Here is a 44,374-nt window from a genome sequence, read left to right as displayed (position 1 = left end):
CTGCCCGCAGGCAGCGACGAGCACCAGTGCGCATGACGAGGTGACGGCGGGGACGGGAGCACTCGCCCGGGGGCACCGGCGCCGCGCCGTCGGCTCCCTCATCTGCGGCTGGTTTCCGTGGCAGGGTGAAGCGGGCAAGCCTCAGGGGGCCAACAGAAGAGGGGGAACCGTGATCGTCTGGATCAACGGTGCGTTCGGTGCGGGGAAGACCACCACCGCACGGGAACTGATCGACCTGATCCCGAACAGCACGCTCTTCGACCCCGAGGTGATCGGCGGCGAGCTCGCGCACCTGCTGCCCGCCAAACACCTCGCCGAGGTCGGCGACTTCCAGGACCTGCCGATCTGGCGGCGCCTGGTGGTCGACACCGCGGCCGCCCTGCTCGCGGAGCTCGGCGGCGTTCTCGTGGTTCCCATGACCCTGCTGCGACAGGAGTACCGTGACGAGATCTTCGGCGGCCTCGCCTCGCGCCGGATCGAAGTACGCCACGTGCTCCTCGCCCCGGCGGAAACGATCCTGCGGGCGCGCATAGCAGGCCGGGAGATACCCGAGGATCTCCCCGACGGTGAGATACGGGTGCGCCAGTGGTCCTACGACCACATCGAGCCCTATCGCGCGGCGCTCGCCTCCTGGCTCACCGCCGACGCCCACCCCGTCGACACCAGCGCTCTCACCCCGCACGACACCGCACTGCGCGTCGCCGAAGCGGTACGCACCGGTGACGCGTCCGCGTGCGACATCGTCCAGACCCCCGAACCCACCTCCGAGACCGTCGCCGCCGGCGTCCTCCTCTTCGACGAGGAGGACCGGGTGCTGCTCGTCGACCCCACCTACAAGGCGGGCTGGGAGTTTCCCGGCGGTGTCGTCGAACCGGGGGAGGCTCCCGCGCGCGCGGGCATGCGCGAGGTCGCCGAGGAGACCGGCATACGGCTGGAGGACGTACCCGGTCTGCTGGTGGTGGACTGGGAGCCGCCCGCACCGCCCGGCTACGGCGGTCTGCGCCTCCTCTTCGACGGCGGCCGCCTCGACTCCGGCGAGGCACACCGGCTGCTGCTCCCCGGCCCCGAACTGCGCGCCTGGCGTTTCGTCACCGAGCGGGAGGCGGCGGACCTGCTGCCATCGGTGCGCTACGAGCGGCTGCGCTGGGCCCTGCGGGCGCGGGAGCGCGGGGCCGCACTCTATCTGGAGGCCGGTATACCACTCGGCTGACGTCGATGCCGGGCCACCCCTTGGCAGACGTCGATGATGTACAGCCAGGGGGTGATCCGGTGCCGATGGTCAACGGCTCCCGGAGCGGCGGCCGTTGAGCGTCCCGGCGGAAATGCCGACCGCTCGGCGACCGCAGGCCTCGCGACTTCGCCCTGCGCGTCGACGTCCAACACACCATGGCGTGGCCGCTGCTGTCGGCGGACGTCGTCATCGTGTTCCACCTGATCTCCGACCTGCAGTACGCCGTTTCCGACCCGAGGATCCGGTATGACTGGCCGTGCGCGAACGTGAACGCGTACGTCTCGGCGCGTAACGCGCGGTCGCTTCAGGGCCGTTCACCGGACCGGGCTACCGCCCCGGCGCGTGGAGAGGGCCCATGCCGTGTGGCGAGGACCCTCTCCGCTCGTGCGCTCGTGCTCCCGGCCTGGTGGTCAGCTCGCCGCGTACTTCTGGAGGAACAGGGCCTCCGTGACCGAGAGACGCTCCAGCTCGTCGGGGGAGACGCTCTCGTTCACGGCGTGGATCTGCGCCTGCGGCTCGCTCAGGCCGATGAGGAGGATCTCCGCGTGCGGGTAGAGCGAGGCGAGGGTGTTGCACAGCGGGATGGAGCCGCCCTGGCCCGCCGACTGCATCTCCTCGCCCGGGTAGGCGACCGCCATCGCCTCGGCCATCGCCGTGTACGCCGGGCTGGAGGTGTCGGCGCGGAACGGCTGGCCCTGGCCGATCTGCTCGCTGCTCACCCGCGCACCCCACGGCGTGTGCGCCTCCAGATGGGCCTGCAGGAGCTTGGTCGCCTCGGCCGCGTCGACGCCCGGCGGCACCCGCAGGCTCACCAGCGCACGCGCGCCCGCCTGCACGGACGGGGTGGCGCCGACGACCGGCGGGCAGTCGATGCCGAGCACGGTGACGGCCGGACGCGCCCAGATGCGGTCGGCGACCGTGCCCGAGCCGGTCAGCTCGACCCCGTCCAGCACCTTGGCGTCCTTGCGGAACGCCTCCTCCTCGTACTGCAGCCCCTCCCAGCGCGCGTCCCCGGTCAGCCCGTCGATCGTCGTCGAACCGTCCTCGGCGCGCAGCGAGTCCAGTACGCGGATCAGCGCGCCCAGCGCGTCGGGCGCCGCCCCGCCGAACTGGCCCGAGTGCAGATTGCCTTCCAGCGTGTCGATCTGCACGCGGACGAGCGTCATCCCGCGCAGGGTCGAGGTGACCGTCGGCAGACCCAGCCGGAAGTTGCCGACGTCACCGATGACGATGGTGTCGGCGGTCAGCAACTCCGGGTGCTCCTCGGCATACCGCTCCAGACCGCCCGTACCCTGCTCCTCCGAACCCTCGACGATCACCTTGACGCCCACCGGGACGCCACCGTTCGCCTTCAGCGCGCGCAGCGCGAGCAGGTGCATGATGAACCCGCCCTTGCAGTCGGCGGCGCCGCGCCCGTACCAGCGGCCGTCGCGCTCCGTCAGCTCGAACGGCGGGGTCGTCCAGGCCGCCTCGTCCAGCGGCGGCTGCACGTCGTAGTGCGCGTACAGCAGCACGGTCTTGGCGCCCTCGGGCCCGGGCAGGAAGCCGTAGACCGACTGCGTGCCGTCCGGGGTGTCCAGCAGCGCCACGTCCTGGAAGCCCTCGGTGCGCAGCGCGTCGGCGACCCAGTTCGCGGCGCCCTCGCTCTCACTCCTGGGGAACTGGTCGAAGTCCGCCACCGACTTGAAGGCCACCAGCTCGGTGAGCTCCGCCTGTGCCCTGGGCATGAGCGAGGCGACTGTCTCGGCGACCGGATTCGACGACATGGGCACGCTCCTTGTAGGTGCGACGTTGTACTTCTGTGTACAAGTGATCGGGTGGTGCGTACGCGCGTCCTGGTGTGCAGGGCGCATACGCCCCCGATCCTCCCACAGTGGCCTGCGGCGATGCCCGCCGTAGGATGCTCGGGACAGGTGCGGCAGACGGCTGGACTGGGAGCAGTAGACCATCGTGAGCAGCGAGAACTCTTCGGCGGACGACGAACAGCGGGTGTGGGACGTCGTCGTGGTCGGCGCGGGGCCGGCGGGCGCCTCGGCCGCCTATGCGGCAGCGGTCGCGGGACGCAGCGTCCTGCTGCTGGAGAAGGCGGAGCTGCCCCGCTACAAGACGTGTGGCGGCGGCATCATCGGTCCCTCGCGCGACGCCCTGCCACCCGGCTTCGAGCTACCGTTCCAGGACCGGGTGCACGCGGTCACGTTCTCGCTCGACGGCAAGTTCACCCGCACCCGGCGCTCCAAGCAGATGCTGTTCGGGCTCATCAACCGGCCCGAGTTCGACCAGCAGCTCGTCGAGCACGCCCAGAAGGCGGGCGCCGAGCTGCGTACGGGCGTCACGGTCTCGCGGGTCGAACAGCACGGGTCCGCCGTGCCCGACCGGCGCACCGTAGCCGTCGTCCTCCAGGGCGGCGAGACCGTGCTTGCGCGGGCGGTGGTCGGCGCGGACGGCAGCGCCAGCCGCATAGGGGCGCACGTCGGGGTCAAGCTCGACCAGGTCGACCTCGGCCTGGAGGCGGAGATCCCGGTGCCGGAGACCGTCGCCGAGGACTGGCAGGGACGGGTCCTGATCGACTGGGGTCCCATGCCGGGCAGTTACGGCTGGGTGTTCCCCAAGGGGGACACGCTCACCGTCGGCGTGATCTCCGCGCGCGGCGAAGGCGCCGCCACCAAGCGGTACTTGGAGGACTTCATCGCCCGGCTCGGGCTCGCCGGCTTCGAGCCGAGCATTTCCTCCGGGCACCTGACGCGCTGCCGCGCCGACGACTCCCCGCTGTCGCGCGGGCGCGTGCTGGTCTGCGGCGACGCGGCGGGGCTGCTCGAACCCTGGACTCGCGAGGGCATCTCCTTCGCGCTGCGCTCCGGGCGGCTCGCGGGGGAGTGGGCGGTACGGGTCGCCGAGGCGCACGACGCGGTGGACACCCGGCGCCAAGCGCTCAACTACGCCTTCGCCATCAAGGCGGGGCTCGGCGTGGAGATGGCCGTCGGCAAGAGCATGCTCGCGGCCTTCGAGCGCCGGCCGGGCATGCTCCACGCGGCGATCACCAGCTTCCGGCCCGCCTGGAAGGCGTTCGCCGGGATCACCCGCGGTTCGACCACGCTGGGCGAGATGGTGCGCTCCCACCCGATGGCCGGGCGTGCCCTGTCCACGCTCGACCGGCGATCGGCCGCCGCCGTACCGACGGCCGCCGACAGTACTCCGACCACGGAGTGACCGTCGGCCGCGGAGCCTTGGCCGTGGCCGTTTCGGCGCCGGCGCCGGTGCCGGCGCTGGTGCAGGTGTCCGTGGAGTGGTCGGTGGCCGCGGAGCCGTGACCGTGGAGTGGCCCGTGGCTGACGGGGGTGCCCGTCGGCTCATGGCCGGTCAGCTCGTGACCGTGATCCGGAACACCGGGTGGTCGGGGGCGATACGCCGCAGCTCCTCAGGGGAAGAGTCGGGGCCGACGCCACCGAAGAAGACACCGACCTCCGCCTTCCATCGCTTGAGGTAGGCACGCAGCAACGGAACCTTGTCGTCGTCGCCGACCTCGGTCGCGGTGAACGTGTCCACCTTCTTGCCGAGGCGCAGCTCGCCGCCGCCCGCGGCCCGCATGTTGTGCGTCCACTGGACGTGGCCACGAGGGGCGACCAAGTACTGCTGCCCGTCCACGGTGAGCAGATTGACCGGGGTGGTGCGCCACTCGCCGCTCTTGCGGCCACGCACGGCCAGGACCCGTGAGCCCCAGATGCTGAGACCGCGGCGGGTGATGAACGCCACACAGCGGTTGAAGACGTTGACGGTGAACCAGCCGGGCTTCTGGACGTGCGTGGACATGATGACCCCCATCGGTTGCGAGAGCGCCGCTCTCTGATCGGGAGCTCCGCTCTCTTTTGTGAGCAGTGCTCTCGCTCGAGAGCAGTCTGCATGAGATCGGTGATCCAAAGCAAGAGCGGTGCTCTTGTTCGTGTGCACCGCTCTCGTTTGTGTGCACTGCTCTGAAAACGTGGCACACTTTCCCGCATGAGTACCGCACGCGGAGCACGCGCCCGAGCCAGGATCGAGGTCACCGCGGCCATCAAGGACGAGGCGCGCAGACAGCTTGCCGCGGAGGGCGCGGCCAAGCTTTCGCTCAGAGCCGTCGCCCGCGAGCTCGGCATGGTCTCCTCCGCGCTCTACCGCTACTTCCCCAGCCGTGACGACCTGCTGACCGCGCTCATCATCGACGCCTATGACTCCCTCGGCGAGAGCGCGGAGGCGGCGCACGCGCAGGTTTCGGGCGCCGGGCCGCGCGAGCGCTGGATCGCGGTGTGCTTGGCGGCGCGCCGCTGGGCCCTGGCGCAGCCGCACGAGTACGCGCTCATCTACGGTTCTCCCGTGCCCGGTTACGCCGCGCCGGACACGACCATCCCGGCGGCCTCCCGCGTGGGGCTGCTGCTGGTCGGCATCGTGCGTGACGCGTATCGGGGCAAAGGGGTGGCCGGCACCCCGCTGTCGCCCGAGCTGAAGGCCGAGGCGCAGCGGATGGCCGCCGACCTCGCCCCCGACCTGCCGCCCGAGGCGGTGGCGGCGCTCGTCGCCGCCTGGGCCCAGCTCTTCGGGCTGATCGGGTTCGAACTCTTCGGGCAGTTCAACCGGCTCGTGGAGGACCGTGAGCCGTTCTTCCGGCACGCGGTGGACCAACTCGCCCACGGCGTTGGCCTGGTGTACCCGGAGTCGACCGGGACCCCGGGCAAGAGGAACGGCGCGGCCGGTCCCTGACGACGACCGGGTGGTACTCAGTGGAGAGAGCGGGTGGTACTCCTTGGGGAGTACGCGTGATCACCTCGTCCGGCTGACGCCCCCGGCGGTCAGTGCCGTCTAGCGTGACCGTCATGGAAGAGCAGCGAATCCCCAGGTCCCCGGTGTGGGACGGGGTACCGCCATGGTGGCGGCACGGGCCGCCGGGGTGGCACCGATGGAGCGGCGAGCCCCATGGCGGGCAGGGTGGGCATGGTGGCCACGGCGGGCGCGGCGACCGGTGGCCGTGGCGTTCCGCTCTGCTGCTGACCGTCTTCGTGCTGGGCGGCTCCCAGTTCGCGGCGCACGCCCAGGACGGCGACCGCACCCCTCTGGACCTCTTCGCGAGGGCGCTGCTGATCCTCGGCACGGGCCTGCTGCTGTGGCGGCAGCGGTACCCGGTGTTCGTCGCCTTCGGCACCGCCGCGGCGGCGCTGGTCTATCTGGGCGCCGGATATCCGTACGGGCCCGTGTTCGTCACCGTGGCCGTCGGCTGCTTCGGCGCGGTCGTCGCGGGGCACCGCTGGGCCGCCTGGACGGCCGTCGGCATGCTGTGGGCCGGCCATCTGCTGGTGGGGCACTGGCTCTACCGCCGGCTGCCGCCCGCTGGGGACCGGGCCGCCTCCTGGAACCAGGAACTCGGCATCATCACCTGGGTCGTGGTGATCGTGGTCGTGTCGGAGCTGGCCCGGATACGCCGTGAGCAGTGGGCCCGCGACCGTGCCGAACGCGCGCGGGCCGCCGCCCGGCGCGCCGACGAGGAGCGGTTGCGGATCGCCCGTGAACTGCATGACGTCCTCGCCCACAGCATCTCCGTGATCAACGTCCAGGCGGGCGTCGGCCTCGCGCTTCTCGACTCCGACCCGGAACAGGCGCGTACGGCGCTCACGACCATCAAGGAGGCCAGCAAGGAGGCGCTCGGCGAGGTCCGCCAGGTGCTTGACACGCTCCGTACGCCGGGGGAGGCGCCGCGCGCGCCGGCGCCGGGGCTCGACCGGCTCCCCGAGCTCGTCGAACAGGCGGCGAGCGCGGGTCTGACGGTCGAGATCGAGAAGCCCGGCGGCGTTCCGAAGCTTCCGCCGGGTACCGACCTCGCCGCGTTCCGTATCGTCCAGGAGGCGCTCACCAATGTCGTACGGCACTCGGGGTCGCGGCACGCGCGCGTGCGGCTCGAATCCGCGCAGGGCACGCTGCGGCTGCGGATCGACGACGACGGGCCCGCGACCGGCACCGACGCGGGCGGCAGCGGCAACGGGCTGGCCGGTATGCGGGAGCGGGCCGTCGCCCTCGGTGGCACGATCGAGGCGGGCCCGCGCGACGACGGAGGCTTCCGGGTGTTGGCCGTGCTCCCGCTGAGGGTCAAGGAGGACCGGTGAACGGTGAAGGCGAGCCGGTGGATGGCGCAGGAGAACCGGTGGACGGCGGAGGGGGACCGGTGGTCGGTGAAGGGGGACCGGCGATCCGCGTCCTGCTCGCCGACGACCAGTCACTGGTCAGGGCGGGCTTCAAGGCACTGCTCGACGCACAGCCGGACCTGGTGGTGGCCGGTGAGGCGGCCGACGGCGAGGAGGCGGTGCGCAAGGTGCGCGAACTGCGCCCCGACGTCGTCCTGATGGACATCCGCATGCCGCTGCTCGACGGCCTCGCCGCGACCCGCCGCCTCACCGACGACCCGGACCTGAAGGACGTGAAGGTGGTCATGCTCACCACCTTCGAGCTCGACGAGTACGTCTTCGAGGCGATCCGCTCCGGTGCCTCCGGCTTCCTCGTCAAGGACACCGAGCCGGACGAACTCCTGCGCGCGGTACGGGCGGTGGTCGGCGGCGACGCGCTGCTGTCACCGGGCGTGACGCGCCGTCTGATCGCGGAGTTCGCGGCCCGCTCCAAGGAGCCCGCGGCCGCGGAGTCGCTCGTCCGGCTCACCGAACGGGAGCGGGAGGTGATGGCCCTGGTCGGTATCGGACTGTCCAACGACGAGATCGCGCGGCGTCTGGTCGTCAGCCCGCTCACGGCCAAGACCCATGTCAGCCGGACCATGGTGAAGCTCGGCGCCCGCGACCGGGCTCAACTGGTGGTGCTGGCCTACGAGTCGGGGTTGGTACGGCCGGGGTGGCTCGGGTGAGTGCCGGCCGCGCGGCCGAAGCGGACGAGCACCGTGACCACGCGTACCGCGAAGAGCGCGGTGGCCAGCAGTACCCCCGCGGTGATCAGGACCTTCTCGACGGGGAGCGGGAGATGGAAGAGCAGCGCGGGGCCGGATACGGCGCCGAGCGCCAGGCCCGCCGCGAAGGTCGCGCTGAGGAGCGCGTACCCGATCTCGACCGTCATCGCGTCCCGCTGCTCCTGCGTGCGTCTCCCCATGGTGCGAGTCTGTCACGACGGCGTGCCCGGCGGGCAAGGGGCTGCCTGCCGGGCGCGTCGGGTCGAGGTGCCGGGTCGAAGTACCGTCTCGACGCGGTGAGTTGGGGTCACCGGCGAACCGGATCAGTCGCCGATCGCCACCCGCTCCTCGGCGTCGTCCCGTACGGAGTCCTCCCGTACGGAGTCCTCCCGTACGGAGCCCTCCCGTACGGAGTCCGGCCCCGCGGACCGTGCGACCACGACGGTCTGCCGCGGGCGCCGGGTCCGCAGCCCCGGCAGCGTGATCAGCAGCCCCGCCACGGCGATCCCCGTCACCACGATCAGACCGGGCCGGTAGCTGTCGAGGACGGCCTGCGGCGAGGAACCCGCCGAGGAGTTCGCGGTCACGACGGCTGTCACCACGGCCAGGAAGAGGGCGCCGCCCACCTGGACGGAGGTGTTGAGCAGACCCGAGACCATGCCCTGCTCGTGGTCGTCGACACCGTTGGTGGCCTGGATGTTGAGCGACGGGAAGATCAGCGCGCAGGCCGCGCCGATCAGCAGCATGGTCGGCAGGATCACGGCCGCGTACACCGGGTGGAGGCTGATGCGTAGGAACAACGCGTAGCCGACGACCATCAGTACGAAGCCGACCGCGATGAGCCGTGGGGTTCCGAAGCGGTCGACGACGGCGCCGACCTTCGTGGAAGAGAGCGCGACCAGCGCCCCCGCGGGCAGGAAGGCGAGCGCGGTGTGGAGGGCCGACCAGCCGAGCAGCGACTGCATGTACAGCGTCACCAGGAACTGGAATCCGACGTACGAGCCGAAGAACGCCATCGCGCCGAGCTGGGCGCGGATCTGACTGCCGGAGCGGAGCACGCCGAGCCGGATCAGCGGCCCCGCCGAGCGCCGCTCGACACGGACGAAGACGGTGAGCAGGACGGCCACGGCGAGGAAGGACAGGAGGGTACGGGTCGAGGCCCAGCCGACCTCGGGGGCCTGGACGACGGTGAACACCAGCAGCAGCATCGACGCCGTGCCGAGGACGGCGCCGGGGATGTCGTAGCCGTTGTGGTCCTTCTCGCGTTCGCTGCGCGGCAGGAGCTTCAGGCCGACGAGCAGGGCGAGCAGCGCGATGGGCGCGGGCAGCAGCATGGTCAGGCGCCAACTGGCCTCGGTGAGCAGGCCGGACAGCACGAGGCCCATTGAGAAGCCGGTGGCCGCGCAGGTGGTGTAGATCGACAGGGCCCGGTTGCGCAGGGGGCCCTCGGCGAAGGTCGTGGTGATGATCGACAGGCCCGCCGGGGCGGTGAACGCCGCGCTCAGGCCCTTGATGAAGCGGCTGGCGATCAGCAGCGGGCCCGAGTCGACGAGCCCGCCGAGCAGCGAGGCGAGCGCGAAGACGCCCAGGGCCACCAGGAAGACCTGACGGCGGCCCAGCAGGTCGGCGGTGCGGCCGCCGAGGAGGAGCAGTCCGCCGTAGCCCAGGATGTAGCCGCTGACGATCCATTGCAGCGTCGAGGTGGAGAGGTCCAGTTCGGAGCCGATGGACGGCAGGGCGACGCCGACCATCGACACGTCGAGCGCGTCCAGGAACATCGCGGCGCAGAGCACCAGCAGGGTGCCCCACAGCCGCGGGGTCCAGCGTCCCTCGGTGGTGGGGGTGGTGAGCGGAGAGGTCATGCGGGAGACAGTACATGCACATGCATCGGATGCAAATGCATTTAATTCCGATGCAATAAAATCGATTCTTTGCTACGGTGCGAGCATGGCGGCGAAGAAGGCCGAGCAGGTGCTCGTGGACCAGTGGCGTGACATCCTCGCGGTGCATGCGCGCACCCTGTGCGAGCTCGACCGCGAGCTGCACCGACACGGCCTGGGCGCAAGCGACTTCGAGGTGCTGGACGTGCTGGCCGGGGGCACCGCGTCCGACGGTGACTGCTCCTACCGCGTCCAGGAGATCTCCGACCGCGTCCATCTGAGCCAGAGCGCCCTGTCCCGGCTGATCGCCCGCCTGGAGAAGGACGGTCTCGTGACGCGCGGCATGTGCCTGGAGGACCGGCGGGGGGTGCGTGTGTGCCTCACTCCGAAGGGGCGAACGCTCCATGCCGAGGTGCTGCCGGTGCAGCGGGCGGTTCTGACGCGGATGCTGGCGGGCGGGACAGCCACCGGCGACTGACATCGCGGACCGCGGCCCGCGGCTCGCGTACCGGGGCCGCGGACCGCAGCCCGCGTACCGCGGAGCCCGTAGACCGCGCAGCCTGCGGAGCCCGCAGAACGCAGACCGCGGAATGCCGCCGAACGCGGCCCGACCCGGTCGGGCCCGGATGCCTCAGCTCCAGGTGATGCCGGACTTCTCCCGCCACAGCGCGGCGAGCGAGGCGTCACCGGTCATGTCCGGGAACGGCAGCCGGTTCCACAGCGCCAGATAGAGCCCTGCCGCGGGCCCCGCCATCTCGCAGTCGACGTCCCCGCCGGCCCCCGCGCCCCACTCGCTGACCGGCGGTTCGGGCGACAACCGTACGGTCCACACCGCGTCCACGTCGGTTGCGCGCACCCGCAGCACGCGGGGTGTCGGGGTGCGCACCTCGCTTCTAGGGCGTCCGTGGAAGCCGCGCAGCAACTCGTCGATCCCGTCCACCGCGAAGCCCCGCGTCACCGTGCCCGGCGTCTCGCCGAGCGCCGACTGCGCGTCGACCCGGTGCACGGTCGTCTCGTGCGCCTGCCGCCGCGCCCAGAAGGCGAGCGGCGAGGGCGCGGGCAGAAAGCTCCAGCAGGCCAGGTCGGGCGGAGCGGCCGCGAGCGTGTCGACCAGGCGGCGGTGGCCGTCCCTGAACCAGGCCAGCAGTTCGGCGGCGTCCAGCTCGGGCAGGCCGCCGTCCGGGTGATACGTGGCGTACCCCTCGGCGACGAACGCCGTCGCCCACCGGTGCACCATGCCCGTGTGCCGCACCAGGTCCCGCACCCGCCACCCCGGGCAGGTCGCCACCTTGGCGTCGGGCCCCGCCTGCTCGGCCGCCGCGGCGAGCGACCGGCCCTCCTGGTCCAGGGTCTCCACGAACTCCGGAATCTCCATGCGGCGAGTGTGCCGGACGCAGTGGGATCCGGGGGCCGCGGACGCGTATCGCGTCACATCGGGGCCCGTCATCCCGCCGGCGGCGGGAAATGAGAAGCCCCGGCTGGACGGGGGAGACCAGCCGGGGCGGCATGTGGTGGCCGACGGAGGGCGGTCGCCTCGCGGCGGAACGCTCCACGGGGCTTCAGCCGGACGATCGTCCCCATGGGCTTTAGGTGAGACCCGGGGACACTGTCCCCTCCGCAGCCACCTACTGATCAACGGCCGATCCCCCGGGGTTGTTCCCGCCCGGTCCCGTCGCCCGCTGTGAGGTGGGGCACGTCCGCCTGGTCCGCGGGGACATCCGCCAGGGCCCGGAGGTGACGAGTCGTCAGCTCACGGCCGCCCGGCGCGTCCCGAACCCGATGAGCGCGGCCAGCGCCGCCAGTACCGTCACGCTGGTGAGGGCGATGGGCAGCGAGAACCAGTCGGCCATGAACCCTATCGCGGGCGGTCCCAGGAGCATGCCGCCGTAGCCGAGCGTCGAGGCGATGGCGACACCGCCGGGGCCGGCGAGGGAGCCCGCGCGTTCGACGGCGACGGGGAAGATGTTGGCGAGTCCGAGCCCTGTGATCGCGAAGCCGAGCAGGGCCGCCCACACGGAGGGGGCGAGCGCGCCGAGCAGCATGCCGGTGGCGGCAGTGGTGCCGCCGCCCACCAGCGTCCGTGTGCGGCCCAGCCGTTCCAGCAGCGTCGTACCGCCGGCCCGGCCGATGGTCATGGCGAGCGCGAAGCAGGAGTAGCCGGCGGCCGCGACGCCCGGGCGGGCCCGCAGGTCCTGTTCCAGGTGGAGGGCTCCCCAGTCGGCCAGGGCACCCTCGCCGTACGCGGTGCACAGGGCGATCAGGCCGAAGACGAAGACCAGTCCGCGGGTGCGTGCGTCGAGGCGACGGGGGGCGCGCTCCTGGTGCGACTGTCCGCGCTCCGGGGGCGCCGGAGGCTCGTGGCTCAGCAGGGTGCGTCCGGCGAGGGCGGTCACCAGCAGGCCGATCACGGTGAGCGCGAGCAGGTGCCGGGTGGGGGACAGGGAACCCGCCACCAGTGCGCCGAGCCCCGCGCCGATCATGCCGCCCAGGCTGAACGCCGCGTGGAAACTCGGCATGACCGGCCGCCGCAGCGCGGCCACCAGGTCGACGGCGGCACTGTTCATGGCGACGTTGATACCGCCGTAGGCCGCTCCGAACACCAGCAGTACCAGCCCCAGCGCGACCACCGAGTGCGTCAGCGGGGGCAGGGCCACGCTCAGCGCCAGCAGGATGCCGCAGACAACGGTCACCGGATGGCTGCCGAAGCGGCGGCACAGCCGGCCGGTGAGCGTCATTGTGATCACCGCTCCGGCGGAGACGCCGAGCAGCGCGAGTCCCAGGGTGCTCGCCGAGGCGCCGGTCTGCTGCTTGACGGCCGGGATGCGGACGACCCAGCCCGCGAAGACGAAGCCGTCGAGGGCGAAGAAGGCGGTGATGGCGATACGCAGGCGGGTGAGGTCGTCGGGGCCTCGCACGGCACTGTGCGACCAGGCTTTGTTCATCAGCGGCACAAAGTCAGCGTAGGTGGCGGGCGGGGGTGGGGCAAGGTGCCTGTCGCGCCGAGCCTGTGATCGCGGCGGGATCACGGTGTTCCGCTGAGGCGACGAGGCCTGCGCCGGGGTGCAGCGCGTGGCGTCGCTCGGCCGGGCGGACGGGATGCCACCGGGCTTCTCCCGCGACGGCTTCCACCCCCTGCGGCGCCTCATGCGCCGGGTGAACGACGAGTGGATCGGCCTCCGATCCGCGGTGGGGACCCGGGCACCGGACGGCCTGGTGGGGACCGGGCGAGCCAATTCCCACTCTTCCGTTACGACAGACACCCTTGACAGCTTGCGTACTGATTCGCGACGTTTGAGCCTCGCGGAACAGTTCGAGACGCGTCATGGGGGAATGGGGGCGGTCGGCCGTGCGATCGATGAACAACGATCCTCACGCCTTAGGGGTCCGCGCTGCGAACGGCACGTCCCTCGCGGAGCCCGCGGAAGGGCGGTTGATCTGAGGTGGAGATCACGATCCACAGACCGGAGGAGCTGAGCAGTTCGCTCCTCCTGGCCTGGCACCGGGTGATGGACGAGTCGCCCGACTACGCCAACCCGTTCCTGGCCCCGGAGTTCGCGGCGGGGATCGACAGGTACCGAGGCGGGGCGCACGTGGCCGTCCTCCACGAGAGAGGGGAGCCCGTCGGCTTCTTCCCGTACGAGCGAAACTCCCTGGGCGTCGGCCGGGCCATCGGTCTCGGTCTCTCCGACTGCCAGGCCCTGGTGCACCGCCCCGGGGTCACCTGGGACACGCAGGAACTGCTGCGGGCCTGCGGGCTGTCCGTCTTCGAGTTCGACCACCTCGTCGAGGAGCAGAAACCCTTCGGCAGACATGTCACCGGGACGTTCGCCTCACCGGCGATAGACCTGAAGGTCGGCGAGGGCACTTACGCCGAGTGGCTGCGCGGCGCCTACCCAGGACTGGCCAAGACGACGCTGAAGAAGGAACGCCGCCTGGGACGCGACCTGGGCGAGATGCGGTTCGTCTACGACGAGCGCGACCCGCGGGTGCTGCGCACCCTCATGCGCTGGAAGTCCGCCCAGTACCGCAGGACGGGACGGATGGACCGGTTCGCGCGGCCCTGGATCGTGGACCTGGTGGACCATCTCTTCCGGGTCCGCGAGGAGCACTTCAACGGCGTGCTGTCCGTGGTGTACGCCGGCGACCGGCCGGTGGCCGCACACTTCGGACCGACCTCACGCACGCTGTTCGCGGCCTGGTTCACCGCGTACGACCCGGAACTCCGCTACTACTCGCCCGGGTTGATCATGCACCTCCGGATGGCCGAGGCCGCCGGGCGGGAGGGCGTGCGGCTGATGGACCTGGGCCGTGGCGACAAGGAGTGGAAGGACTGGCTCAAGACCCGGGAGCTGCGCGTGGGCGAGGGGTTCGCCACCCGCCCCCATCCGATGGCGACGGCGCACCGGCTCTGGCGCAGGCCGGTGCGGGGCCTGCGCAACACGGTCCTGGCCCATCCCAGGTTGCGCGATCCGGCCGACCGGCTGCTCAAGACGGTCGGCACGCTGCGCACCTCGGGCCGGCCGGACTCCGGTGCGGCGGCTCCCCGCGCCCGCTGAGGCGCCTTCTCCACCGACGGTCCGGGTGGCCGTGCGGCATCGGTGGGCGCGTCCACCCGGAGGGTTTCCGGGTGGTGTGGCGTGGCTCGGAGTGGCATGGACGGCGTGGTGGGTAGTCTCGCGCTCCGACCGGCGCCACCGCTCCGAGCGGACCCAGGAGAAGACCCATCACCGAGCCGAAGCCCGCACAGGCGGAGCCTGCCCCGGGAGACCGGCCCCGGGAGGCCGACCAGCTGAGGGACATGCTGCGGCAGCCCGCGTACCGGCGGACGTTGCTGTTCTGCGGCCTGATCGGGATCCCGGTGTCGCTGGTCGCGTTCTGGTTCCTCGTGCTGCTGCACGAGCTGGAACACCTGATCTGGGTGGACTGGCCGCACCGTCTCGGGTGGTCGAATCCGCCGTGGTGGTGGCCGTTGCCCCTGGCTCTGGTGTCGGGTGCGGTCGTCGCCCTGGTCGTTCTGCGGTTTCCCGGCCGTGGCGGACACATTCCGGCGGGCGGCCTGCACGCCGGAGGCGCATCGAAGACCGCCGTTCCCGGCGTGGTCCTCGCCGCGCTGGCCGGCCTGCCGCTGGGAGCCGTGCTCGGGCCCGAGGCGCCGCTGATCGCCCTGGGCGGCGGCCTGGCGCTGGCGTTCCGGGATCTCGTACGCGTTCCCGCGACCGAGGCGAACACGGCGTTGCTCGGTGCCGCGGGCGCCGCGTCGGCCATCTCCGCGATCTTCGGAAGTCCGCTGGTGGCGGCCGTGCTGCTGATGGAAGTGGCCGGAGTGGGCGGGCCGCGGCTGTTCGCGGTGATGCTTCCGGCCCTGCTGGCCAGTGGAGTCGGTGCCATCGTGTTCACCGGCTTCGGAGACTGGACCGGACTGAAGACCGGAAGCCTCGACATCGGACTGCCCGCGCCCTCCGCCCTCGATGCCGGGGACGTGGTGTGGTCGGTGCTCCTGGCGGTTGTCATCGGGGCGGCCATCCACTGGATCATCGTGGGCGGACGGATCGCGGCGCGCCTCGTGGTCGCGCATCCGTTGCGGAACACGGTGCTCTGCGCACTCGGCGCGGCCGCCTGCGCGGCGCTCTACGCGGTCCTGACCGGCCGTTCGCCGTCCGACGTCGCCCTGTCGGGCCAGGCCACCCTGGGGCAGCTCGCCACCGACCCGCACGTCTGGTCGGTCGGCAGACTGGTGGCGGTCCTGGTGTTCAAGGGCGTCGCGTACGCGCTCTGTCTGGGAAGCCTGCGCGGTGGTCCGGTCTTCCCCTCGCTGTTCCTGGGCGGCGCGATGGGCGCGCTGCTCGCGCCGCTGCCGGGGCTCGGCGTCGTGCCGGGCATGGCGGCGGGCATGGCGGCCTCGTCCGCCGCCGCGCTCCGGCTGCCGGTCAGCTGTGTGGTGCTGGTCGTGCTGATGGTGGGCAACTCGGGAACGGTGCCGGTGATCGTGCTCGCTGCCGTGGTGTCCTTCGTGACCACCGAACTGCTGCCGCAGGGGCCGGGAATCCCGGTGTTCAGCGATGGAGCGCGTCGAGCGCCTCGTCCAGCGTCGTCGCGGCCATGATCAGCGAGAGATGGGTGAAGGCCTGCGGGAAGTTGCCGAGTTGCTCCCCGCTGGGGCCGATCTCCTCGGCGAACAGGCCGACGTGGTTCGCGTACGTCTGCATCTTCTCGAAGGCATAGCGGGCCTGGGGGAGGCGCCCCGCGCGGGCGAGGGCGTCGACGTACAGGAAGGTGCACAGACTGAAGGTCCCTTCGGAGCCGCGCAGTCCGTCGGGCGAGGCACCGGGGTCGTAGCGGTAGACCAGGCTGTCGGAGACGAGGACGCGGTCCATGGCGTCGAGGGTGTTGAGCCAGCCGGGGCTGCGGGGGGCCAGGAATCCGACCCGGGGGACGAGCAGCAGGGAGGCGTCCAGGACGTCTCCGCCGTAGTACTGGACGAGGGCCTGCTCCTTCTCGTTCCAGCCGCGATCCATGACCTGTTCGAGGATCGCGTCCCGGGCCCGGGTCCAGCGCACGGTGTCGGCCGGCCTGCTGAACTCCTGCGCCAGCTTCAGCCCGCGGTCGAACGCGGCCCAGCACATGACCCGGCTGTAGGTGAAGTCCTTGCGTCCGCCCCGCGTCTCCCAGATGCCCTCGTCGGGCCGGTCCCAGGAGTCCGCGAGCCAGTCGAGGGTGGCGGCGAGCCCCTTCCAGCCGTGGTAGCCCGTCTGCGCGCCGACCTCGCGGCCCTCGGCCAGGGCGTAGAGGGCCTCGCCGTAGATGTCGAGCTGCAGTTGGTCGGAGGCGGCGTTGCCGGCCCGGACCGGGTAGGAGCCGCGGTAGCCCTCGAGGTGCTCCAGGATCTCCTCCGTCAGATGAGGGTCGCCGTCGACCCGGTACATGATCTGGAGGGGTTCGTCGTCGGGGCCCTCGCGGGCGCCCAGGCGGTCGCCCAGCCAGCGGGTGAAGCGGGTCGCCTCCTCCACGAAGCCGAGGTCGAGCAGGGCCCGCACCGAGAGGGAGCCGTCCCGCACCCAGGTGTACCGGTAGTCCCAGTTGCGCTCGCCGCCGACCTGCTCGGGCAGTCCCATGGTGGCGGCGGCGACCGGGGCGCCCGTGGGGGCGTACGTGAGGAGCTTGAGGGTGATCGCGGAGCGGTGCACCATGTCCGTCCAGCGGCCGTGGTAACGCGAGGTACGCACCCACTTCTGCCAGAAGTCGACGTTCTCCCAGAGACCTTCGGCGACCCCCTCGGTGGTGGGGGGCGGTGGCGCCTCCCCGTCCGGCGCGCAGACGGTGAACACCACGGCCGCCGTCTCCCCGGCGTTGAGGGTGATGGTGCCCCGGACGTCCTGACCGTCCCGCTCAAGCGGGATGGTGGCCTGGAGGTAGGCGGTCGTCCCGGGGGCCCGGAACGTCGCCGTCTCCTGCATCGGCTTGTCGTGCGTCAGGTCGAGTTCGTGGGCGGCCCGCGCGTAGTCGAACCGCGGCCGGCATTCGAGGGTGAAGCGTACGGTGCCGCGCACCGAGCGGATGACCCGCACCAGGCTGTGCCGGTCGGTCGCCGTCGGGCCCGGCAGGACCGGCATGTGGTCGACGATCTCGCCGACTCCGTCGGGTGACATGAAACGGGTCACCACGACGGCGGTGTCCGGGTAGTAGAGCTGCCTCCAGGTGCCTTCGGGGTGGTCGGGCGCGAGGAGGAAATAGCCGCCGCCGTCGTGGTCGAGCAGCGCGGCGAAGATGCTCGGTGAGTCGAAGCGCGGGGCGGCGAACCAGTCGATCACGCCTTGGGACGAGACCAGAGCAGCGGTCTGAAGGTCCCCGACGAGCCCGTGGTCGGCGATGGGCGGATAGCGATCCATGCTGCTCTCCTTGTCAGGCGTGTCAGGCGGTTTCAGCCTTGACCCGCCCGGAACGGACGGCGTCGACGAGTGCCCGGTGGTCCTGCTCGTTCTGGTCGGCACAGCGCTCGGTGAACGTCACCGGCGCCCGGTCGAAGACCTCTCCCCCGCCCAGGTAGGCGGCGATGGCGATCCGGTCCCCCGATCTCGCGTGCGCGCGGGCCAGCGTGGCACCGCACGGTTCACCGAAGGCCCGCTTCCCGTCCGGCACCATCGGCTCGGGCTCGGCGATGCCCTTGTCGCGGGTGCGTGCCTTCGACACCGACCGCGACCAGCGCGCGCTGGCCCGCGCGCGCACCTCCTGGAAGACGTGGGTCCGCACCCAGTCCTCGTCGAACCGGGCGTACCAGACGGGGAGATTGCCCAGCTCGGCGAAGCGCCGCCGCCATTCGCGGTACGACCGCACCGTCGACCGCACGACGCAGGCCCGCTCCTTGGCGCTGAAGGCGTTCGCCCGGCCGGCGACGACGAAACTCGTGCACAGCCGCTTGACGTCCCACTCCCACGGGCCGGGCCGTGTCTCGTCGAAGTCGTGGATGTCGAACATCATGCGCCGCTCGGGCGAGGCCGGCAGCCGGAAGTTCAGCAGGTGCGCGTCGCCGCACACCTGCGTTGTGATCCCGCTGCGGGGAGTGCCGGCGAGGTCCCCGGCCATGATGGCGGCGGCCCCCCGACAGAAGCGGAACGGTGACTCGGTCATCCTCCTGCAGCGGATCGGTACGAGCTCGGGCAACCGGGTCGCGGACTGCGCCTCGATGACGTCCACGGGGTCGGGTCGCTTCTGAGCGGGAGCGAACTCGGCATGGCTGGAGCGGGGTACGGCGGCCCGGGCGGCCTTGCCGGTCTCGGCCCGCTCGCGGGACGTGCAGTGCCGGACGACGCCGTCGGCCGGGTGCTGCGAGGTCATCGCAGTCGGTCCGCGATGCGATCACCGACACGCAGGGCGTTGGCGATGGCCGTCAGCGACGGATTGACCGCTCCGATGCTCGGGAAGAAGCTCGTGTCGACGACGTACAGGTTGTCGAGGTCGTGGGCCTTGCAGTCGACGTCGAGGGCGGAGTCGGCGGGGTCGCGGCCGAAGCGGACGGTGCCCGCCTGATGCGCCGTGGCGCCGATGGGCATGCCCTTGTGCAGGTAGATGCTCCGCGACAGGAGATGGTGTTCGTGCATGCCCAAGTGGCTGAGCATGCCCTGCAGTTTGTGCCGCAGGTGGTTCAGTCCGGCGATGTTGTTCTTCTCGTCCAGGGCCAGGTGGATGCCGCCGTCCCGGTCCAGCGTGACGCGGTTGTCGGGGGTGGGCAGGTCCTCTCCGCACAGCCAGAAGTCGACCGCGTGGTGGGCCAGCACCTCGAAGGGCATGTCGGGAGAGACGGCCCCGGCCCAGCGGGGCGCCTCGCCGTGGATCTGTTCGGAGTCGGACTTGCCGAGCATCTGGATGCCGCCGAGGGGATACTCCCAGTCGTCGGATCCCAGGTACCAGTCGTGCAGGGCCAGGGTCTTCTGGAACCTGGTGTCGTTCGGTTCCCTGGACACGGCCATCAGGGCGAGGTTGTTGTGCCGCATGTAGTGCCGGCCCACGACATCCGAGCTGTTGGCCAGCCCCTGCGGATGCCGGTCGTTCGCCGAACGCAGCAGCAGGACGGCGGAGTTGACGGCGCCGCAGGCGACGACCACGATGTCCGCGCTGAACTCCACGGTCGAACCTTCGCCACCCCCGTCCCCGACCGTCGCGACGACCGAGGTGACGCTGCGGCCGGTCGCGTCCGTCTCCAGGCGCCGTACGTCCGCGTGGGTGACCATCTCGACGTTGTCGTGTTCCAGGGCGGGGTCGACACAGATGACCTGTGCGTCGGACTTCGCGCCGACCAGGCAGGGGAAGCCGTCGACACGGTCGCAGCGGATGCAGGCGCTGGTGTGCGTGGCCCGGCCCCGGTCGTCCTGGGTGAGGTTCACCCCGATCGGGAGGTGGAAGGGGTGCAGCCCCTGCTTCTCCAGGTCGTGGCTGAGCTGCTGGATGCGCGGCTCGTGCTGGACCGGCGGATACGCGTACTGGGCGCTGGTGGGCCCCTCGGTCGGATCCTCGCCGTGCCGGCCGTGCACGAGGTAGAGATGCTCGGCCTGGGTGTAGTACGGCTCGAGTTCCTCGTAGCTCAGTGGCCAGGCGGGGGAGATGCCGTCGTGGTGGCGCAGCTCGCCGAAGTCCTCGGGGCGCAGCCGGAAGAGCGCGGCGCCGTAGAACTTGGTGTTGCCGCCCACGTAGTAATTGACCTCGGGCGGGAACTGGTTTCCGTGTTTGTCGAACCAGAATTCCGGCGCGCGGTATTTCCCTTTGACGAAGACGGCGGTGGAATCCCAGTTGTCGCGTTCACGAGGAAGATAGTCCCCGCGTTCGAGAAGGAGGATCCGTTTCCCCGTGGCGGCCAGGCGGTGGGCTATCGTGCCACCGCCCGCACCGGTGCCGACGATGATGACGTCGTAGTGCTGTGCGTCGGTCATGCAGGCCACCGTCCCCACTGCCCGCCGTGGGCATCTGCCCCAAGTCCCAAGGTATCCCTGGGGGATATCTCCGGCGAGTTGGACTATTCGGGTGAGCCGAGGCGCCGGGACACCGCGGGTTCCCGGGCGATGACCGCGCCGGCGGTGATCCCGGCGGCGATGACGACACAGAGCCCGATCAGCCATGACAACACCGTGAAGACCGCACCCAGCGACCCGTAGCGGTCCAGGCTGCGGTTGAGCGCGCTGGGCACGTACAGCTTGGCGACCACCGTCAGCGCGGTCATGGCCACCCCGGTCAGGAGCGAACCGGGCAGCAGGGGCAGCCAGGGGACGCGCGCGGCGAGGAGCAAGTGCTGGGTCCACCACCAGACGCCCACCTGGGTGACCAGCAGGAGCGGCAGGCCCAGCCACGCTCCCGCGCCGAATCCGGTGCGCAGCGGTCCCTGCAGGGCGAGGATGAACAGCCAGACCGCGATCCACACGAGCCATCTCCAGGCGGCGATCCGTGGGCTCGCGCTCGGCAGCCGCCAGGCGCGTTGGCACAGGCGCTGCATCGCCCGGCTGCACGCGGTGGCGGAGAGCAGCACCATCAGTGAGCCGACCACCCCGACGCTCTGCTGAAGGTCCGCGGGATTGGCCTGGAAGATCTTCTTCAGCTCCTGTTCGGAGGAGCCGTTGATACCGAAGACGTCGTGCAGGGAGGAGACGAACTCCCTGCGCACTGCCTGCGGGGCGAAGGAGGCGACCACGAAGAGCAGCGGAACGGCGGTCAGGAAGACCTGGGCCGCCAGCCGGGTCGCGGAGTCGAGCAGGTTCACCGCGATCAGATGCGAGGTGAGGCGGGTGACCACCGGGAAGCGCTCCTCGGTGGTGCCGCGCAGCCGCCCTAGCCGCGCCCCCAGCTCCGCCGCCCGCCCGCGCAGGCGGCTCGTCCTGCCGTCGGTGGGCGAGCCGGATCCTCTGCCTGCGCGCATTCCGCTCCCCGGGTCGGGACTGGGCTCCACGCCCCGAGGCGTGACCACGCCACCAGGGTGCCGTCCCGGGCGGCCGCCCGCCTGCGGCGCGAGCGCCGTACGGGGGAGATGCCGCCCGAGGAGTTCCGGACGGCGGCGCTGAATTGTGGGTGCGGGCGGCAGCGGTGACGATGGGGCCATGCGCGCATCCGGCGCCGCCCCGAGCCTCACGCGGCCGTGCGGGGGCAGCGATGGTCCTTGACCTGGTCCTCATCGGTCTGGCGATCGCCGTGAACCCGTTCTCGGTCACCGCGTTCGTGCTGGTGCTGTCCGCGCGGGGCGGGATCTGGAACGGGCTGGCCTTCGTCCTCACCTGGCTGGCCAGTTTCGTCGCGATCATCGCCGTGGTGCTGCTCATGACCGGCGGGAAACCGCCGCCGCCCAAGTCGGCGCCCTCCACGGCCGCCCTGGCCGCCAAACTGGCCATCGGCGTCGGTCTCGTCTGGTACGGGGAGCGCACCCGCCGCGGGAGGGGCAGGCGGCACACGTCCCCCGGGATGATGTCCCGGCTCGACCGGATGTCCCCGTGGACGGCGGCCGGGCTGGCGCTGTTCCTTCAGCCCTGGGGGCTGGTGGCCGCCGGTGCCGCCACCGTGGTGGAGGCGGACCTCTCCCACGCCGCCTCGTACGCGGCGCTGATGGGCTACTGCCTGCTGGCGAGCTCCAGCCTGCTGGCCATGGAGATCTACGCGACCTTCGCCCCCGACTCGTCCCGCGTACGGCTCGGGCGGCTGCGGACGTGGCTGGAGGGCCATCAGGACCAGGCGATCGTGACGGTGTGCCTGTTGCTGGGGCTGTGGCTGGTGGGCAAGAGCATCTACCAGCTGACCACCTCGGCCTGACCGGCCATCACGGGACCGCCGGGGGGACCTCTCATTAGCGTCTCCAACGGCGCCTCTCGGGCCCGGTGGCACCCCCCCAGGTCATCGGTTCGACAGGGGGGACCAGCCATGCCGGGCCCGGAGGCCAGCGGCCCTCTTGCAGGACCACGAAAAACATAACGGGGGGGGACGACCGCCGTCGCAGGATCGCCAGAGGGACGACCGCCGTCACAGGATCGCCAGGGGATTGACGGGCGAGCCGGTGGCCGCGGGCAGTCGGAGCGGGGCGATCACACACAGGAACGACCAGCGGCCTTCCCGCGCGCAGATCGGCGCGAGGTCCTCGAACCGCAGATAGTCGAGCAGATGCAGCCCCATAGCGTGGACGGCGAGCACATGCACCGGGAAGGCGATCCCTCGCACCGCGCTCGGGGCCGTGTCGTTGTTGCCGTCACTGCCGAGTACCGCCACCTCCCGGTCGGCCACGAACTCCATCGCCGTCGGATGGAGTCCGGCACGGGCGGCGGCCACGTCCCAGGGGCCCAGCTCCTCGCGGCGCCGGCGGTGGCCGACCCGTACGAGCAGGATGTCGCCGCGGCCGACCCGCAGCCCCTGCCGGGTCTCGGCGGCGGTCAGGTCCTCGGCGGTCACATTCGATCCGGGTTCGAGCCAGGAGACCCCGTGCACCCTGGGTATGTCGAGGAGGACCCCGCGTCCGACGATGCCGTCACGGGCCAGCTCGACGGACAGGACGCTCGCACCCTCCGGCGACAGCACGTCCGCAGCCGGTATGCCGCCGTGCAGCGTGCCGTCGTAGATGACATGGCACAGCGCGTCGAGGTGACTGTCCACATCGCCGTGCACGTTCATGGCGAAGCGGTCCCGCGCGAAGTCCAGGCCCTCCGGGACCGGTTCGCCGCCGGCCGGAGCGGTGAGCCGGTGCTCAGCCGGATCGGCGTCGTCGGGTTCGACACGGGTCTCCACGGGGGCGGCGAGCGACACCGTGCGTCCCAGGCGCACCTCGCGGACGGCCGCCAGCACCTGTTCCGCGGTGATCGTGTCCAGGGCGCCCCGGCGCGTGCCGCCGCCGGAGGCCATGCCGCGCAGTTGGCGGTAGAGCGACCGGAACTCGGCCTCGCTCAGCTCGTCGGGCATCGGCATGTCCCCAGCCTCCGACAGAAGCCGGATTCCGGCACGCCGAGTTGCCGGGGGCGGACACCGCCGCGCTAATTAAGGAGCGACCTGTCCACGTCACAAGCCGGCGCACCGCACCGGAACGCGGAGGTCCGGATGGACATGATTCATGTCCGTGCGGTGTGCCCGCCGGATCTCACGCAACGCACCATGTCCCTGCTGGGCGACGAGCCGTGCGCCTTGAACCTGGTCCTCCAGACGGGCAGCGTACGCAACCCCGACGGTGACGCCATCGAGTGCGACGTCCTGACCGGGGCCGCGAACGAGGTGTTGCGCGGCCTGCGGGACCTGGGCCTGGAGCGCCACGGCTCCATCGCCCTCGATCCGGTGGACACGCTGTTCTCGGAACACGCCGCGAGGACCGGGGCCGAGCAGCTCGGGGCCCTGCCGAGCGCACCGGTGTGGGCGCAGGTGGAGGCGCGGATCCGGGCCGAGGGCAGATACCCCCCGAGCTTCTACCTCTTCCTGGTCATCGCCGGGCTCATCGGCGCGGTGGGCATCATCACCAACTCCCAGATCCTCATCGTCGCGGCCATGGTGGTCGGACCCGAGTACGGGGCGATCACCAGCGTCGCCCTCGCGATCGACCGTGGCTCCCGGCCGAGAATCCGGCAGGGCCTGTCGGCCCTGCTGCTGGGCTTCGTGCTGGCTGTTGCCGCGACCTTTCTCTTCTCGCTGCTCGTCCGGGGCTTCGGGCTCCAGCCGAGGGCCTTCGAGCTGGGTGTCAGACCCGTCTCGAATCTGATCAACACCCCCAACTTCTTCTCGGCCGTGGTGGCGGTGCTGGCCGGCGTCGTCGGCATCGTCTCGCTGGCCGAGGCCCGGACCAGCGCACTCCTCGGCGTCTTCATCTCGGTGACCACCATTCCGGCCGGGGCCGACATCGGGGTCTCGTGCGCGTTCGGCAGCTGGGACGAGGCCTGGGGGTCGCTGCTCCAACTCCTGCTCAACATCGTCGTACTGATCCTGGTCGGGACCGGCACGCTCAAGTGCCAGCGGGCGATCTGGCGGCGGGTGGGCGAACGCCGGCACCGGCGCGAGGTCAGGCGGACGGCGTAGGAGCGGACGGCGCCGGTGGGGACAGCGTCGAAGCGGCCGTGGTCGAGGGAGCCCCGGTGTCCAGGAACTCGCGGATCGCGAAGCCGACCAGCACGATCACCACGGTCCACACCACGACCCACGTGGTCGGGTAGCTCCAGGTGAACAGCACGATCGCGGCGACCGCCAGGATCGCGGCGCCGATCCACCGCTTGAAGCGGTGCACGAACCGGCCGACCGGACCCAGCGGGAGCCCCGCCGACACCGCGACGTCACGCAGGGCGCCGATGCCTCTCCGGCAGCCCGTACGGATGAGGACGGCGATCCGGGACGGCCCGACGAGGAAGGCGCCGGCGGCCGTCACGAGCGCGAGCGCACCGACCGCGCGTGCACCGGCCCGCAGGAACCTGACCAGCGAGTCGAACACTGTGGCGGCGGCGTCCTCGGACGCCCCGACGGGCAGATGATCGAGGTAGATCGCCCGCGCGAGGGCGAGGACGATGCCGAGCACGACCATGGCGGCGAACACCCCGAGCGCGGCCCCGATCAGGGCCCGGCGACGGTTGCCGGCCAGATACACGCCCACGGCGGCGATCAGCACGGCGATGACGGGGAGCCAGCCGCCGATGATGTCCAGCACCCTCAGATACGTCTTGATCTTGCCGACGTCCTTCGACGCGAACACCACGAAGTCCGTGTGGATGGCCGGAATCCGAGCGGCCGGCTTGAAGCCGGCGCTGACCAGTCGGTCCTTGACCTGGGCCACGATCGGCGCCACGTCGATCGTGACCTGACCGTTCTTGGCGGACACCGCGCCGGTGGCGTTGCCCGTGAGGGCTTTGTCCAGCGCGCTGTGGGCCCGGCGGTTCGCGTCCACCCAGACGGTGTCGAAGGCCTTGCTGGAGACCACCCGCTGCACGGTGTCGCCGACCAGACTCTTCAGACCGCTGGTGATCGGGCCGCCCAGGTCGCCGAGGAGCGTGGCGACCCTCGGCGGGGCACCCTTCTCCGCCGCCGCCTGCTCCAGATCCTTGACCAGCGCGTCCACGTCGATCTGCGCCAGGACCGCGGTGGTGACCCGGTTGGTGACCGCCTTCTGCACATCCGGATCGCTCGCCAGCGGTCCCACGGTGGCGACATAGCGGTCCGTGTCCCGGACGATGTTGTTCGCCCAGACCGCGACGACGGCCAGCAGCGACAGCAGCGAGGCGAGGAGAATCAGCAGGACCGAACCCGTCGAGCGGAGCCAGTGGTGCCGCGCGGCCCCCGCCGGCCCCTTGCTCTCCAGAGCGCTCACCCGGTGCCGAAGCTCGTCCAGCTCGTTGCGCTCCCGCGCCGAGAGCCGCTGCTCGCCGGACGGTTCTGGGGGCTTCTCGTCCGGGTCCGGTGGAGGGGGGCTGCTCGTCATGATTCCAGCAGAGGGGTACGGATCCGATCCCGCGACCCGGACCGGCCCGGCGGGTGAACGCCGCACCGAGGTGCGGCGCCTTCCGTCCGATGCTGCAATGGAATCCGGGGCCCGTGGATGCGCAGGCATGCGGGGACAGGGGGAATTCCAAGACCACCCAGGGGTGAAGCCGTGAGCGATTCTGCCGTGAGTGATGAATTCGCTGAAATGGGCCCTATCGATTACATAGTCGTCGAGTTTCCCGGCAACCGCATGACCGGCGAAGGCCTTCCCCTGCTGGTCGACCTGGTGGACCGCGGCCTCATCCGGATCCTCGATCTGATGTTTGTCAGAAAGGACGAGGACGGATCCGTGGTCGGCCTGGAAATCGCCGACCTCACCGGCGACGGAGCCCCCGACCTCGCCGTCTTCGAGGGCGCCTCCTCCGGCCTGCTGGGCGAGGACGACATCGAGGAGGCGGCCAGTGCCTTGGAGCCCGGCAACTCCGCCGGAATCCTGGTCTACGAGAACCTGTGGGCCGCCCCCTTCGCCACCGCCCTGCGCCGCGGTGGTGCGCAGATGGTGGCCTCCGGGCGCATCCCGGTGCCGGCCGTGCTGGCGGCGCTGGACGCGACGGAGTAGCACACGGCCGCCGCCCGCGCGTTCGGGAGGCATCGCCGCCGTACCTGTGAGCGCCTGATCCGTCAGGGGCCCCGGCGCTCGGCGCAGTGCTCGACGGCGGCCCGCACCCGGGCGAGGTTCGCCGGAAGGGCGGCCGTGGCATCCAGGGTCAGGCCCGGCTCGTCCGGCTCCAGTGGTTCCAGCGTCTCGAACTGCGAGTCGATCAGCCGGGCGGGCATGAAGTGGCCGGTGCGCCGGGACACGCGGTCCCGGGCCGTCGCCCGGTCCAGGGCGAGGTACAGGTACCGCAACGCCGGCCCCCCGGCCTCCCGGAACTCGTCACGATAGGCGCGCTTGAGGGCCGAACAGGCGACGACCAGTCCCTCGCGGGCCTCGGCGGAGCGACGGATGCGGTCGGAGAGGGCACGCAGCCAGGGCGCGCGGTCGGCGTCGTCCAAGGCGTGGCCCGAGGTCATCTTCGCGATGTTCGCCGCGGGGTGGAAGTCGTCGCCCTCGACGAACGCCAGGCCGAGCCCTACGGCGATCGCTTGGCCGAAGGTGGTCTTCCCGGATCCGGACACGCCCAGGACCACTATGATCGGCGGCCTTTTCCCGTCCCCTTCGCCACGTCCGGCGCCGCCCCCGGTCACGGGTTCTCGGGTTCCCGGCCCGGTGCCGTCTGCCGCAGATCCCCCTCGGTGAGGGGCTGGAGGGCCCCGCGGGTGTCCAGCCGGTAGAGCAGGACGAGCGGCGGCCCGACGAGCACCACCGCGATGACCGTGACCAGCATCAGCCAGCGCAGCGTCGTCGGCGCGCCGGCCGCCTGGGACACGGTCAGTGAGGTGGGGATGAGATAGGGCCGCTGAGCCAGTCCCCAGGCCACGACGACGAGGGCCACGCTGCCGATCGCGGTGACCCTCGCCCAACCCGTCGCGACGTGGTACAGCAGCCAGGCGGTGGTCAACGCGCAGACGACGGCGATGAGCACGAGGACGAGACCGGTTCCGCCGGTCAGCCCGTCGTGGACGTACGGCGCGTCGTCGTGGGTCACGGCGAGGCCGACGATCCCCAGCACGGCGAGGACGACGAGACTGCACCAGGCCCGCAGCCGGAAGTAGCCGACGAGGTCGGGGGCGTCGAAGCGGCGGGCGTCGGCGGTCAGGAACACCGCCCCGAGGAAGGCGGTCGCGGCGACGGTGAGCAGCCCGGCGATCACGGAGGTCCCGTTGGACCAGGCGTCGGCGGACGCCTGCGTGCCGGGAGCCACCCGGCCCGTGGCGATCCCCCCGACCGCCGCGCCGAGGAAGAAGGGGGTCAGCAGTGAGGAGACGGCGAAGGCGGCGCCGTAGACCCTGCGCCGGGCGAGGCGCCGGGTGGGCTTGCGCAGGGCGAAGCCGGCACCGCGCAGGACGAGTCCCACAGCCGCGAGTGCCAGCGGGAGCCACATGGCGGAGAAGACCGTCTGGAACAGGACCGGGAACCCGGTCCACATGATGACCAGGACGAAGATCAGCCAGACGTTGTTGGTCTCCCACACGGGTTCCATGGCGTGGTCGATGAGCCACCTGGGGCGCTTGCCGCGTTCGGCGCCGCCCGCGACGAGGTCCCAGAATCCGGCGCCGTAGTCCGTGCCACCGGCACACGCGTAGGCGGCCACCGCGGCCAGCAGCACCCAGGCGACGACGTCCTCGATCATTCGTCCCCCCTGTCCCCGCTCGCGGTGGTCGACAACGGGCGGGGCCCGTAAGGAGTGTCGCCCTCCAGGTCCTCGGCGGCGGCATCCGCGGGCGCGCCCTCGTCGGCCAGCCGCCAGCGGTGGCTCATCTTCACAAGGACGGTCAGGAAGGAACCGAGGACGAGGACGTAGACCACCACGACGATGCCGAACATCGTCCACAGGGACGCGGCGCGGGTGCCCGTGACCGCCTCCGAGACCCGCATGTTCTGATAGACGATCCAGGGCTGTCGGCCCACCTCGGTCGTGATCCAGCCGCACTCCACGGTCAGCAGGCAGGCGGCGCCGGCGAGGGCGGCACACCGGAAGAACCAGGGCGACCGGGGCAGTTCACGACGCCGCAGCCGGCACCAGCCGTACCAGAGCGCGAGCAGTACGAGCAGGCTTCCGACGGTCACCATGATGTCGAACGCCCAGTGGGCGATCGTGGCCTGAATCACTGTCGGGCGGTCGCTCGCCGGGACCGATGTCAGTCCGGTCACCTCGGTGGCCGGTCTGAATCCGGCAAGGATCGAGTCCAGTTGGGGGATCTTGATCCCGCCGGAGACCGATCCGTCGGCATGCAGACGTCCGAAGAGGTACTCCGGTACGTGGGTGTCGGTCTTCCACACGAGCTCGGTGGCCGCGAACTTCACCGGCTGCTTGTGGAAGACGGAGCGGGCGATGGAGTCCCCGAGCACGAACTGGACGGGGGTGAGGATCGCGGCGACGGTGAACGGCACGGTGAAGCCGAGCCGGTGGTAGCGGTCCCGGCGGCCGCGCAGCAGACCGACCGCGTACACCCCGGCGACGACGTATCCGGCGGTCAGGACCACGCCGACCACGAAGTGCCAGTACTCGGGGCCGAACATCGGTGTGAAGACCGCCTGCCGCACATTGACGTTCACCGGCCTGCCGGACGCGTCGAGAGTGAAGCCGCGCGGGGTGTTCATCCAGGCGTTCGCGGCCACGATGCCGAACGCCCCCATCAGGGCGGCCAGCGGCAGGGGCAGGCCGAGCCAGAAGTGCGTCCACGGCTTGAGCCGGCGCCATCCGTACAGGTAGATGGCGATGAGGATCGCCTCGAGGAAGAACGCCCAGGCCTCGATCCCGAAGCCGAGGCCGAAGACATCTCCCCACCGGCCCATCATCCCCGGCCACAGCAGACCGAACTCGAAGGACAGCACGGTGCCCGTCACGATGCCGATCGCGAACTGCACGGCCATGACCGCCGACCAGCGCCGTGCGAGCAGCAGGGCTACGGCGTCGCCCTTGCGCAGCCCGCGGTAGTGCATGAGGAGCGTGATGGCGGGCAGGGCCACGCCGAAGGGTACGAGCAGGATGTGGGAGGCCAGGGTGAAGGCCATCAGCTCCCGGGCGGGGAGGAGTTGTGGTGGGCCGTCCGCGAGAAGGTGGCCGATTGCGCTGTTCACATGACCTCGGTGGTTCGTTCGGGATGGCTGGCGGGCCCTGCGCTTCAGCCGCCGGTGGCGAAACCGGGGAACAGCGTCATTCCGCCGTCCACGTAGATCGTGGTGCCCACGACGTAGTCGAAGAGGTCGGACGCGAGCGCGGCCACCGCGTTCGCGATGTCGTCCGGGTCGCCCACGCGGCGGTAGGGGATGAGCCGGAGGAGGTCGGCCTCGGCCTCGGGGGTGTCCCAGGCGTCGCGGTTGATGGGCGTGCGAATCGCGCCGGGAGCGACGGCGTTCACCCGGATCCCCTGCGGCGCGAGCTCCTGCGCGAGGGTCGCCATGAGCATCTGCACCCCGCCCTTGGACGACGCGTAGTTCACATGGCCCGCCCACGGGATGATCTGGTGGACCGAACTCATGCAGATGATCTTCCCGGCCGATCGGGAGACCTCGGGGACGACGCCCCGTCGCAGGAACTCCTTGGTCGCTTCGCGGGCGCACAGGAACTGTCCGGTCAGATTGACGTCCAGCACCTTCTGCCACTGGGCCATGGTCATCTCGGTGACGGGAGCGTCGCGCTGGAGCCCGGCGTTCGCCACCATGACGTCGATGGTCCCGAACTCCTCGACCATGCGGGACACCATGCCGACGACCTGGTCCTCCTGCGACACGTCCGCCTCGTGCGCGTAGGCGCGCACACCGAAGCCCTCGATCTCGCGCACGACCTCTTCCGCGGCGTCCCGCCCGGACACGTAGTTCACCACCACGTCGGCGCCCACCCGGCCGAGGCCGATGGCCGTGGCCTTGCCGATCCCGGAATTCGCGCCCGTCACCAGTGCCTTCTGCCCCTTGAGGAGAGGGAAGGCAAGGGGTTGGCGACCGTCACTGCCGCTGGTTTCCACTCGTGTCTCCCTGTGGGTGCCGACGCGGATCATCGGAGGAATCCGCTTTTCGGAGGAATCCGCACCACAACGAAAACACTGGCGAGTCGGGACGGCTCGTCGGCACGTCCGCTGTCAGCCGGTCGAGGGGGACGACCCGGGCTGAACGGCCCAATGCGCCGTCGGGGTCGCCCGGGACGGCGCGCTCGGCTACTCGGTGCGGGGCTGCCGGCTGATTCCGACGCACAGCGCCCAGATGACGAAGGCGTCCACGGCGATCAGCACGATGGCCCAGACGGGGTAGTACGGCAGCCACATGAAGTTGGCGATCATCGACAGGCCTGCCAGGGTGATTCCGACCACGCGTGCCCACATCGCTCCGGTGAACAGGGCGGCGCCGGCGAGGACGACCAGGACGCCGAGGGAGAGGTGGATCCAGCCCCAACTCGTCAGATTGAAGTTGTAGGCGTAGTTGCGGGTGAGGACGAAGACGTCGTCCTCGGCGATGGCGGAGATGCCCTCGAATATCGCCATCACTCCGCCGAAGATCATCATGACTGCGGCGAAGGCGGTCCAGCTGGACGCCCACGGTCCGCCGCCCCCGGTCTCGTGTCGCTGGTGCATTCCGGTCGTGGTCATATCGAGCTCCTCCCATGTAGACCTCACCACTGACCTGTGACCGGTCGGTGGTCCACATTTCAGCTTGCCATGAGAGTCACCGACCGGCAGAACGGCGGAATTCCCGGGAGGCGGCGCCGATGCCGATGTGCGGTGGAATCCGTGCGGTGCTCCAATGAAGGTGTCCGATGCGTCGAGAAGAATTGCCCGTCGGCCAAGGGAGCGTGTTTATTCGCAGGCCGCTTTTCCAGAAAGGAATCCGCCGTGCCAGGTCTCCTTCGCGGGGTCGCCCGCACAGCCGTGGTGGCCGGTACCGCGACCGCCGTGTCGAACCGTGTGTCACGCCGTCAGCAGGGGCGATGGGCTCAGCAGGAGTACCAGGAGTCCCCGCCGCAGCCCGCGCCCGCCGCGCCGCCCCCGCCGTCCGCCCCGTCGGCCGACGACATGAGCAGCAGGATCGATCAGCTGAAGCAACTCGGGGAACTCAAGGCCCAGGGTGTCCTGACCGAGGCCGAATTCGAGGAGCAGAAGCGCAGGATCCTTGGGTAGTGAGGGTCCATGAACCTCACCACTCCGGAAGGCCTTCTGTGGGAGCCCAGTGAGCGCTGGGTGCGCGGGCGCAAGGGCGAGGTCACGGTCGTCGACAGCCGGCATCCCGTCCTCGTATGGGAGCCCGAGGTGCCCGTTCCGCTGTATGCGTTCCCGCGTGAGGAGGTCCGCGAGGACCTGCTCCGCCCGGCGAAGAACCCGCGGACCGGCACACACGCCGGGTCGCGGGTCTTCTACGACCTCGAAGTCGACGGCGAACTGATGGAGAACGCGGCCTGGACGTTCCCCGCCGAAGACCTGGCCGGCCACATCGCCTTCGAGTGGTTCCGCCGCAGCGGCCGGGGACTCGACCACTGGTACGAGGAGGAGGAAGAGATCTTCATCCACCCCCGTGATCCGCACAAGCGGGTGGACGCCCTCTCCAGCAGCCGCCACGTCGTCATCGAGATCCACGGCACGGTCGTCGCGGACACCCGCCGTCCGGTGCTCCTCTTCGAGACAGGCCTGCCGACGCGGTACTACATCCCGCGTGAGGACGTCCGGCTCGACCTGTTCGTCCCCGGCGACCTCAGCACGGGATGCCCCTACAAGGGCACCGCCGAGTACTGGTCGTGGCGGGGCGGCGGCGACGACCCCGCGAACCTCGTGTGGAGCTACCCGCAGCCACTGCCCGCGGTGGGCGCCGTCAAAGGCCTCCTCGCCTTCTACAACGAAGCGGTCGACATCACCGTGGACGGGGAACGCCTGGAGCGCCCCGTCACCTCGTTCACCTCGCCACTCTCGGCGCGACCGACGCCATGACGGCGGCGTGGGCCGCTACTCGGCCTTGTTGACGAAGTCGTCGGTGTACGTCTTGGACAGGTCGACGGGGTGACCCTTGACCGTCGGGTCGAAGGCGGAGAGGACCTTGTAGACGGTCTCGGGGCCGTCGGCGGGCATCAGACCGTCGGGGGAGTACATGCCCTTCTCGTTCTGGAGCGCCTTGGTGTAGACGGCCTTGCCGACGCCCGCGTAGTAGGCGGCCGGCATCCTGTCGGCGATCTCGGCGGCGGAGTGGGCCTGGATCCACTTGAGCGTCTCGACGTAGACGTTGACCAGCTTCTGCACCACCTCAGGGTTCTTCCGGACGTACCCGGTGGTGAGGTAGAGACACGAGGCCGGGTAGGTGCCGCCGAGCGTGGCCTTCGCGCCCGCGGCCGTGCGCATGTCGATCAGCGGCCTGGCCAGCTTCTTCCGCTCCAGCAGCGAGACGGTCGGCTCGGTGGTCATCCCGGCGTCGATCTGCTTGTTCTGCATCGCCGCCACGAAGGTGGAGCCCGCGCCGACGGCGACCGACGTGGCGCTGCCCTCCTTGACGCCGTTCTTCTCCTCCAGGTACTGGGTGAGGAAGTTGGTGGAGGAGCCGAGGCCGGTCACGCCCAGGTGCTTGCCGCCGAAGTCCGCCGGGCTCTTGACGCTGCCCGCCTGGTCGGTGCGGACCATCTCGACCTCGCCGGGGGCGCGGAGCAGTTGCACCACGGACTCGGTGGACCTGCCCTTGGACCGCAGGTCGACGGTGTGGTCGTAGAACCCGACCACCGCGTCCACCTGGCCGGAGATCATGGCGGTCTCGGCCTCGACCCCGTCCGGCTCGTCGTAGAACCGCACATCCAGGCCCTGCGCCTCGTAGTAGCCGAGCTCCCGGGCGAGTATCACCGGCAGATAGATCTGCTTGTCGAGGCCCCCGACCATGATCCGCACCGCGGGCGTGCCGTCGCCGTTCCCGGACGCGACCGCGGCGCTGGACCTGCCCCCTCCGCTGCAGGCGGGCACGGCCAGCGCGAGGGCGGCGCAGACGGCCCTGGCGAGCAAGGACGTGGTGACCGGCTTCATCACTGGTCTCCTTTGCGAGCGGGTGGGCGGGGAGATGCGGGCGTGGCGCAGAAGGTACCCGCCCGAGTGCTCGTGCTCACGGCCCGGGGCCGCCCAGGTGGCAGGTACCTGGGCGGCCCCGTGATCGGCGAGGCTCAGCCGTTCGGTCCTGCCGGGGTCGTGGTGGTCTTGAAGCCCTCGGTCTTGTTGGCCTGGATGGCGAAGTCATTGGTGAACGTCTTGCTGAGGTCCACCGACCCCTTCACATTGCCGACCAACTGCTCTGTCGCCAGAGAGGTCTTCGGACCACCGGCCGGCATGAGGCCGTCCGGCAGGAACTGACCCTTGTCCTGGGTCAGGGCCGAGATGTAGTCGGCCTTGGTCACCAACTGGTTCGACACGAACGACGCCGGCAGCTTGTTGGCGATGTCGGCCGCGCTGTGCGTGTTGATCCAGTGCATGGTGGCGACGAGCGCGTCGACGACCTTCTGCGTCGCGTCCTTGTGCGAGTTCACCCAGTCGGTGCGGGCGATCACACTGGCCGCGGGATAGGCACCGCCCATCGCCTGCGTGGCGCCGGCCGTGGTGGCCAGGTCGATCGCGGAGGCACCGACACCCTTCTTCTGGATCGCGGCGACCGTCGGCTGCGTCGTCATGACACAGTCGACCTTGCCGTTCTGCAGCGCGGCGATGGCCGTGGATCCCGCGCCGACCCCGATCCGGTGGTACTGGCTGGTCTTGACGCCCTTCTTGGCGGCCAGGAACTGGGTGAGGGTGTCGGTGCCCGAACCCAGGTCGGTGACGCCGAGGGTCTTGCCCTTCAGGTCGGCGCCCGAGGTGACGCCCGACTTCTTGGTGCACATCTCACGCTCGCCCGGCGCGCCGGAGAGCTGGACGACGTCCTCGACGGCCTTCCCCTTCGCCTGGAACTCGATCGTGTGGTTGTACCAGGCACCCGCCATGTCCACCTGCCCCGAGGCCATGGCTTCCTCGGCGCCGACGCCGCCGTCCTGCTCGGTGCTCAGCTGGACGTTGACGCCGTACTTCTTGTAGAAGCCGAGCTGCTGGGCGAGTTGGTACGGCAGGTAGATCTGCTTGTCGAGGCCGCCGGCCATGAGCCTGACCGTCGGCGTGGAGCCCGAACCGCCGCTCGCGGCGGATGAGTTACCGGAACAGGCGCTGACCGCGCCGAGGGCGAGAACGGTGAGCAGAGACGCGGCGACGGCGACGGGTCGTCTGGACATGGCTGACCACATTCCTTTGCTGAAGGTTCTGAGATGAAGCTGAGGGTTCTGAGATGAAGGGGGGAACTATGGGGGTGTCAGAGGGAGTTCGCCTCGGACGGCGCCGGCGGGCGCCACGACAGCAGCCGGTGCTCCAGCTTGCTGATCAGCCACTCGGCGCCGAGCACGATGACCGAGATGACGAGCATCGTCGCGAACACGCCGTTGGGGTCGAACTGGTTCTGGGCGGTCTTGATGACCAGGCCGAGCCCGCTCTGCGCGCCGAGCACCTCGCCGACCAGCGCGCCGACGATGGCGAAGCCGAAGGCGCTGTGCAGGCTGGCGATGATCCAGGTGAGCGCGGAGGGCACGGTGACGTGCCGGATGATCTGCAGCTGCGAGGCGCCGAGCACCTTGGCGTTGGCGAGGATGTTGCGGTCGACCTCACGGACGCCCTGGAAGGCGTTGAAGAAGACGATGAAGAACACCAGCACCGCGGCGAGCAGGATCTTCGGCAGCACGCCGATGCCGAACGCGACGATGAAGATCGAGCCGAGGACGATACGCGGGATCGCGTTGACTATCTTGATGTAGGGGCCGAGCACATCGGCGAGGAACCGGCTCTGGCCGAGTGCGACGCCGAAGATCACGCCGGCGACGGCCCCGAGGGCGAAGCCGACGAGCGCCTCCTGGATCGTTGTCCAGATGTTCGAGTAGAAGGACCCGAACTCGGTGCCGTGCTGGAAGAGGTCGACCAGCCGCTTGGCGATGCCGGACGGCTGCCCGAAGAAGAACGGGTCGACGATCCCCCAGGTGGTGAACGCCTGCCAGCCGCCGATGACGAAGGCCGCGAGGCCGATACGGCCCGCCCACACCAGCGCGATGCGCCGTCGGGCGGCGCGTTTGGCGGCGGCCGCGGCAGAGGACGGTGCGCCGTCCTTGACCAGCGGGGCGGAAACTGCGGACGTCGTGCTCATGCCGTACCTCCTGCGGTGCGTGCGTAGGCGCGCTCCACCTCCTCGCGCAGCGTTTCCCAGATCTGGTGCTGGAGTTCGATGAAGCGGGGCTGGAAGCGGATCTCCTGGACCGCGCCGCGCGGGCGGGGCAGGTCGATGTCGAAGACCGCCTTGACCGATCCGGGGCTGGACGTCATGACGACGACCCGGTCGGCGAGCGCCACGGCCTCGTCGAGGTCGTGGGTGATGAAGATGACCGACGGACGGATCTGCTCCCACAGGCCCAGCAGCTCGGTCGACATGATCGCCTTGGTCTGTACGTCCAGGGCGCCGAACGGCTCGTCCATGATCAGGATCTTCGGTTCGTTGATCAGGGCCGCGGCCATCGCCACGCGCTTGCGCATACCGCCGGAGAGCTGGTGCGGGTAGCGGTCCTCGAACCCGGACAGGCCCACCCGGCGCAGCCAGTCGCGCGCCGAGACCTGGGCCTTCTGCTTGGGGACGCCGCGGAAGACGGGGCCCATCAGCACATTGCCGAGGACGGTCTTCCAGGGCAGCAGCGCGTCGGTCTGGAACATGAAGCTGACGCCGTCGGTGACACCGTCCACCTCACGGCCGCCGACCTTGACCGAGCCCTCGCTGGGCCGGTCGAGCCCGGAGACCATGCTCAGGGTCGTCGACTTGCCGCAGCCCGTCGGGCCCACCACCGCGCAGAACTGGCCAGGCTCCACGGTGAACGAAACGTCCTGCAGCGCCGTGAACACCTCACCCGCGGGAGTCAGAAATCGTTTGGTGAGCCCTGAAATCTCGACTCGCGCGCTGTCCTGGCCGCTTTTGTCGGCGACCGTGCTCAACGCGGCATCGTTTCGCGAAGCCATCTGAGGCCGTCTCCTTCCTAACCTCGGGGTCGAGGAAGGCAGACGCTAGAGGCCGCCCCGTATTACGTCGCTGTTTCAGACGTATCTCGCGTTAGTTGTGTTAACCGGGGTTCTGCACGTTCTGCTCAGCGGGCCAGGGGTGGGCAGGATGTCCCTGGTGGGGCACAATCACGCCACCACGGGTTACGGCGAAGGGGCCGGGCCCGGCAGCAAGACAAGGGCGAAGGCACCTGTGATGCCCATCCGAATCCGGATCGGCCGCGCCGGGAAGGGGAGGCTCTCCGCGCGGATCCTGGCCAACCAGCTGGCCATCCTGACCCTCTCCGGAGCCATCGGTTTCGTATTGTTCGCGTTCGCTCAGCGGGCCGAGATCGACCGCTCCTACGAGCAGCGGGCGCTGGCCATCGCACAGACCACGGCCGCCGAGCCGCAGATCCAGCAGGCCATGGAGTACGGCGGTGGCGGCGACATCGTGCAGACCGTCGCCGAACGGATCCGGAAGGCGTCGAAGGCGTCGTACGTGGTCGTGATCGACCTGCACGGCATCCGCCACTCGCACCCCATCCCGGCACTGATCGGCGAGCCGGTGGGCGATCCGATCGCGGTGCTGGACGGCCTTCCCCACGTCGGCTCCGACCAGGGCGCGATCGGGCGGTCCGCCAACGGCAAGGCTCCGCTGTACGGGCCCACCGGCACGCTGGTCGGCGAGGTGTCGGCCGGCATCAAGGAACACTACGTACTTGGCGAGCTGTGGCGGGAGCTGCCCACCTTCGGTCTGTATACCACGATCGCCACCGCCCTCGGCTCGATGGCCGCGTTCCTGCTGGCCAGACGCCTGAAGCGGACGACGTTCGGGCTGGAGCTGGAGGAGATCGCCGGCCTGCTGCAGGACCGGGAGGCGATGCTTCACGGCATCCGGGAGGGCGTGGTCGCCTTCGACCCCGAGGGCCGGGTCACCGTCATCAACGACGAGGCCCGCCATCTGCTCGGTCTGGGCACGGCACTGGGCAGCCGGCTGGACGAGCTCCTGCCCGAGGGGCGGCTGCGCCGGGCACTGGACGGCAGCCTCACCGGGACCGACATCACGGTCCTCACCGACGACCACTGCCTGGCCGTCAACCGGATGCCGGTGACGCTGCACGGCCGCGCGCTGGGAGCGGTGGTCACCGTGCGCGACCGCACCGAAATGGTCGGACTGCTCAGGGAGCTGGACTCGGTACGCGGGCTGACGGACGCGCTGCGGGCCCAGCAGCACGAGTTCACCAACCGGATGCACACCCTGGCCGGGCTGCTGGACGTGGGGGAGTACGAGTCCGCGTACGAGTACGCCGTCGAGCTGGCCGGAGCCGACCAGGAGCTGACCGAGTCGGTGCGCGAGCACATCGGCAACGCCCTGATGGTGGGTCTGATCGTGGCCAAGACGACGGTCGCCGCCGAGCGCGGCGTACGGATCGTGCTGGGCGAGGACTCCGCGCTCGGCGAGCAGCCGCCGCATCTGCACCGGCTGCTGACCATCGTCGGCAACCTGCTGGAGAACGCCCTCGACGCCGCGGTCGGCGGACCGGCCCCGGCGGGCGGCCGGGAGGTACGGCTCACGGTCGTCGAGGCCACCACGGAGGTACTGGTGCGGGTGGCCGACACCGGACCCGGCATCGCGCCGGGCGCGGCCGAGTCCATCTTCGAGGACGGCTGGTCGACCCGGCCGGACCGTGGCACCGCCCGGCGCGGCCTCGGACTGGCCCTGGTCCACCGGCTGGTCCAGCGGCACGGCGGCACCATCACGGTCAGCGAGGGCCCCGGAGCGGTCTTCACCGTGACGCTGCCCCTGCCGGACGTCGCGCCCGCGCCGCAGGGCGCACTGTTCACGACGGCCCCGCTGGTACCGGCGGGCGCCCTGGCCGCGGCCGATGGAGGGGAGCGCTGGTGATACGGACCCTGGTGGTGGACGACGACTTCCGGGTGAACGGACTCCACTGCACATACGTGGCCCGCGTCGAGGGCTTCGAGGTCGTCGGCCAGGTGGCGAACGTGGCCGAGGCGCTGGACGCCGTCCGTACGCTCCACCCGGAACTGCTGCTCCTCGACATCTTCCTGCCCGACGGCAGCGGCCTCGACGTGCTGCGACAGCTGACCGGCGACGCGGGCGGCGCCCGCCCCGACGCCATCGTGATCACGGCCGACCGGGACATCACCTCCGTACGGACCGCGATGAAGCTCGGAGCCGTCGGATACCTCGTCAAGCCCTTCGGCGCCGACGCCCTGGCCGAGCGGCTCGCCGCCTACCGCGCACTCCAGCACCGGGTGGACGTCCTGGGCCCGGAGGCGGAGACCGACCAGGCCGACGTGGACGCCCTGTTCAGCGTCGTCCGCCCCACCGCCCTGCCCGCCGTACCGGCCAAGGGCCACTCCGCGCCGACCCTCGCCCTGCTCCACGAGGCGGTCCGCACCGCCCGCCGGGACGTGTCGGCGGCCGAGGCGGCGGACCTCACCGGCGTCTCCCGCGCCACGGCCCAGCGCTATCTGTCCTACCTCGTCCGGGAGGGCATGGTCCGACTGGAGCTCCGCTACGGCGCGACCGGCCGCCCCGAACACCGCTACCGCACCGTGTCCTGACATCGCGACCGGCGCCTGCGGCGCCCACTGAAGGCATGCTCACGGCGGGCCGCCGGCGACGATCCTCGACCGGCCGGCCGCGGCGGGGGACTGTCGAAGGGGCGGGACACATTCCCCACGTCACCCGGCCGCGGCGGTACGTCGCCGCCCTCACCCGCTTCGTCCGGGCATCCTGAGGCGCGGGCCCCGCCGCTCGTCGGTACTGTCGGAAGTGATCGCCGCTCGCTCTCCGCTCCTGGTTCCCCGACCGGGCGGCGGAGCGAAGGAGGCAGGGTGTCGTGACCGTGATCTCCCTGAAGTCCGCCCAGGTGCGGGAAGGACTCACGCTGCCCTACGCCGAGGCCGGCTACCCCAGTGGAACACCGGTCGTCTTCGTGCACGGGCTCGGTGACTCCTGGTGGGCCTTCGAGCCCCTCCTCAGGCGACTTCCGGCCGCCCTGCGCGGTTACGCGCCCACCCAGCGCGGCCATGGCGACGCCGACCGCCCTCCCGAGGGCTACACGCCCGAGGACTACGCCGCCGACCTCGTCGCCTTCCTGGACGCCGTCGACATCGACCGCTCCGTGCTCGTCGCGTCCTCGAGCGGCGGCGTGGCCGCCCGGATGGTCGCGGGCAGCCACCCCGACCGGATCTCGGGGCTGGTGCTGATCGGTGTACCCGGCACGCTGGAGGACAAGCCGGCAGTGACCGGGATACGGGAGGCCGTCGAGGAACTCTCCGACCCCGTACCCCGCGAGTTCGTCGAGGAGTTCGTCTCCGGCGCGGCGGACCGGCCCGTCGCCAGGGGCCTCGTCGAGACGATGATCGACGAAAACCTCAAGGTCCCCGCGTACGTCTGGCAGGAGACCCTGCGCGGGCTGCTCGACACCGATCTGCGCACGAGCCTCGCGGGCATCCTGGTGCCCACCCTCGTCATCTGGGGTGACCAGGACGGTCTGCTGCCCCGTGGCGACCAGCAGACCATCCTGGACGCCATCCACGGTTCACGCCTGATCGCCTACGAGGGCGCCGGGCACGACGTCCACTGGGAGCAGCCCGACCGCGTGGTCGCCGACCTCGCCGCCTTCGTCGCGCACCTCGGACACCCTGCGACTCCCGGCCCGTCATGAAGGCGTGCGGGACGGCCGATTGGCCGGTTACTTATTGAATACCCGCGGTTACATCCACCCGGCCGACAAGACTTGCTATCGTGTTACTCGTTGGTAGCAAGCCGAACGAGGGGCACGAGGGGCCGGCGTGTGCATCGCCGCTGCTCCTCGGGCGGGTTGGTCGAGACGGACTGTCCGGCAAGGGGGCCGGGCGGCCACGGCGCCTGCGCATACGCACCCCGCGGCCTTCGAACTCCAGTTTTCTCGCTCACTCATTCGAACAGGTGAGACTCCTCATATGGCTCGTTCCCTGGTCGACTTACTGACCACGCATGCCTCGCAGCAGCCGGACCGGACGGCATACCGCTACCTCGTCACGGGCGACTGCGACGGAGAGATCCAGGACATCTCGTACGGACGTCTGGCCCGTCGGTCCCGAGCCGTCGCCGCCTGGCTGCAGGAACGCGGTCTGGCCGGATCCCGCGCACTGCTGCTGTACCCGCCCGGCCTGGAGTTCATCTCCGGCTACCTGGGCTGTCTTTCGGCCGGGGTCGTCGCCGTGCCGGGCGTGCCCCCGCAGGGGCGGTCGCAGAACCACCGTGCCCTGACCCGCATGAAGCGTCTGATCGCCGACGCGGACGCCAAGGTGATCCTGGGCGGCCGTGAGGTGCTCGCCACCCTGGCCGCCCAGGGGGAGCACCTGCCCGAACTGGACGCGATCACCTGCGTCGCCACCGAGGACATACCCGACGAGGCGGCCGACTCCTGGCGCGAACCCGACCTCACCGACGACTCGGTCGCCTTCCTCCAGTACACCTCCGGCTCCACCTCCACCCCGCGCGGCGTGATGGTGACGCACGGGAACCTGCTGGACAACCAGCGGGCCATCACCGAGCGGATGGGCCACACCCCGGACACGCTCGCGGAGTACGACCACGAACTGTTCGTCAGCTGGCTGCCCGTGTATCACGACATGGGCCTCATCGGCCCGGTCCTGAACACCGTCCACCTCGGCGCCACCGCCACGCTCTTCTCGCCCCTGCACTTCCTCCAGCGGCCCGCGCGCTGGCTGACCGCCCTCAGCCGCTACCGCCCGCACACCAGCGGCGGCCCCAACTTCGCCTACGAGCTGTGCCTCAAGCACGCCAACCCCGAACTCCTCGACGAACTCGACCTCGCCCGGTGGAAGGTCGCCTTCAACGGCGCCGAACCGGTACGGGCCGCCACCCTGCGGCGCTTCACCGAGACCTTCGCACCGGCCGGCTTCCGGCATGAGGCCCTGTATCCGTGCTACGGCCTCGCCGAAGCCACGCTCATCGTCACCGGCGGCTCGGCCGACACCCCGCCCACCCTCGCCGCGGCCCCCGGGCCAAGTCCGCACGCGGGCGCGGCCGACGCGGCCGCCGTCGGCTCCGGGCGGCCGATCCCCGGTACGACCGTGGTGATCGCCGACCCCGAGCGGCGGGAGGAGCTGCCCGAAGGGGAGGTCGGCGAGATCTGGGTGAGCGGCGCGAGCGTCGCCAAGGGCTACTGGCGCAACACCCTCGCCACCCGCGAGACGTTCCGGGCCACGCTGCAAGACCGTCCGGACCGTTTCCTGCGGACCGGCGACCTCGGATTCCTGCGCGAGGGCGAACTGTTCGTCACCGGCCGTCTCAAGGACCTGATGGTCATCGACGGACGCAACCACTACCCGCAGGACCTGGAGCTGTCCGCCGAGATGTCCCACGGCGCGCTCCGGCCGGGCTGCACCGCCGCGTTCTCCGTGGACGGCGGTGCCGAGGGCGAACAGCCCGTCATCGTCGCCGAGACGGCCCCGGACGCGGCGGCCGACTGCGAGCGGATCACCGAGGTGATCCGCAGCGCGATCGGCGAGGCCCACGGCCTCGCGGTGCGTGACGTCGTGCTGGTCCACCCCGGCACCATCCCCAAGACGTCCAGCGGGAAGATCCAGCGCCACGCCTCCCGGGCTGCGTACCTCGCCGACGCCCTCGCGGTGGTCGGCGCGCCCGCCGCGAGATGAGGTAGACGAGGTCACCCCCCCCGTCGGCGCGGACACCCGAGCCGACGGGGCACCCCGGTCGTACCGGCCGTACACCAGGGGTTCCTCAGTCGCGCGCCGGTGCCTCCGCCGTCCACCGGTCGTCGTACCCGTCGTACGGAATCCGTCTGAACCCGAGTTCACGAGGACACCTTTCCCCGATGCCTGCGAGCGAGTCCCCGAAGCAGTTCCCCGAGATGTCCGTCACGACCTCCGAGGACGTGCGGGCCTGGCTGGCTTCGGCCGTCGCCGAGGCGGCCGGGCTCGCCCCGTCGGCTGTCGATCCCGAGCGGCCGATCGCCGAATTCGGCCTGGGATCACGCCAGTTGGTGACCCTGGCCGCGGAGCTCTCGGGCCGGATCGGCCGCCCCGTGGAGCCGTCCCTCGTCTTCGACCACCCCACCATCGCGGCGCTCGCCGCGGCGGTCCTCGGCGAAGGGCCCGTCGGCGCGGCGGCGCCGGTGCCGGCGGCCGCGCCCGTACGCGGCGACGAGGACATCGCCGTCCTCTCCATGGGCTGCCGCCACCCCGGCGGCGCCGACGACCCCGAGGCGCTGTGGCGGCTGCTCGCCTCGGGCGAGGACGCCATCACCGAGGTGCCCGCGGGCCGTTGGGACACCCGGGGGCTCTACGACCCCGACCCGGCGGTCCCCGGGAAGGCGTACACCCTGCGCGGCGGCTTCCTCTCCGACATCGACCGTTTCGACGCGCCCTTCTTCGGGATCTCACCGCGCGAGGCCGCGGCCATGGACCCCCAGCAGCGGCTGCTGCTCGCGACCGCCTGGGAGACGATCGAGCGCGCCGGGATCGTCCCGGACACGCTGAACGGCAGCTCCACGGGCGTCTACATCGGGCTGTACGACAGCGGCTACCTGGCCTCGGCCGCGCTCGGCCGGCTCGACGGGCACGTGGGCACCGGCTCCGCGCCCAGCGTGGCCTCCGGACGCATCGCCTACACCCTCGGCCTCCAGGGCCCGGCGGTCACCGTCGACACCGCCTGCTCCTCCTCCCTCGTCGCCCTGCACCTGGCCGCGCGGGCGCTGGCGAGCGGCGAGTGCGACCTCGCGCTGGCGGGCGGCGCGACGCTCCTTGTCACCCCGCGCGGACACGTCGAGTTCAGCCGGCTGCGCGGGCTGTCGCCGACCGGGCGGTGCAGCCCGTTCTCGACCGACGCGGACGGCGTGGTGTGGGCCGAGGGCTGCGGTCTGGTGCTGCTCAAACGGCTCGCGGACGCGCGCCGCGACGGCGACCGGGTCCTGGCCGTCGTCAAGGGGTCGGCCATCAACCAGGACGGCCGCAGCCAGGGCCTGAGCGCCCCGAGCGGCCCGGCGCAGGAACGGGTGGTGCGCGCCGCCCTCGACGCGGCCGGACTCCGCCCGGACGACCTGGACTACGTCGAGGCGCACGGCACGGGCACCCGGCTCGGCGACCCCATCGAGGGCCGGGCGCTCGCCGCCGTCTTCGGGCCGGGGCGCCCGGCCGACCGGCCGCTCGGCGTCGGCTCCCTCAAGTCCCACATCGGTCACACCCAGGCCGCGGCGGGCATCGGCGGCGTCATCAAGACGGTCCTGGCCCTCGGCCACGAACTGCTCCCGGCCTCGCTGCACGCCGACACCCCGACCGAGCACGTCGACTGGGCGGGCGGCGGCCTGCGGGTGCACAGCGGAGCCCGGCCATGGCCGCGGAGCGGCGACCGGGTGCGGCGGGCCGGGGTGAGCGCGTTCGGGATCAGCGGTACGAACGCGCATGTGGTGCTGGAGGAGGCGCCGCGGGACCTGGCACGGCCGGCCACCGGGACACCCCCGGCGGAGTTCCCCGGCGCGGCCCTCTTCCCGCTCTCCGCCCGTACCCTCCCCGCCCTCCGGGGCCAGGCCGTCCGCCTCCTCGAAGCGCTCGACGAACAGCCGCGGCCGTCGCTGCCCGGCGTGGCCGCGACGCTGGCCCACCACCGCACGCACTTCGAGCACCGGGCCGTCGTGCGGGCGGCCGGCCGCGACGACCTGCTGACCGCCCTGCGCGCCCTCGCGC

39 protein-coding genes are annotated in these 44,374 nt (G+C 71.0%); 18 read left to right on the top strand and 21 right to left on the bottom strand.

Features of this window, described 5'->3' with window-relative positions; translation table 11 throughout:
- Window positions 1-169 precede the first annotated feature (169 nt).
- The gene (locus ABZ656_RS27480; protein WP_101407544.1) at window positions 170-1,210 is read left to right on the top strand and encodes an NUDIX domain-containing protein; all 1,041 of its coding nucleotides are present in this window, start codon (window positions 170-172) and stop codon (window positions 1,208-1,210) included.
- 431 nt (window positions 1,211-1,641) lie between these two features.
- Here the strand turns inward: ABZ656_RS27480 and ABZ656_RS27475 are convergent, their stop codons facing one another.
- Complete coding sequence (locus tag ABZ656_RS27475) at window positions 1,642-2,997, bottom strand: dipeptidase (protein ID WP_101407543.1); 1,356 nt, start codon at window positions 2,995-2,997, stop codon at window positions 1,642-1,644.
- Window positions 2,998-3,181: 184 nt separating this feature from the next.
- On the opposite strand from ABZ656_RS27475, the gene ABZ656_RS27470 reads away from it, so the two are divergent.
- On the top strand, window positions 3,182-4,438 hold the full coding sequence (locus ABZ656_RS27470; RefSeq protein ID WP_360271124.1) for a geranylgeranyl reductase family protein: 1,257 nt from the start codon (window positions 3,182-3,184) through the stop codon (window positions 4,436-4,438).
- 150 nt (window positions 4,439-4,588) lie between these two features.
- Here the strand turns inward: ABZ656_RS27470 and ABZ656_RS27465 are convergent, their stop codons facing one another.
- Window positions 4,589-5,038 carry a nitroreductase family deazaflavin-dependent oxidoreductase gene (locus ABZ656_RS27465; RefSeq protein WP_101408441.1) on the bottom strand — a complete coding sequence of 150 codons (450 nt, stop codon included), beginning with the start codon at window positions 5,036-5,038 and terminating at the stop codon, window positions 4,589-4,591.
- Between the two features lie 186 nt (window positions 5,039-5,224).
- Here ABZ656_RS27465 and ABZ656_RS27460 point away from each other — a divergent pair, with 186 nt between their 5' ends.
- From ABZ656_RS27460 to ABZ656_RS27450, 3 genes are all read left to right on the top strand, one after another.
- Window positions 5,225-5,962, top strand: coding sequence for a TetR/AcrR family transcriptional regulator (locus tag ABZ656_RS27460; RefSeq protein WP_101407541.1), 738 nt, complete (start codon window positions 5,225-5,227; stop codon window positions 5,960-5,962).
- Window positions 5,963-6,075: 113 nt separating this feature from the next.
- The gene (locus ABZ656_RS27455; protein WP_360271121.1) at window positions 6,076-7,356 is read left to right on the top strand and encodes a sensor histidine kinase; all 1,281 of its coding nucleotides are present in this window, start codon (window positions 6,076-6,078) and stop codon (window positions 7,354-7,356) included.
- Between the two features lie 83 nt (window positions 7,357-7,439).
- Entirely contained in the window at window positions 7,440-8,102 is a 663-nt protein-coding gene (locus ABZ656_RS27450) for a response regulator transcription factor (RefSeq protein ID WP_101408439.1), read from the top strand.
- On the opposite strand, the gene ABZ656_RS27445 is transcribed toward ABZ656_RS27450, so the two are convergent.
- Window positions 8,063-8,341 (bottom strand): DUF6332 family protein, encoded by a 279-nt coding sequence (locus tag ABZ656_RS27445; RefSeq protein WP_101407540.1) that lies wholly within the window; start codon window positions 8,339-8,341, stop codon window positions 8,063-8,065. The genes ABZ656_RS27450 and ABZ656_RS27445 overlap by 40 nt on opposite strands.
- Before the next feature lie 123 nt (window positions 8,342-8,464).
- Complete coding sequence (locus ABZ656_RS27440; protein WP_360271118.1) at window positions 8,465-10,003, bottom strand: MFS transporter; 1,539 nt, start codon at window positions 10,001-10,003, stop codon at window positions 8,465-8,467.
- Between the two features lie 85 nt (window positions 10,004-10,088).
- On the opposite strand from ABZ656_RS27440, the gene ABZ656_RS27435 reads away from it, so the two are divergent.
- Complete coding sequence (locus tag ABZ656_RS27435; protein WP_101407539.1) at window positions 10,089-10,499, top strand: MarR family transcriptional regulator; 411 nt, start codon at window positions 10,089-10,091, stop codon at window positions 10,497-10,499.
- Window positions 10,500-10,652: 153 nt separating this feature from the next.
- Here the strand turns inward: ABZ656_RS27435 and ABZ656_RS27430 are convergent, their stop codons facing one another.
- Both ABZ656_RS27430 and ABZ656_RS27425 read right to left on the bottom strand, forming a co-directional pair.
- Window positions 10,653-11,396, bottom strand: a complete 744-nt coding sequence (locus tag ABZ656_RS27430) for a maleylpyruvate isomerase family mycothiol-dependent enzyme (RefSeq protein ID WP_360271116.1) — start codon at window positions 11,394-11,396, stop codon at window positions 10,653-10,655.
- 370 nt (window positions 11,397-11,766) lie between these two features.
- Window positions 11,767-12,963 (bottom strand): MFS transporter, encoded by a 1,197-nt coding sequence (locus tag ABZ656_RS27425; protein ID WP_101407537.1) that lies wholly within the window; start codon window positions 12,961-12,963, stop codon window positions 11,767-11,769.
- Window positions 12,964-13,461: 498 nt separating this feature from the next.
- Here ABZ656_RS27425 and ABZ656_RS27420 point away from each other — a divergent pair, with 498 nt between their 5' ends.
- Both ABZ656_RS27420 and ABZ656_RS27415 read left to right on the top strand, forming a co-directional pair.
- Window positions 13,462-14,577: a GNAT family N-acetyltransferase gene (locus ABZ656_RS27420; RefSeq protein ID WP_101407535.1), complete on the top strand. Its 1,116-nt coding sequence runs from the start codon at window positions 13,462-13,464 to the stop codon at window positions 14,575-14,577.
- 242 nt (window positions 14,578-14,819) lie between these two features.
- Window positions 14,820-16,124 carry a chloride channel protein gene (locus tag ABZ656_RS27415; RefSeq protein ID WP_180362707.1) on the top strand — a complete coding sequence of 435 codons (1,305 nt, stop codon included), beginning with the start codon at window positions 14,820-14,822 and terminating at the stop codon, window positions 16,122-16,124.
- Here ABZ656_RS27415 and ABZ656_RS27410 read toward each other — a convergent pair.
- The 4 genes from ABZ656_RS27410 to ABZ656_RS27395 all read right to left on the bottom strand — a co-directional run bounded on the left by ABZ656_RS27410 (window position 16,075) and on the right by ABZ656_RS27395 (window position 21,419).
- The gene (locus ABZ656_RS27410; RefSeq protein WP_360271113.1) at window positions 16,075-17,907 is read right to left on the bottom strand and encodes a glycoside hydrolase family 15 protein; all 1,833 of its coding nucleotides are present in this window, start codon (window positions 17,905-17,907) and stop codon (window positions 16,075-16,077) included. The two genes, ABZ656_RS27415 and ABZ656_RS27410, sit on opposite strands and share 50 nt — an antisense overlap.
- 22 nt (window positions 17,908-17,929) lie before the next feature.
- On the bottom strand, window positions 17,930-18,853 hold the full coding sequence (locus ABZ656_RS27405) for a DUF2252 family protein (protein WP_360271111.1): 924 nt from the start codon (window positions 18,851-18,853) through the stop codon (window positions 17,930-17,932).
- The gene (locus ABZ656_RS27400; RefSeq protein ID WP_101407531.1) at window positions 18,850-20,442 is read right to left on the bottom strand and encodes a GMC family oxidoreductase; all 1,593 of its coding nucleotides are present in this window, start codon (window positions 20,440-20,442) and stop codon (window positions 18,850-18,852) included. Before ABZ656_RS27400 ends, ABZ656_RS27405 begins: the two co-directional genes overlap by 4 nt.
- Window positions 20,443-20,525: 83 nt before the next feature.
- Window positions 20,526-21,419 carry a YhjD/YihY/BrkB family envelope integrity protein gene (locus tag ABZ656_RS27395; protein ID WP_360271109.1) on the bottom strand — a complete coding sequence of 298 codons (894 nt, stop codon included), beginning with the start codon at window positions 21,417-21,419 and terminating at the stop codon, window positions 20,526-20,528.
- 230 nt (window positions 21,420-21,649) lie between these two features.
- On the opposite strand from ABZ656_RS27395, the gene ABZ656_RS27390 reads away from it, so the two are divergent.
- Window positions 21,650-22,300: a GAP family protein gene (locus ABZ656_RS27390; protein ID WP_101407529.1), complete on the top strand. Its 651-nt coding sequence runs from the start codon at window positions 21,650-21,652 to the stop codon at window positions 22,298-22,300.
- Window positions 22,301-22,507: 207 nt separating this feature from the next.
- On the opposite strand, the gene ABZ656_RS27385 is transcribed toward ABZ656_RS27390, so the two are convergent.
- A complete protein-coding gene (locus ABZ656_RS27385) occupies window positions 22,508-23,440 on the bottom strand; it encodes a cyclase family protein (RefSeq protein ID WP_180362706.1) in 933 nt (310 codons plus the stop codon).
- A 129-nt stretch (window positions 23,441-23,569) separates the two neighbouring features.
- On the opposite strand from ABZ656_RS27385, the gene ABZ656_RS27380 reads away from it, so the two are divergent.
- Window positions 23,570-24,532: a DUF389 domain-containing protein gene (locus tag ABZ656_RS27380; RefSeq protein WP_360271106.1), complete on the top strand. Its 963-nt coding sequence runs from the start codon at window positions 23,570-23,572 to the stop codon at window positions 24,530-24,532.
- Here the strand turns inward: ABZ656_RS27380 and ABZ656_RS27375 are convergent.
- Complete coding sequence (locus ABZ656_RS27375) at window positions 24,516-25,919, bottom strand: hypothetical protein (RefSeq protein WP_101407527.1); 1,404 nt, start codon at window positions 25,917-25,919, stop codon at window positions 24,516-24,518. The genes ABZ656_RS27380 and ABZ656_RS27375 overlap by 17 nt on opposite strands.
- A 207-nt stretch (window positions 25,920-26,126) precedes the next feature.
- Here ABZ656_RS27375 and ABZ656_RS27370 point away from each other — a divergent pair, with 207 nt between their 5' ends.
- Entirely contained in the window at window positions 26,127-26,540 is a 414-nt protein-coding gene (locus tag ABZ656_RS27370; RefSeq protein ID WP_101407526.1) for a DUF6325 family protein, read from the top strand.
- A gap of 62 nt (window positions 26,541-26,602) precedes the next feature.
- Here ABZ656_RS27370 and ABZ656_RS27365 read toward each other — a convergent pair whose 3' ends face one another.
- The 5 genes from ABZ656_RS27365 to ABZ656_RS27345 all read right to left on the bottom strand — a co-directional run bounded on the left by ABZ656_RS27365 (window position 26,603) and on the right by ABZ656_RS27345 (window position 31,168).
- Window positions 26,603-27,169: a gluconokinase gene (locus tag ABZ656_RS27365; RefSeq protein WP_360271104.1), complete on the bottom strand. Its 567-nt coding sequence runs from the start codon at window positions 27,167-27,169 to the stop codon at window positions 26,603-26,605.
- Window positions 27,166-28,215: a cytochrome d ubiquinol oxidase subunit II gene (locus ABZ656_RS27360; protein ID WP_101407524.1), complete on the bottom strand. Its 1,050-nt coding sequence runs from the start codon at window positions 28,213-28,215 to the stop codon at window positions 27,166-27,168. Before ABZ656_RS27360 ends, ABZ656_RS27365 begins: the two co-directional genes overlap by 4 nt.
- A complete protein-coding gene (locus tag ABZ656_RS27355) occupies window positions 28,212-29,600 on the bottom strand; it encodes a cytochrome ubiquinol oxidase subunit I (RefSeq protein WP_101408437.1) in 1,389 nt (462 codons plus the stop codon). The genes ABZ656_RS27360 and ABZ656_RS27355 overlap by 4 nt, the downstream gene beginning before the upstream one ends.
- A gap of 110 nt (window positions 29,601-29,710) precedes the next feature.
- Window positions 29,711-30,550, bottom strand: a complete 840-nt coding sequence (locus ABZ656_RS27350) for an SDR family oxidoreductase (protein WP_360271102.1) — start codon at window positions 30,548-30,550, stop codon at window positions 29,711-29,713.
- Window positions 30,551-30,739: 189 nt separating this feature from the next.
- The gene (locus ABZ656_RS27345; protein WP_101407523.1) at window positions 30,740-31,168 is read right to left on the bottom strand and encodes a hypothetical protein; all 429 of its coding nucleotides are present in this window, start codon (window positions 31,166-31,168) and stop codon (window positions 30,740-30,742) included.
- Between the two features lie 243 nt (window positions 31,169-31,411).
- On the opposite strand from ABZ656_RS27345, the gene ABZ656_RS27340 reads away from it, so the two are divergent.
- A complete protein-coding gene (locus tag ABZ656_RS27340; RefSeq protein ID WP_101407522.1) occupies window positions 31,412-31,696 on the top strand; it encodes an SHOCT domain-containing protein in 285 nt (94 codons plus the stop codon).
- A 9-nt stretch (window positions 31,697-31,705) separates the two neighbouring features.
- Window positions 31,706-32,497, top strand: a complete 792-nt coding sequence (locus ABZ656_RS27335; RefSeq protein ID WP_360271099.1) for a DUF427 domain-containing protein — start codon at window positions 31,706-31,708, stop codon at window positions 32,495-32,497.
- Between the two features lie 15 nt (window positions 32,498-32,512).
- Here the strand turns inward: ABZ656_RS27335 and ABZ656_RS27330 are convergent, their stop codons facing one another.
- From ABZ656_RS27330 to ABZ656_RS27315, 4 genes are all read right to left on the bottom strand, one after another.
- A complete protein-coding gene (locus tag ABZ656_RS27330; protein WP_360271097.1) occupies window positions 32,513-33,568 on the bottom strand; it encodes an ABC transporter substrate-binding protein in 1,056 nt (351 codons plus the stop codon).
- 134 nt (window positions 33,569-33,702) lie between these two features.
- On the bottom strand, window positions 33,703-34,791 hold the full coding sequence (locus tag ABZ656_RS27325) for an ABC transporter substrate-binding protein (protein ID WP_218978400.1): 1,089 nt from the start codon (window positions 34,789-34,791) through the stop codon (window positions 33,703-33,705).
- Between the two features lie 77 nt (window positions 34,792-34,868).
- Entirely contained in the window at window positions 34,869-35,747 is an 879-nt protein-coding gene (locus ABZ656_RS27320) for an ABC transporter permease (RefSeq protein WP_101407518.1), read from the bottom strand.
- Entirely contained in the window at window positions 35,744-36,604 is an 861-nt protein-coding gene (locus tag ABZ656_RS27315; RefSeq protein WP_075025582.1) for an ABC transporter ATP-binding protein, read from the bottom strand. Before ABZ656_RS27315 ends, ABZ656_RS27320 begins: the two co-directional genes overlap by 4 nt.
- Before the next feature lie 235 nt (window positions 36,605-36,839).
- Between ABZ656_RS27315 and ABZ656_RS27310 the strand changes: the two genes are divergently transcribed.
- The 5 genes from ABZ656_RS27310 to ABZ656_RS27290 all read left to right on the top strand — a co-directional run.
- Window positions 36,840-38,531, top strand: coding sequence for a sensor histidine kinase (locus ABZ656_RS27310; protein WP_360271094.1), 1,692 nt, complete (start codon window positions 36,840-36,842; stop codon window positions 38,529-38,531).
- Entirely contained in the window at window positions 38,528-39,217 is a 690-nt protein-coding gene (locus ABZ656_RS27305; protein ID WP_101407516.1) for a response regulator, read from the top strand. The genes ABZ656_RS27310 and ABZ656_RS27305 overlap by 4 nt, the downstream gene beginning before the upstream one ends.
- 278 nt (window positions 39,218-39,495) lie before the next feature.
- A complete protein-coding gene (locus tag ABZ656_RS27300; protein ID WP_360271092.1) occupies window positions 39,496-40,326 on the top strand; it encodes an alpha/beta hydrolase in 831 nt (276 codons plus the stop codon).
- 277 nt (window positions 40,327-40,603) lie between these two features.
- A complete protein-coding gene (locus ABZ656_RS27295; RefSeq protein ID WP_101407514.1) occupies window positions 40,604-42,328 on the top strand; it encodes a fatty acyl-AMP ligase in 1,725 nt (574 codons plus the stop codon).
- A gap of 179 nt (window positions 42,329-42,507) precedes the next feature.
- Window positions 42,508-44,374: beta-ketoacyl synthase N-terminal-like domain-containing protein (locus ABZ656_RS27290; protein ID WP_360271090.1), on the top strand; the 1,867-nt coding region annotated here is incomplete at its 3' end.

This window comes from Streptomyces sp. NPDC007095, from assembly GCF_040634475.1.
Taxonomy (GTDB): Bacteria; Actinomycetota; Actinomycetes; order Streptomycetales; family Streptomycetaceae; genus Streptomyces.
The sequence above is the reverse complement of the archived record's forward strand: the minus strand, read 5'-3'. Positions and strand labels throughout refer to the sequence as shown.

Coding starts and splice junctions, on each gene's coding strand:
- ABZ656_RS27475 (WP_101407543.1), bottom strand. CDS start 2,997: ATGTCGTCGAATCCGGTCGCCGAGACAGTCGCCTCGCTCATGCCCAGG.
- ABZ656_RS27465 (WP_101408441.1), bottom strand. CDS start 5,038: ATGTCCACGCACGTCCAGAAGCCCGGCTGGTTCACCGTCAACGTCTTC.
- ABZ656_RS27460 (WP_101407541.1), top strand. CDS start 5,225: ATGAGTACCGCACGCGGAGCACGCGCCCGAGCCAGGATCGAGGTCACC.
- ABZ656_RS27455 (WP_360271121.1), top strand. CDS start 6,076: ATGGAAGAGCAGCGAATCCCCAGGTCCCCGGTGTGGGACGGGGTACCG.
- ABZ656_RS27445 (WP_101407540.1), bottom strand. CDS start 8,341: ATGGGGAGACGCACGCAGGAGCAGCGGGACGCGATGACGGTCGAGATC.
- ABZ656_RS27440 (WP_360271118.1), bottom strand. CDS start 10,003: ATGACCTCTCCGCTCACCACCCCCACCACCGAGGGACGCTGGACCCCG.
- ABZ656_RS27435 (WP_101407539.1), top strand. CDS start 10,089: ATGGCGGCGAAGAAGGCCGAGCAGGTGCTCGTGGACCAGTGGCGTGAC.
- ABZ656_RS27430 (WP_360271116.1), bottom strand. CDS start 11,396: ATGGAGATTCCGGAGTTCGTGGAGACCCTGGACCAGGAGGGCCGGTCG.
- ABZ656_RS27425 (WP_101407537.1), bottom strand. CDS start 12,963: ATGAACAAAGCCTGGTCGCACAGTGCCGTGCGAGGCCCCGACGACCTC.
- ABZ656_RS27415 (WP_180362707.1), top strand. CDS start 14,820: ATGCTGCGGCAGCCCGCGTACCGGCGGACGTTGCTGTTCTGCGGCCTG.
- ABZ656_RS27410 (WP_360271113.1), bottom strand. CDS start 17,907: ATGGATCGCTATCCGCCCATCGCCGACCACGGGCTCGTCGGGGACCTT.
- ABZ656_RS27405 (WP_360271111.1), bottom strand. CDS start 18,853: ATGACCTCGCAGCACCCGGCCGACGGCGTCGTCCGGCACTGCACGTCC.
- ABZ656_RS27400 (WP_101407531.1), bottom strand. CDS start 20,442: ATGACCGACGCACAGCACTACGACGTCATCATCGTCGGCACCGGTGCG.
- ABZ656_RS27395 (WP_360271109.1), bottom strand. CDS start 21,419: ATGCGCGCAGGCAGAGGATCCGGCTCGCCCACCGACGGCAGGACGAGC.
- ABZ656_RS27390 (WP_101407529.1), top strand. CDS start 21,650: ATGGTCCTTGACCTGGTCCTCATCGGTCTGGCGATCGCCGTGAACCCG.
- ABZ656_RS27385 (WP_180362706.1), bottom strand. CDS start 23,440: ATGCCGATGCCCGACGAGCTGAGCGAGGCCGAGTTCCGGTCGCTCTAC.
- ABZ656_RS27380 (WP_360271106.1), top strand. CDS start 23,570: ATGGACATGATTCATGTCCGTGCGGTGTGCCCGCCGGATCTCACGCAA.
- ABZ656_RS27375 (WP_101407527.1), bottom strand. CDS start 25,919: ATGACGAGCAGCCCCCCTCCACCGGACCCGGACGAGAAGCCCCCAGAA.
- ABZ656_RS27370 (WP_101407526.1), top strand. CDS start 26,127: ATGGGCCCTATCGATTACATAGTCGTCGAGTTTCCCGGCAACCGCATG.
- ABZ656_RS27360 (WP_101407524.1), bottom strand. CDS start 28,215: ATGATCGAGGACGTCGTCGCCTGGGTGCTGCTGGCCGCGGTGGCCGCC.
- ABZ656_RS27355 (WP_101408437.1), bottom strand. CDS start 29,600: ATGGCCTTCACCCTGGCCTCCCACATCCTGCTCGTACCCTTCGGCGTG.
- ABZ656_RS27345 (WP_101407523.1), bottom strand. CDS start 31,168: ATGACCACGACCGGAATGCACCAGCGACACGAGACCGGGGGCGGCGGA.
- ABZ656_RS27335 (WP_360271099.1), top strand. CDS start 31,706: ATGAACCTCACCACTCCGGAAGGCCTTCTGTGGGAGCCCAGTGAGCGC.
- ABZ656_RS27330 (WP_360271097.1), bottom strand. CDS start 33,568: ATGAAGCCGGTCACCACGTCCTTGCTCGCCAGGGCCGTCTGCGCCGCC.
- ABZ656_RS27325 (WP_218978400.1), bottom strand. CDS start 34,791: ATGTCCAGACGACCCGTCGCCGTCGCCGCGTCTCTGCTCACCGTTCTC.
- ABZ656_RS27320 (WP_101407518.1), bottom strand. CDS start 35,747: ATGAGCACGACGTCCGCAGTTTCCGCCCCGCTGGTCAAGGACGGCGCA.
- ABZ656_RS27315 (WP_075025582.1), bottom strand. CDS start 36,604: ATGGCTTCGCGAAACGATGCCGCGTTGAGCACGGTCGCCGACAAAAGC.
- ABZ656_RS27310 (WP_360271094.1), top strand. CDS start 36,840: ATGCCCATCCGAATCCGGATCGGCCGCGCCGGGAAGGGGAGGCTCTCC.
- ABZ656_RS27295 (WP_101407514.1), top strand. CDS start 40,604: ATGGCTCGTTCCCTGGTCGACTTACTGACCACGCATGCCTCGCAGCAG.